The following is a 52,118-nucleotide window of genomic DNA, read 5'->3' as shown; positions in this document are numbered from 1 at the left end:
TGAGCCAGGATCAAACTCTCCATAAAAAGAAATTTGATTAGCTCAAATTGTTTTGCTGGCATCATGTTTGATGTCCAAAATTTTGTTTCGTTCACCAACTCAAGGTCAGCTACTAAAAACTTTATTGATTACGTTTTGCTTGTTCAGTTTTCAAGGTTCATATCGTCACTCGAAAGCGACAACTACTACATCATACTACATAATAATATGAATGTCAATAAGTTTTTTTGGAGCGGGTGATGAGAATCGAACTCACGACATCAGCTTGGAAGGCTGAGGTTTTACCATTAAACTACACCCGCAAGATAAATAATATTGATTTAAAATGGCGCGCCCGACAGGAGTCGAACCCATAACCTTCTGATCCGTAGTCAGACGCTCTATCCAATTGAGCTACGGGCGCATATATGTTTAAAAATCGATTTGGTGCGGCCGAGAGGACTTGAACCTCCACGGGGTTGCCCCCACTAGGCCCTCAACCTAGCGCGTCTGCCGTTCCGCCACGACCGCATTCAATTAGTAACTTTCTCATTATACTATGATAATCTAAGAAGTCAACCTTTTTTCTTAAAGAGATGAGCCATGAAGGACTCGAACCTTCGACCCTCTGATTAAAAGTCAGATGCTCTACCAACTGAGCTAATGGCTCGTATTAAGAAATGAATGGCTGGGGTACTAGGATTCGAACCTAGGCATGACGGAATCAAAATCCGTTGCCTTACCGCTTGGCTATACCCCAATAAGTGGCGGTCCCGACCGGGATCGAACCGGCGATCTCCTGCGTGACAGGCAGGCATGTTAACCGCTACACCACGGGACCAATGTTACTATATTTTTATGAATCAAACTAATGAAATGACCCCTACGGGATTCGAACCCGTGTTACCGCCGTGAAAGGGCGGTGTCTTAACCGCTTGACCAAGGGGCCATGGCTCCGAAGGCAGGACTCGAACCTGCGACAACCTGATTAACAGTCAGGTGCTACTACCAACTGAGCTACTTCGGAATAATTCATATGTTTTGTCGTCGTTATCTTGTCGACTTTTACTATTATAGGGACATCTACAGTAAACGTCAACCTTTTTTAAAAAAAATTTTTATTCTACTAACTCCAAACGTCCTAAACACTTGCTACAGCAGTATTTCCCCACGTTCATTCTAATTTTTCTTACATATTGTTGTCGGCATTTTACACATGTATATGTATACAGTCGACGTTGCTTTTTTTGAGATAGCTTAGGGATTTGTAATACTGAGCAAAACCGAGGAGCATTCACTTTTACTAATAGCTCTCGAAAGTCTTTGTCTCGATGCTGATACCCTTTGCCTTCCAAATGTAAATGATAATGACATAATTCGTGTCGAACTATACCTTCTACTTCCCTAATACCATACAATTCATAAGCTTTTGGATTGACTTCAATATTGTGCGATTGCAAAAGATAACGTCCACCCGTTGAACGTAGCCTTGAATTAAAATATGCTCGATGTACAAATGGTTTTTGGAAACTTTCTAATGATATTCGACTAACAAGATCTTGTAGTCCCTCATTGTTCATATCTATATCACCTCTAACAACAAGAATACCACACTGCGTAGTATATACAGTGTGGTATTAATTTATCCCACATTAACAGGCAGTAATTTATCTGTACCGAAAACGAAATCGATAGATACAAGACTCCCACCTTTGAAAGTGTGAGATGAATGCGGATGTGGCTCCTTTTCAGGGGATGTCACTGATTTTGAAAGGAATGAATTGTTCAAGCACAATTCAAAATCCGACGCAATTACGCCAAGGCGAAATTGATTACGCTTCAATAGTTTGATGTTTAGGAGGTAGCATTGTTAATGAAATGCGCCCTTTATTGACATCTATTTGTTCTACCCAAACTGTCACAATGTCACCGAGTGCAACAACCTCTAATGGATGTTTAATACGTCTTCTTTGTAATTTAGAAATATGCACAAGCCCGTCCTGCTTCACTCCGATATCTACAAATGCTCCAAAATCAACTACGTTTCTCACAGTACCTTGCAATTCCATTCCGACTTGTAAATCTTCCATCTTTAATACATCTGTTTTCAGCAGAGGCTGAGGGAATGCATCACGTGGATCGCGACTTGGTTTCATTAATGTATCCACAATATCCTGTATTGTGACAACTCCAATATCTATAGTTCCACTTAATTTTTCTACATCTAGTTTTGCAATGGCTTCCTCTGCCTTCTGAGTCCCAAGCTCTTTTTTATCAATTTGTGCTACCTCTAAAACCTGCTCGGCTACACTATAACTTTCAGGGTGAATGCCCGTAGCATCAAATGCATTTTTTGCTCCTGGAACACGTAAGAAACCAATTGCTTGTTCATACGTTTTGGCACCAAGTCGTGGAATTTTCTTTAGTTGAGCACGTGTAGTAAATTGTCCATTTTCCTCTCGCACCTTCACAATATTCTCCGCAACAGTTTTAGATAATCCAGAAACGTATTGTAGTAGCGAAGCTGAAGCTGTATTAACATCAACACCAACTTGGTTAACGGCTGTCTCTACTATAAATGTTAAGGACTCTGTCAATTTCTTTTGAGAGACATCATGCTGATACTGACCTACTCCAACTGCTTTTGGCTCAATTTTTACTAACTCCGACAATGGATCTTGCAAGCGACGTGCAATAGAAACGGCACTACGTTGTTCTACCTGTAAATCAGGAAACTCTGCACGGGCAACTTCAGAAGCTGAATAAACAGATGCTCCTGCTTCATTGACAATAACATAAGCTGTATCAGTTTCAAGCTCATTCAATACATCTGCTATAAATTGTTCTGTTTCGCGTGAGGCAGTACCATTACCAATAGCAATGATAGTAATTGGGTACTTAGCTAAAATACCTTTCACAACTGCTTTTGATTTTGCTACATCTGGTTTTGGCGGATGCGGATAAATGGCTGTAACCTCTAGCATTTTCCCAGTTTCATCTACAACAGCTAACTTACAGCCTGTACGATAGGCTGGATCAACACCCAATACATACTTCCCTTTCATTGGGGGTTGTAATAAAAGATTACGTAAATTCTCAGAGAAAATGTGGATAGCCTGCGTCTCTGCTTTTTCTGTAAGTTCATTTCGTAACTCTCGTTCTATAGAAGGCTGAATTAAACGCTTGTACGAATCCTCTATCGCTAGCTTCACTTCGGCAATTGCTGGTGAAGAACCTGTAGCAGGAATCCATTCCTTCCACATAATCATCAATACTCGATCTATTGGTACTTGAATTGCCACTTTTAAGATTTCTTCTTTCTCACCACGATTTACAGCTAAAATACGGTGTGGGACAATACGATTAACGGGCTCTTCATATTCGTAATACATTTCGAAAACGTTTTTTTCATCTGCCTCTGCATTCTTGATACTAGTAACGAGTACTCCATCTTTCCAAGAATACGTACGAATTTTTTCACGGATTGCCGCTTCATCAGCAAAGCGCTCTGCTAAAATATCTCGAGCCCCAGCTAACGCATCCTCTACATTAGCAACTTTCTCCGCATCTACGAAAGCCCTTGCTAATTGTTCTAAAGCATCACTACGATACTCTAATAGAAAATCCGCAAGAGGTTCTAACCCTTTTTCTTTCGCTATAGTCGCCTTTGTTCGGCGTTTTTGTTTATAAGGTCGATATAAATCCTCTACACGCTGTAAAACAGTTGCTGCTTGAATAGCTTGTTCTAATTCAGGTGTTAATTTATCTTGTTCCTGAATTAACCGTATAACCTCTTCTTTGCGTTGCTCAAGCTGCTGTATGTAGTGATAACGATCCTCTACAGCTTTAATCTGTACCTCATCAAGGGATCCAGTAGCTTCTTTTCGATACCGTGCAATGAATGGCACCGTATTTCCTTCTTCTAATAATTTAATAACGGCCTCAGCTTGGCCTGGCTTAATAGCTACATCCTTTGCAATGAGCTGTAACATTTGCTTTTGTTCCACATCATCACTACCTTTTTTTCTTTTCATTTTACCATTACACTTTACTAAAATTGCAAAAAAATAGTCTACTCTGAAAGAAGAGTAAACTATTTCAATCAATTATGCCTCGGCATAATTGCATCCTCAATAGGCTTTGTCGAATTCAAAAGCGACAACTATAACGAAATCTCAACATTATATCAGCATGTATTAATGTCTTTAAACATACTATATTTTTTAGGACAGCCCCACTAATCAAAATTTTCAGAGCGAAACACCATCACTTGCTAAGGTAGCTTCCTGTAATTTTTTTATTGCCTTCCTTTGTATTCTAGATACATGCATTTGAGAAATTCCTAATCGTTCCCCAACTTCTTTTTGAGTAACTTGCTCTAAATATGTAAGTTGAATTATTTGTTGTTCTCTCTCATTTAAAACACTCATTGCGTTAGAAACAATCATTCTTTTATGGGTCAATTCATAGCCGTCATCTTCTTTACCCATAGTATCGAATAACGTTAATGTGCTACCGTCAGACTCAGACTCTATTGAACGATCCATAGAAAGAGCATGGTAACTACGGTTCATCTCCATAGCCTCTAAAACTTCTTCTTCTTCCACTTCTAATTGATCCGCGATTTCCTTAATCGATGGAGAACGCTGTAACTCAATTGTCAATGCTTCCACGGTTGTTTTAATTCGCGGTCCTAGTTCCTTTATCCGTCTCGGTACATGGACATCCCAAGTTTTATCACGTAAATAGCGCTTAATTTCTCCAACAATCGTTGGTACAGCAAACGCTTCAAAGCTTCGACCAACATTAGGATTAAAACGCCTTATTGCACCTAGCAACCCCAGCATACCTACTTGAGCAATATCATCATAATGAGACTTACCATTCGAATATTTGCGTGCAATGGACTCAACTAAATATCGATAATGAATCACTAGTTTTGTTTGAGCTTCTCCATCCTCCGTTGACTGGTACAATGCAATCCACCTTAGTATATCTTCCTTGGACGAAGATTTATGTAGTGATTCTTTCGACATTGTTTTCCACCTGCTCTCTAGCGACATACTTTGTCATGAAAACAGTTACGCCACCATCGTTATTTATCATCACCTCATCCATCAAAGTTTCCATTAAATAAAGTCCTAAACCACCTTCGCGTAGCCCTGCAATACTCTCTTCAGGATGATACGGACCAATTTTCGACTTTATCTCCTCAAAATTGAAACTATTGCCGTAATCTGCAATCATCATTTCTATTTTATTTTCATACAACGCACAACCAATGACGATTTCGCCTTCTTCTTCGTCCTTATATGCATGATGAACAACATTCGTTACCGCTTCACTTGCTGCAATTTTTAAATCCTCAATATCATCATAATTGAACCCAATACGACTAGCTAAGCCAGAGACCGTCAATCGAATCACACTGACAAATTGCGGTTTTGCAGGAACCCTTATCTCAATATAATCAAATTCCTTCATTTTCGTGATTCCACCTTTTTATCAGTTTCAATATCCATTAAATCGCTTAAGCCAGTAATTTCAAACAACCTTTGTAATCTATTCGATAAACCAACAAGCTTAACTTTACCATCTTCACGTAACGTTTTTTTATAAAAGGCTACAAAAATACCTAACCCTGTACTATCCATATAATTAACTTTTGATAAATTAAGCACTATTTCTAGTCCTTCAGTAATTTTCACTGCCTCTAATTCCTCTCTTAGACCTGAAGCAGTAAAAGTATCTATTTCGCCCTCAATAAATCCGTATAGTTTATTATCAAGTTCTTTAAAGTGTATCGCCATGTCCATACAGCACACCTCCACCATAATTGTTAGACTGCTTTTCTTTTCCCGTAATTGCAAAAATTCAAACCTAAATAACTAATTTTTTATAATTGCTACCGTAAAATCATCTGATAGTTTAAAATCCTGTATTTTTTCAATTTGCTTATACAGTAGATTACATAATTGTTGAGCTGATAAATATTTATTTTCTAATATTAATGATGTAATAACCTCTCCCGAATTCAATTCATCATGCGATCTGAATTCAGTAACACCATCCGTCATCATTATTACGATATCGTTTTTTTCCAAAGCAATTTCATTATACGAATATTTTGTTTCCGGTAACACTCCTAGTAATAATCCTGTCGATTCCAAAGGAAAAAATTTATCGTGTTTAGCACTATAATGGAGAGCTGGCTCATGACCTGCAGAAGCGTAAGAAAAAATACTTTTTTGTAAATCCAAACAACCGTAAAACATGGAAACAAACATGCTGTCATCTACACTCTTTTCAATTACTCGATTGATGACCTCTAATACATATGAAGGATCTTTATATGCATATTCTAATGTTTCAAGACCATTTTTCACCATAGACATACATAATGCAGCTGGAACACCTTTACCTACTACGTCTGTAACAGCTACACTCAAATAATCCTCTCGATTATATAAAAAATGCACATAATCTCCATTCATCTTCCGAATTGGAATAGATATCATTCCTATATCCACACTTGAAAGTTGAGGTACGTCTGTTTTAAGTAATGTTTTCTGAATGTTTGTAGCGATTTTCATTTCCATTTCATACTCTGCTTGTTTTTGTAATAAACTTTGGTGCTCCCTATGAGCCATTCCATAATGCACCATAACTTCGATAAGAAAATCATATGAAAACTGTTCTTCACTCATTCTACGTGGGAACAGTTTCTCAACGGCGTTTTTATGAAGACTTACAACATCCTCTGGAGATATATTCTTTTGGATTAACTGACGAGTGAAATTTTGAGCAATATATAGATTCTTTTCAGTTTGATCAACCATATAATCAGACAAAATCTTTTTATATTGAGATTCTAATTGTTTCAACAATTCCACATCCTAACGCAGCCATTTTTCAGCTCTTATCGTTGTTCCTTCTCCAATAACCGATTGAATAACCATACTGTCCATCAATCGGTTAACGCCTGGTAAACCTGCACCGAGCCCTCCTGAAGTGGAGTAGCCCTCCTCCATTACTTTACGAACATCTTTTATTCCTGGGCCTTGATCTGTTGCAATAACAATTATTTTCTTCTCAGTGTCTGTTTCAACTTTTTCAATTTCGATGACACCAATCCTTGCATATAAATATATATTTCGCGCTAGTTCACTTATAGCTGTGGTGATGCGAGCCTGATCAACAGTGCCAAATCCAAGTGCCTTTGCTTCGTCACGTCCCAGTTGTCTTGCAGCTACTATATCCCACTCAGTAATAATTTCAACCGAAGACTTAATTGTCACTGCTGTCCCCCCAATTCCTTTCGGAGTTATACTCTTACACTTTTTTTCGACCCGCTAGACTAAATACTTTAAATAATTTAATTATCATATTAATTTCACCTTGGCATAAATTTTGTAGCTGCCGCTTCGCTTTAGCTACAAAAAACAACTGATGAATAATGATAAAATTCTATGTAAATTTTCTTAAACCTTCGATATTTTTTCAAAAATCTATTCAAAGTATAAATCTTGAGTATATCTTAAATCTATTAATACCATTTTTGAAAAGTGATTTCAATTTATGGTAATGAGGTATTTTGAGAGTACAATATCAATTTCGCCTTGGCGTAATTTTAGCTGTCGTTTTGCTTTCGCACAGATAAATTGCCACAGACCCTGACGTTCTTAAAATGAGTTTCTCTATTTCAGTAGGTGTTTGGACATTGAATGAAGACAAAAAAAGCATCGAGATGAAAAATCATCTCAATGCCTCTATACACATATGTATATCAAAATTTAACAAGCCCTAAACTAATCATCAATGCACCATCAACTTTCTCCATCACAGCATGATCAAGTTGCGTAATACGATCTGTCAATCTTGATTTGTCAATCGTTCGCACTTGTTCGAGCAGGATAACCGAGTCACGTTCAAAACCATACTTTTCAGCATTGATTTCGACGTGCGTCGGTAACTTTGCTTTTTGAATCTGTGCAGTAATAGCTGCGATGATGACAGTCGGACTAAATCGATTGCCAATATCATTTTGAATAATCAGCACCGGCCTAGTGCCCCCTTGCTCGGACCCAACTACCGGCGATAAATCTGCAAAAAAAACGTCACCACGTTTTACATTCAAAGTGTCATCCCCCGCTTACGAGACGCTCCACCGTATGTTGTGCTTCATATTCCGCATGCAAGCATTCACTTGCAATGCTTAGATTAATATGAGACATTTCAACATATCCTTTCATCATAGCTTCCCGTATTTGATTTGGTTGCTCCTGCATTAAAACTTTGCGCGACAAAATACACGCAAAAGATTCACTTTCAATTACTTCCTTCTTTTGTAGAAATAGTCTGTCTTGAACAGCAATTGTAGCTTCTCTTAACTTTTTCTCGTACACAGCAAGCACCTCCAACGGAACCATCCACTTTTCATTACTACCCATTCTACCATTGAAAGATATTGTTGAAAAGACACGAAATGACAAAATATCTGACAATTAAAAGTCCAAGTTGTAAAAATATGTTGGTTGTCGAAGGTATATGCCGATTCATTCACCTTGCAATATTTCACAAATTATGAATGACTCAACCTCTCGCTAATCTAACATGTTCTTCTGTAGTAGTTATTTACCGAGCTGTTTAGTTACTTTAGTATAGTATTCATTTGTCCAAAGTTAAATGTTGAAACTTTTTAAGACCGCCTATGCAAAATTCTTTTTCTGTGAAGAAGTAAAATTCTTATAGGCTGTGTAAAAATCAAATGTATAATCTAGGAACTCTTGCTGTAATAATGCATGGTACTTCATAATTAATGGTATCAAGCTTCGTTGCCCATTCATCCATTGAAATAACATTCTGCCCTTGACGACCAATGAGTGTCACTTTCTCACCTATAGCATATGCTTTTGGCAAGGCAACCATACATTGATCCATACAAATTCGTCCAACAATCGGCATTCTTTGTCCATCAATTAGTACTTCTTGTCCACTTAATTTACGAATTACTCCATCAGCATAACCTACTGGTATCGTCCCTACCCACATATCCGAAGTGGCCACAAAAGAAGCTCCATAGCCTATTGAATCGCCCGCTTGTAACTGTTTCACATGAACAAGCTCACTCTCAAGCGAAAACGCCGGATGTAACGGAAATGGTAAAATACCTTCTACATAAAAAGATGGTGATAATCCATACATTGAAATACCATATCTAACGGCATCAAATTGTAAATGCTCATCTCTCACTAAGGATGTAGCCGTGTTTGATGCATGAACAAGTCTAGGTTTTTCAGGCAATACATTTACACATTTTTCAAAAAATTGTACCTGTAAATCGAAGTATGAGGTATCTTCTTCATCCGCAGTCGCAAAATGTGTGAATATCCCATCAAGCTCCACATTCTCTGTATTCTGTATTGTTTGATATAGATCCAATAATTCTTGTTCTGAACGAACGCCAATTCTGCCCATTCCGCTATCTACTTTTATATGTAGTCGTAAAGGATTTGCTTCATTAGCTATGAATGGAGCCGCTTGCTGTACCCATTCACTTGCAAACGCCGTAAGAATTATGCGCTGCTGAGCAGCACAAGGTACAAACGAAACTGGAGAGGCACCCAATATTAGTATGTCTGGTTCTTCAAAATGTGCTCGAATATGTAATGCTTCATCAGGCGTTGCCACAGCGAGCATAGTTGCACCTGCCTCAAGTGCCGCTTTAGCAACGGCTACATCTCCATGACCGTATGCATTTGCTTTTACTACAGCAATAATTTGAACATTAGGTCGAAGTAGCTTTTTCAAATTTATTACGTTTTGTTGAATTGCCTGTAAGTCTACAATTGCTTTGGTTGGTCTAAAATATTGCTGTGTCTTCATTAGAATACCCTCTTTATTTTTTATTAAAACAATATGTATTGAATAAACTGCCTTTTCTCTACTTATTTTACATAAATCGTTCTATTTTAGACTAATTTTCTACATAACTTTTATCATATATGACTTAACACTTTCTAAACAGTGTTAATTTTCATCAAATCTGCACTATTTTACTTAACAAGCTACAGCCTTCCATGTAGAAAGCTGTAGCTAGAAAATTATTTCATACTACCTACCGTCATAGAAGTAGCAACTTCCACCATTTCCTCACGAGTCAATTTACTCGATGCTACAAAGAATTCGACGCCATCTTTTTCCCAGCTAATAGATGTATCTGTAATAGCTCCAATCGTAAAGCCTAAATCTACCGGATCACCAGGAGATGATACTGGCAACATAGCAGTCTCTTTCGTAACTGGTTGTTGCATAACCGTAAATGGCTTATCACCATCGAATGTTAAGATGACACGTTCCATTCCACTTTCTCGAATAACTTTCTCATCCACCATCTTCGTGTTTTCCAAGTTTACAACAGGGTAGTGTGTTTGGAACTCTTTATTTCCGGCTTCTGCACTTACTGCTTTTTCCCCTTCATTTCCACTCTGGTTATTTTTGCTCTCCTTACCGTCTTTGCTATCTTTGTTATCTTTGTTATCTTTTTCTGGTGGTGCAGCTTGTTTACCTTTTGTTTCATCTGTTTCTGTAAATTGCTCAACAGCATACTCTTTAGCCGCATGTTGAACACCTAATTTTATATTTTTAAATGTAATGCGAATTTGCTCTTCTTTTACATCATTCATAATTACTACGGAAGTTGGGAGCATTGTTTTCTTATCAACTGTTATAACTTGATGAGGCATACTATTTTTATAGCTATTTCTAGTAGCTGCTTCAAATATATATGCTTTGTCCTCTTCTTTCATGACTAAATTCTTATCTTGAGCTAAATCTTCCGCTAGTGCGCCTATTAAATAGGCTTGACTATTTTTCTTTGGCCAATCACTTTGGAATTTATACATTTTGTTTAATGTAGGTGTGACAACAAAAACTCCATCTGCATTTCGCACTATCATTTGTGAAACATCTTTCCCACTTTCTACTACTTCTACTCGATAGAAATCAGGTTTCGTATGCCAAACTGTTACATCATATTTTTTCGGATCCCCACCAGCTTTAATCTCCATCGTAGCATTCAACTCATAACCATTTGTCTCTGCCCATTTCCCATTAACTTTCTTCAACACTTTTTCCTGTGAGTCTGTACCACATGCCGACAGAAGTAATATCGTACAAAGTAAGACGAGCCATTTAACTATACGGTTGCCCACGCTTTCATCCTTTCTTCTTTCAAATCCACTACGACAATATATGAACCGTATTTGTCAGTTATGTCATTTGAACAAGGGCAATATATTTATCTTCACTCAGAAATTTATTTACTTTTTAATAGCTCACCATCATAACGTAGGAGTCGCCCAGTCGGAACGAAAATCAACTTATATACATAATATGTGTTTTACCCAACTTTTGGTGATGAGCCTTTTTAATGTTTTATATGATGAAAGCTGTGTTTATCATTATTTATTGTAATAATATTACTTGAGCCGCCGCATATTGCTTAGAATGTGTAATACTTACAAATCCATTTACAAGCTCTCCTTTGAAGTATAAAACAGGATTACCAGCTTCTCCTCTTAAAACTTCAACATCATGAAGCTTACATTCTTCACCAATACCAGTACCTAATGCCTTTGAAAATGCTTCTTTTACAGCAAATCGTCCAGCCAAAAATTCTATTCTGCGAGTTTCTGAATGTGCATCAAATAACACTCTTTCCTTTTCAGTTAAAATGCGGTCTTTAAATTTATTTGTTCTTCTCATTGCTTTAGCAATTCGATCAATTTCTACAATGTCGAGACCAATTCCTTTAATCATTAGAACTTCTCCTTTTCCTATTTCTATAAAGCCATGTATAATAATTGTAAGTTGAGGTGGAGTTATGTTTAGTAGAACAGAAAATTTTAAGCAATATACAAAGTATTATCCGATTGTTTCAACATTAATAGCTGTTAATTTAATTGTTTATGTAATAACTATTTTACCGGGAGTAGGAAGAAATGTATTAAATTACGGAGTCCAAGCGAACTTCCTTATACAAACCGGTGAATGGTGGCGCGTTTTTTCTGCAATGTTTTTACATGCTAGCTTTTTGCACGTTTTCTTTAATATGTTTTCACTATATTTATTTGGACCGGAGCTTGAAAAAATTGCTGGCAAGGCACGTTTTATTACAATTTATTTAATGTCTGGTATTGTAGGCAACATGGCAACCTACCTACTTTATGATAGTAGCTATGTAAGCCTTGGTGCAAGTGGTGCTGTTTTCGGAATATTCGGTGCTTTCGGCGCACTTGTCTACTATACACGTCGCACAATGCCGATGCTTCGCAAACTTATTTTGCCAATTATAGTTATCAGTGTTATTATGACTTTTCTACAGCCAAATGTGAATGTCTATGCTCACTTAGGCGGTTTAGTAGCTGGATTCCTTCTTGGACTCATCTACTTACACCCAAAAAGAATTTTAAGCTGGCGTAAACAAAAGATGGCGGGTAAGTAATAGGTACAAAGAGGAGCAATCTTCCGGTGATATGCTATCATTGGGATTGCTCCTCTTATTTTTATGCTAGAGTTATATTCACTTTTCAATTTTATTTCATAGCACAATTGTTTCTTCTTTCGCTACCTTTATTTTTTTCCATTCAACTGCTGTTAGGCCATATACAACTTGATCTACATGGTGATCATAAAGCCACTCCGCATCTCTTAAACGCCCTTCTTCGTTAAAACCTAATACTTTTGGGATTGTGCGGCTTCGAATATTCCCTACCGCTACACGCACTTCAATGCGGTTTAACTTTAGATAGCTAAAGGCATAATCAATAAATGCTTTCATAGAATTTGTGACTAAGCCTTTACCAACAAATTCGTTCCCTAACCAATATCCGATACTTGTCCATCTATGCTGCCAGTTCACTTGATGATAGCCAATCACTCCTGCAAGCTTCCCCTCATAATATATCCCCGCTTGTAGGCCATTATTATCCGCGTATTGTTGCATCGCAGCTCTAACAAATCGCTCTGTATCCTCTACTGTTTTCACATCATCCACAAAGGGTAACCACTCTCGCAACGTATCTCTCGGAACGATCTGTCAACGCGAATAATTCATCTACATCATTTAAATCCAACAATTTCAAATACGTGTTCTTATTAATATCATACTTAAACAAAATTACCACCCCTTTTGTTCAATTTAATCTATTATAAACAGTATTTTCATAAAATTACAGAATTATTCAGCAATACATTAAGTTGATATCCGTTTTCGACTGGACGCGTTCGCTCCTTATAATAACGGATGTTGAATGATAAAATGCCATCCTTAAGGTTAGTAAACTTTATACATTCAATGTTCATACCAAGATAATATTGTTTCAGCATCTTGCTGCTCTAAGCTTCGTACATTCCCTGTCATACCAGTCATGCCTGACATGACCGTCGCTTTTACAGTCATAACATTCTTTCTTTTTTGGAAATACGTTTGAGTAGTCCCAATAGATTGTATGCGTTTTTTCTCCATAATAAATGTAATTCGACTGAATACACGATATCGCATAGTTAGTTGCTTTCCATCTATCATATAACCAGCTGCTTTATGTTGCCAAATACCAATTAATATTGTTAATGGAATTAATAATAACGAAAGCAACCCATATGGATAAAAGAAATAACTACATGCACCAATTATAGGTATGAGCCAAACAAAATCAATTCGGTAAAAAGATGAACGCGCTCGTTTTGGTGAATAAATAAATTCTGGTCGCCAATTTATATCTGGAAAAAGTTGCTCTAACGTTTCCAAACAATCTTGCTTCTGAATAAGTGGAAACAGAGTAATTTTTTTATCATTTCCATCTCCACCATTTCCTCCAGCACTCTCAACAACAACAGTTGCAAAGCCAAATAATTGACGCACTGGATTCTCTACAATACGAATCGCCTGAATTCTATTTAACGGTAAAGTTATCCGTTTTTTCTCAATTAGCCCTTTTGTAATAATAAGCTTTTCATCTTCAATTCGGACTGTATATTCATAATAATTGATCAGTGTAATAACAAATGACACAAACCATGCCACAATTAGGCTGAATATCACTGTTAGTGCAACTAAAAATGCACCGATTTTCGCAAAGTCAGCTAACTCATTAAATATTTCATCATATGGTATTATATCTGAAAACTGAGAGATAATTGCTGCTAGACCGGACAGAACTACGCCAATTCCTCCTGAAGTTATGGCCAATATAAGCAAATCACGTATCGACATATGATAAATAGTTGGAACTGATACTTCCTCTTTTAGCGACTGTTCATCAGTTATCTGTTCATTTACTTGGTTCTTTGCACGACGCATTTCCAGCTCTATGACATCTGCCGCTGCCTTACGTATAGCCGTTAACTCAACCTCAGGCTTTCTATCCTTACTTCCCGCAGTTTCAACCTGAACCTTTACTAAGCCAAATATTCGATGAAAAATACCCTCATTGTAATTTAAGCTTTGAATACGTTCAAATGGGATATAACGTTTCTTTTTAACGAACAAGCCGTACTTTACACGCAATTCTCCATCTTCAAACCAATATACGAAGGTGCGCCATTTAACAATGCCACTAACAAACGCAAGTAAAGCCCCTACTCCCCAAATACCGAATAAGAAAGTCGTCCGCCAAAAATTATCACTATGGAAATTAAAAGAGAAATGAAATCCATTAGTTGCAATAATAATAATTAACGGGAAAATCATACTCTTTAATGCTTTTGCACTTGTAATAATAGCCGATATCGGGTGTAAGCGATTGATTTCCTTAGACATCATCTTCCGCCACCCTTGCTAATTCCGAAATACGTGCTCGAAGTCCATCAGCTTCGTCCATCACAAGTGCAGGAATTGTATGTACAGTTGCCGCTGTAGATATTGAAATATTACCTAAACCATATTTTTTTAATATCGGTCCTTGCGTCGTATCAACATGCTGCACGCGCACCATTGGAATGAGTGTACGTTTAACAACAAATAAACCATGTTGCACCTCAATCTCATTGTCACGCACCTCATAGCGCCAGCGTTCCCATCTTATCTTTGGAAATAAATAAGTGGATAGAACAGCACTAAGTATGACTACAGCAACTGCGATGAAATAAATAAATGATGGCCATTCAAAATAATAAGTACCGTAGCATGCAAACGCTGCTGCAATCAAAAGTAATAACGTTTGCAATACACCATATAAACGCCACACTGTTAACCCTTTCCTAGAAATTTTATGCATTGGTTCTGCTCTCAAAGTCATTCCCTCTCTTTCTTTAACTATGTATACGTAGACAATTATCTTTTTGTTTCAAATTATATCAATTTCGCCTTGCTGTAATCTTAGCTGTTGCTTTGCTTTCGCTACAGATAAATTGCCACAGGACGTGGCGTTCTTAGACCGAGGTCCTCTGTTTCAGTAGGTGTTTGGACACCCGTTGAAAGAAGCAAAAAAAACCTTACAGCCGCTTTGACTGTAAGGTTTAATCATTTTGATGAAGAAAAATTTAATCTTCGTGACGACGTGGTGCACGAGAACGACCTTGTCCACCTTCACGGCGACCTCCGTCACGGCGTCCGCCATCTCGACGATCTCCGCCACGTCCTCCACGACGATCTCCGCCACGTCCGCCATCACGACGTCCGTTAAAGTTACGGTTACCACCGCGTCCACGATCTCCTCCGCCACGGTTACCAGAACGCTCACGACGCATTGGTAATGGTCGTTCCTCAGTAATTGTTACTGGCGAGTCATCTGGCTCTTTTGTTAATGAACGAAGTGCAGCAGCTACAACATCGATTGCATCATGGTTTTCAAGTAATTCTGTCGCAAGTGTACGATAATCACCTAAATCGTTGTTCGCAATAAGACCTTCTAGTGTCTCCACAGATAGGCGTTGTTGACCCACTAAAGCTTCGTCCGATGTTGGTGGTCGAAGTGGTGTCATACGTTTTTTCGTTGTTTCTTCTACAATACGTAGGTAACCCATTTCGCGTGGTGTTACAAATGTTACTGCAAGACCTGATTTACCTGCACGACCTGTACGACCAATACGGTGAACATAAGACTCAGGATCTTGAGGAATATCAAAGTTATAAACATGTGTTACACCAGAAATATCAAGCCCACGAGCAGCTACATCTGTTGCCACAAGAATATCAATTTTATTTTCCTTAAATTGACGTAACACAGAAATACGTTTCGCTTGGCTTAAATCACCATGGATTCCTTCAGCAAGGTAACCACGAATTGATAACGCTTGTGCAAGTTCATCAACGCGACGTTTTGTACGACCAAAGATAATGGCAAGTTCTGGTTGATGAACGTTTAATAAACGAGATAAAATATCGAACTTTTCACGCTCAGCAGACTTCACAAAATATTGATCGATGTTATCAACTGTTAATTCTTTAGCTTTAATTTTTACGATTTCTGGATCACGCATAAATGTTTCAGCAATTTTACGAATTGCTGGTGGCATTGTTGCTGAGAACAGTAAAGTTTGGCGTTCTGATGGGACGTTTTCTAAGATTGAATTAATATCATCGATAAAGCCCATGTTTAACATTTCATCTGCTTCATCAAGCACCAATGTTTGAACATCTTCTAATTTTAACGTACGACGATTGATATGATCGATAATACGACCAGGTGTGCCGACGATAATTTGTGGTCTATTTTTTAGCGCACGAATTTGACGGCCGATTTCCTGACCACCGTAAACTGATAATAATTTTACACGTTTATCATAACCAATTTTATACAGCTCTTCTGAAACTTGAATCGCTAATTCACGAGTTGGAGCAATTACTAATGCTTGGATATTAGGGTTTTTTGGATCAATTTTTTCGATAAGTGGAATCCCGAAAGCGGCAGTTTTACCTGTACCCGTTTGCGCTTGACCTAACACGTCACGGCCTTCAATAGCAAAACGAATAGTACCTTCTTGGATTGGTGTTGCTTCTTCAAATCCCATACGCTTTACTGAGCGTAATGTGGATTCGCTAATATTTAATTCTGAAAAATTTGTCAAACTTCTCAATCTCCTTTTTTTGCTTTTAAGTTGACAAATGGTTACATTTTCAGATGAAGTTGTCGGCAAATTCGAGCCTGTGTTGTGGAACGTTTCCGTTACTTAAAAATTTTCTCTATATGTTGTTCACATAGAGCTCTCTTATATGAAAAGGAAAGCCCGGTCTTTACCGAGCGGTTTGATTCTGTCGTAATTATTCACTTTAGAATAAAACCGTTGTGTTCAAAAAAAAGTACTCTTCAATCAAATATGAAGAGTCTTCGCACAAAATGTATCCATTGCTTACACTAGTCTAACATGGGATTAAAACGTATGCAACGATAACGCATGAGTCGTAATAATCTGACTACTTTACGAACTCTTTAAAAACGACAAAACGTAAGAAAACCACTCCGTGCAATCTTCGCCATAACATATATGATGCTTGCCATTATCAGAAAAATACAAAGTTTTATCGTTTGAGGTTAATTGATCATATAAAAAGTGAGCAGTATGATAAGGCACTATCCCGTCTAATTTCCCTTGTACAATATAAACTGGAATTTTAATATCTTTATAATACGGCTCCACCATTCGAACAAGCTTCATGAATTCTATTGTTGACGATAGTGGCACATTGTTAAACTTATGCCGGTATCGTAAATACAGTTCATTATTAGACAGATTACGATGGTATGCCTCAGTGGCAAGCATTTTGAAATCTTTGACCAGTTGCTTCGGACTCACATATTTGGCAGCAGCGCTTAGTAATACGAGCTTTTTCACTTTATAACGTTTGGCTAGATAGAGCGCTATAATGCCACCCATTGAAAACCCGACTACTATTACTTCATCTACTTTTTTGGCAAGAGCACGAAAAGCAAGCTCGGCATCCATTAACCAATGCTTAGCGGTGAAACCACGCATTTGTAATTCCTCCCCATGCCCTGACAAAGTAGGTTCTTCAATCAGCCAATTTGTATGCGTACGTAAATAGGTAGTAAAAGGTTCTACTTCATAAGGTCCGCCTGAAAATCCATGAATACATAACACACCTACTGACATTACTTCACCTCTAAATGTATAACTCATTTAAGTCAAAGAATGAAGGAATCGGTGAGAGAATGTCCCACCGATTCCTTGTTTCATTTTATGATGTAAATGCACGTAAGATCGTTTCTAATTTCATACCACGAGAGCCTTTTAGTAAAACGATAGACTCCTCGTTAGCTTGCTGTAGTTTTTCGATAATTGGCTTATAATCATCCACTACATATAGCAAATGTTCCGCATCAAAACGCTCTTTTAAGACTTCATTTAAATAAGCCATTCGTGGGCCAAATAAACATACATAAGCTATTTCTTCTGCATAAATATCTTTCGATAAATCTTCGTGGAAATGCTTTTCATTTGGTCCAAGTTCAAGCATATCACCTAACACAAGCCATTTTTCTGGGCGAATCGTTGTCGATGCTACAAATTGAATAGCTGCCTTTACAGAAGTTGGTGCAGCATTATATGCATCATTAATAAACAATGCACCATTTGATCCATTCACTTGTTGCATACGCATATCTGTAAGAGCTACTTGTTTTAAGGATGCACGAATTTGGTCATCGTTTAAACCTAGCTTTTGAGAAATTAACATAGCGACTAATGTATTTTTCACCTGATGCTTCCCGAGAACTGAAATAAAGAAATCCCCTTCAATCACACCATGTGTAGAGAAGCTACTACCATCGGCCGTTGCTTCAATATTGTCTGCATACAATAGATTGCCATGCTCTAAGCCAAATGCCACTGCATTTAACTGTTGCTCTTTCGCAACTAACTCTTGAAGCAGCGGTTCATCTCCATCATAAAATAGCACTCCATCTGGTTGCATTCCTTGAATTATTTCAAATTTGGCTTTAGCGATTCCCGCACGCGAGCCTAAATCTTGCATATGAGCCTCGCCAATGTTTGTAATCACTGTCATATGTGGACGAGCAAGTTTCGTTAAAAATTCAATTTCACCAAAACCACTCATCCCCATTTCAAGTACAGCAACATCAGTATCTTCATCTAGCTGTAAAACCGTAATAGGTAAACCTAGTTCATTATTAAAATTCCCAATTGTCTTTTGTACTTTAAAAAATGGTGTTAGCGTTCCTGCTAAAATATCTTTCGTCGATGTTTTACCATTTGAACCAGTAATGCCAATAAATTTCGCCTTATGCTCACTGCGATAGGCACGTGCCATTTGCTGCAGCGCCAATTCCGGATCATCTACAAAGAGTAATGGTACACCTTGTGGTGGATTTGGTTCATCTTTCTGCCAAAGAGAAGCACCTGCTCCTTTTTCAAAAGCTTGTAGAACAAATTTATGTCCATTGGCCATCTCACCACGAAATGGAACGAATAGGTCCCCTTGTTGAATTGTTCGCGTATCAATGGAAATTCCTGATACGACCGTATCACCAAAAGCAGGCACTTCTTCATGTAACCATGTAGCTAACTGTTTTAATGTTTTTTTCACAATAATCCCACTCAGTCTTTTTTATAGTGAAGCTGTTGTTTTTCTTCAAAACGCTCAATTGCTAGTGTAATCAGACGATTAATAAGCTCTGGGTAGCTTACATTCGTATGTTGCCAAAGAAGAGGATACATACTAACAGGTGTAAAACCTGGCATTGTATTCACTTCGTTAATATAAATGCTGTTATCAGCCGTCACAAAAAAGTCCGCACGAACTAAACCGCTTCCATCAATAGCTTTGAACGCACGCTTTGCTAGCTCCTGTAAGCTTGATACTGCATTTTCAGGAAGCTCTGCTGGAATAATAAGGGCTGTTGAGCCATCTTTATATTTAGAATCATAATCATAAAATTCAGTTACTGGTTTAATTTCACCAGGTACAGAAACTTCCGGGAAGTCATTTCCTAGCACAGCTAGTTCAATTTCACGAGCGATAATACCTTGCTCAATTACAATTTTACGATCATACTGTAAGGCTATTTCGATAGCCTTCACTAATTCATCACGATTTGTTGCCTTATTAATTCCGACACTTGATCCCAAGTTTGCAGGTTTCACAAACATTGGCCAATCCAACTTTTCTTCACAACGAGCAAGGATAGCCTCCTGTTCATTAGCCCATTCGCTACGAATAAAGTACGTATACGGCACTTGCGGTAAGCCGGCAATTTCAAATAATTGCTTCATGATTACTTTATCCATGCCAGTTGCTGATGCTAACACACCATTTCCTACATACGGCAAATTCAGAACCTCAAGTAAACCTTGAACAGTTCCATCTTCACCATTAGTACCATGAAGCAATGGGAAAATTACATCGAATTGCACAGATTTACCATCTTTATCAATTAAAAAATCTGAAATATTATTTTCTAAAATATTAGCATTATCACCAAATTGTAATTCTTCAATTGTACTTGCAGGTTTTTCTAGACGCTCACCTCGGCGCCATTCCCCTTCAAGTGTAATGAAAATCGGATATACTTCATACTCCTCGAAATTCAAAGCTCCAGTGACTGCACGTGCTGTCGACAATGACACCTCATGCTCTGCTGACTTTCCACCGTACAATAAACCGATTCTTTTTTTCATTTTTGTGCCCTCCACATACTTCTTGAGTATTATTAGTTTATCATGAAACGTCTAGACAAATGACATCAATTTCGCCTTGGCATAAATTGTTGCTGTCGCTGCGCTTTCGCACAAAAAACATCTGTAACTGACGTTTCACTTGTTACAAAACATTTGTAGCTGACGCTTCGCTTTCGCTACACAAAACAATTGTAGCTGACGCTTCGCTTTCGCTACACAAAACAATTGCTGAATGAAGATAAAAATCTCACCGTAATTTTGACGGTGAGATTTGAGTGTATATTCATTCTACGTACAAATGAATAGATCAATTATGCCTAGGCATAATTGCGTCAGGAATCAGCTTTGTGCTTAGGCCTGCGTGACGCAGGTCAGTTAGCCGTTATCGCATGGATGCGATGTTTTTAGGCCAACATCCTATGTGAACTCCCTTCTGATTCCGTGGGACGTTGCACTTTCGCGACAAAGAACATTCGCTGAAAGAAGTTAAATAATATAAATCAATTCATCGTGCTCATTTTTCAAAATTGTATTTAAATCATCCCATACTTCATCAAGGAAGGAATACTCTGATAGATTGCGAATTTCGATACCGTAAGCTTCTTTAGGCTTCTCAATTCGATACAATGATAGCAGTGCTCCGTCTTTAGCGAAAGAACGATAGGCACGCAAAAACTCAGGTGAAATAGAAGGAATACTCGATTTCACTTTCCTTCGCCAAAAACTAGTGCTACGTTCCTTTTCACGAATTAAACTATTCAAAACATTAGCAATGAGTAAATCGGAATCACTTAAATGGCGAAAATAAATTTTAGTCATTTTCTCTAAGTCTGAAGAATAGTAGACAAATCGATTTTGCAATTTATTAAAAAATGGTGAAGTAATCGGTTCCTTTTTATGACTTATGTAAAGCAATTCTCCTTGTTCCATTGGCGTTAGTTGGTCTAACCTCTTCTCATCCATAAAGTCTATCCAACACAATTCCTTGGATTCCGTAGCTTTCTTTACAAACCGAGGTACTTCCTCTTCTGGTATATAATCAAACTGTGTATGCATATTAAAGGAACCATCTTCATAGGAATGTTTCAATAGCAGTAAGTGATGCAGTGGTTCGAGTGCAGCCACAAATTGCGAGAATTTAAGCCCGCCAAAAATAACAAATTTATCGACATCATTCATATGAACATAAATATGATACATAAAATCTTCAGCTGACTTCAATTTTTTAGCCACAACCATCACCCCATTCTTCACTACATTATAAAACTAAACGTGAATTTTTTGAAACATTTTATGTTAATAATCGTCATATCAATATTCACAGGCGTAAAAGTGTTTTTTACGTTATAATATGAATGTTAAAGATGCTTTTGCGCATATGTTTTTAACTACTCTAATGAACAAATTTCAAAAAATATAATTCTATTCTTTTTTACAAATATCTGAGAGGATTCTAAGCCGAAAACCAGTATTGAGCCTCCTCGTTAACACGCTCACTTCGGTTTGATATTTGCCTCTTGACCTATGGTGGATGTTCCTTTTAAATATATTTGGTAGTATATTGAATTGGAATTAATTTGATTCAAATTTACTCATTAAGAAATACTATTTTGATATAGGTGGCTTGTATGGAAAATAAACGAAATTTCGCGAATCGTTTTGACTGGACGCTCGCTTTTATACTTTTAATCTTCCTAGTCGTAAGTTTGTTAGCCATTGCGTCGGCTCAAACATCAGGTCAATATGGCATTAACTATGTTCCCAAACAATTGCAATGGTACATCATTGGCGCGGTTATTATTGGAGTAGTTATGTTTTTTGAACCTGACCAATATAAAAAGATGTCTTGGTACATGTATGGTGCAGGCATCGCCTTATTAGTACTGCTCATCTTCATGCCAGAAGGAAAAGGGCAAATTGGTCAACCTATTAACGGTGCTAAGAGCTGGTATAATACACCTCTTGGGAATATGCAGCCCTCAGAGTTTATGAAAACCTTTTACATTTTAGCACTGGCTCGACTTATTAGTAAGCACAACGAAGTCTATTCTTTTAGATCAATAAAAACTGACTTTATATTGCTAGGTAAAATCGCTGTTACACTATTAATACCTTTAGCTCTTATTATGCAGCAGCCTGACCTTGGTTCAGCTTTAGTATTCTTTGCCATTACAGCTGCAGTTGTCATTGTAGCAGGTGTATCCTGGAAAATTATTTTACCAACTTTTCTAGGTACCGCTATAGTAGGTGGCTCTCTTTTATGGATGGCACTCTATATGCAGAGTTTTTTAGAGAAAGCATTCGGCTTTAAACCATATCAGTTTGCTCGAATCTATTCTTGGTTAGATCCATATTCATATTCTTCTAGTGATGGATACCATTTAATTACTTCCTTAAATGCTATTGGTTCAGGTGAAATTTTCGGTAAAGGTTTCCGTGGTCGCGAAGTTTACGTTGCCGAAAATCATACCGATTTTATTTTTACAGTTATCGGAGAAGAATGGGGTTTTATTGGTGCTAGTTTCGTTATTTGTCTTTTCTTTTTATTAATCTATCATTTAACAAAAACTACACTATTATTGAAAGATCCATTCTCAACATATGTATGTGCTGGTATTATTGCAATGATTACATTCCACGTATTTGAAAATATCGGAATGACTATTCAATTATTACCTATTACTGGTATCCCTCTACCGTTTATCAGTTATGGGGGAAGTTCATTGATGGGGAACGCTCTTGCCATCGGTCTTGTTTTCAGTATGCGTTTCCACTATCGTACTTACATGTTTACTACTCACGATGATGATGATTAATGATGGATATAAAAAATGGGTAGTCTCAATTGCGAGACTACCCATTTTTATTTGTAAAACGAGTTAAGCTTGAACTTGCGGAGTTTGCGTTGGTGGTGTGAGCACTTTTAAAAGTTCAAGTCGAGACTTTGTTACAGTGGCTGTTACACCCAACTTAGATAAATTCGAAACAATCTTTTTCAAATCTACTTCTTTTTTCATAAATTCCACCTCAATCTTTCCTCGATTTTTATAACGTTTTATTTCCAAAAAAGTTTCATTTTTGCATACGTACGATGTCTGACGAGTTTATCACTTTCTATCATACCATTTAACTTGACATTTAAATTTTTCATTTTTGTTACAATGTAAATTTTTCCTCTTCCAACCGTTTACCAGCTTATTTTCAAAGCGAGTGGTCGATTTCCGTTTCGACTGGGCGCTTGGGCCAGCAGGATGTTGGTCACGAAGGCTTTATCACTGGATGAGATGTTCTTAACCTTTGTTCCTCTACTTGCTCGCTCTAGGGTCTCGTCTGCGACGCTGATCCCCAAGGAGTCACTCAGTCTCCACTCCAATCAACTATAACATGTTAAATAAATGTAATTTCTATAACCATTTACCACTAAATAGAAATAATTAAACTTAAAAACAAAAAATATCGATATACCCTCTAGTAGTATACCCAAGAAATAAATTAATACACTATGCTACAATCGATACAAAAAAATTAAAAAATGGAATGAATCAATTTGGTACTTTAAAACTCGTCATTAATATTTAGTATCAATATAACTCCATTATTAACAATCTGCAGTTTTTTATACATTCTTTTAGGGTGAGAAGGTTTTAGCCTCGTTCCTCTACTGCACTCACTCCAAGCTCTCAATGTATGAGACTGTCCCCAAGAAGTCGCCCAACATACGTTTCAACAAATGACATCCCCTACTTTTAGTAATGAGCATTAATCAACAAATAAATCATTTTATCTTCCATCTTCTTGTATTAGCAAGAACAAGAGAGGTAGAATATACATACTAAAATATCGTATGAAAGCAGGGAACTGTATGAAAAAGGCGATTCTATTATTAATGTCTGTTCAATTCCTCGTCTACCTAGGATTTGGGATCATTATACCTGTCTTACCGGAGGTTATAGTTCAGCAAAATTGGGACGATATACACGTAGGTGGCTTACTAACAGTGTACTCGCTTGCAAGCTTTTTCACTGCACCACTTTGGGGTATGCTGTCCGATAAGGTAGGCCGTAAGCAACTTATATTAATGGGCCTAGTTGGTTTTAGCTTAAGCTTTGTTATTTTCTCGTTATTTATTGATAATTTAGCAATTCTATACATTTCACGTGTTGTGGGTGGTTTATTCTCGGGTGCACTATATACAGCTGTAACAGGCTTTATAGGAGATATGTCGAGTGAGGAGGATCGCAATAAATATATGGGTCTCATGGGCATGTCCATCGGGCTCGGTTTTATTTTCGGTCCAGCAATTGGTGGTATGCTCGGACACTATAGCCTTCAATTGCCATTTGTCGCTTCTGCAACACTAATTGCACTATTATTTATTTATGCTAGTTTCGTTTTAAAAGAACCTACAAAACGAAAAGATACAAATAAACGTGCAATTGTACCAAAGGGTGCTGCTAACATGCTGCAGTACCGTGTGCGTTATTTATTTATGTTCTCATTTTTAGTGACTTTTATGCTAGCAGGAGTAGAAGCCACGTTCCAGCTGTTCCAGATCGAACGAATTCAAATTACACCATTACAAATTGGTTATTTGTTCATGTTTAGTGGCTTTGTAGATGCAGCTATTCAAGGCGGTGTTGTTAGACGTATTAAAAATGGAAGTGAGACAACTTGGTTAATAGGTGCACAAATTGTCACAGCTGTGGGTATGCTGTTATTCACTTTAACAGCTAACTTATTTACAGCAGGTTTTGCCCTTTGTGTTTTTACAGCCGGAAATGCACTAGCAAGAACATGCGTCGTATCTCTTTCCTCTAAAGAATCTGGTGGTCAATACGGAACTGCTGCGGGCCTTTCCTATTCAATGGATAACCTAGGACGCATTCTTGGTCCACTATTCTTTACTTGGCTATTTACAATGCAATCTAGTTTAGGCTATTATACTTCAGCAGCAATAGCTGTCGTTTCAATAAGTTTAATATATATTTTTAAAACATCAAATAAATCTTTACGACTTGAATAATTTGTTGATAAAAAGCCGTAACTTAATAGTAATTCGAAGTATATAGAAAACGTCAAGGAATATGTGACTGCTTAAAGCGGAATATCGGAGGGCTCTGCATGAACAAAACAACAAATCTTTTACTTCCAAAAGAGCTAGAATCGTTTCGTTTTGAAATTGAAGATACACTAATTTCAGCAATGATTATCACCCCGTATAAGCGTTCAACTACGTTAACAGAAAGTAAATTTGCTGGGGAACCTTATTTACCCTATCACCAGACATATCCAAAAGATATTACAGGTGAGTCTATGCGACTATTAGCTCAAATTAACTTTGCAGAAATGCCACCACTAAAAGATTTCCCATCACAGGGTATTCTGCAATTTTTTATATCATCTAATATTTTCGTGAATGCCGATCATTATCATGAGGATATTTTCCAGCAATTTTATAAAATACGTTTTTATCCTACCGAAAATTTTGAAGCTACAGTCCCTAGACAGGAATTTTTAGCACAAGCAGCAGTTGATTGGTTCCCTATTCACCAGGAGTTAGCATTACAATTTCAACCAATCCAAGAACCTGTCTCTGCTTTAGATTATCGTGCGATACACTACTTACCAAACTTAATTCCTTCACTAGAAGATGTAGATTTACAGGAGATTTATCTACAACACTTCTTAGGGGCTGGAGCAAAAATTGGCGGTTATGCCTATTTTTTAGAGGAGGATATCCGTCACGAATCTCATCTCCTTAAACGATATGATGTATTATTACTCCAAATCGACTCTAATGATGAAATCGGTATTATGTGGGCAGATAGTGGCGTTGGGAAATTTTTTATTAACCGAGAAAAGCTTCTTCAAAGAGATTTTTCTGATATTTTATTTCAATGGGAGCATTACTAAACATTTATCTTCATTCAGTAAATGTTTTGTGTAGCGAAAGCGAAGCGTCAGCTACAATAATTACGAGAAGGCAAAATTGATTCCGGATTACCTCGCTCTAGTTTTGGAGGTAATCCTTTTCCATGCTTACTAACAAATTTCATATCTTCTTTCCACATATAAAGTAAGCTATACTAAATATATTGCAAAAATATAGTAAAGGCAGGTGTAGGAATGAGTATTTTCACAGAACTTGGATTTCTAGTACCTTTTATTATGTTTATTAATATTTTAGCAGCAATGGTCATAATTTTTTTGGAGCGTAAAGATGCCACTTCTACATGGGCATGGATTCTTGTACTATTTTTCATTCCATTAGGTGGGTTTATTTTATACTTGCTGCTCGGACGACAACTACGAAAAAAACATTTATTCCGTTGGGAAGGACGCAAGGATATTGGTATTGATAACCTCATTAGCTATCAGACAGAAGCGATCCGAGATGATACGTTCGAGTTTCGTATAGAAAATGCGGAAAATTATAAAGAAATGATATATATGCATCTTAGAACAAATAATGCTGTATTAACGCAGGACAACCACATTGATATTTTTGATGATGGTGCAGATAAATTTGAGCAGCTTCTAAAAGATATTGAGACAGCAAAAGATCATATTCACATTCAATATTATATTTTCCGTCTCGATGACTTAGGCACACGCATTATTAATAAACTTATAAAAAAAGCAAAGCAAGGAGTTAAGGTAAGAATCTTATATGATGAAATGGGCTCACGTAACGTTAAAAAACGCCATTTCAAAGAACTGCTTAATTCAGGTGGTGAAGTCGAGGTATTTTTCCCATCCACTTTACCACTTATAAACCCTCGTTTAAATTTTAGAAATCACCGAAAAATCGTTGTGATTGATGGCCGTATTGGTTATATCGGTGGCTTTAATGTCGGGGATGAATACCTTGGTTTACAAAAGAAGTTTGGCTATTGGAGAGATACACATTTACGTATTGAAGGTAGTGCCGTACATCCATTACAAACACGCTTTTTACTCGATTGGAATCAAGCTTGCGAACACCAGAAAATGGGTTATTCAGATCGTTACTTCCCTGCTATCCCGAAAAAAGGCAATGTAGGCTTACAAATCGTGTCTAGCGGACCTGACTCTGAATGGGAACAAATTAAAATTGGTTATTTAAAGCTTATTAATATGGCGAAAAAATATATATATATCCAAACGCCATATTTTATACCAGATGTTAGTTTTTTAGATGCTATTAAAATTGCGACGCTTTCAGGCATTGACGTAAGGATCATGATTCCAAATAAGCCTGACCATATGTTTGTTTATTGGGCTACATACTCATACGTAGGGCAATTATTGCGTGCAGGAGCAAAAGTTTATATTTATGAAAAGGGCTTTATTCATGCTAAAGCAATTATTATTGACGATGAAGCATCTACAGTCGGGACTGCCAACCTTGATGTACGAAGTTTCAGTTTAAATTTTGAAGTAAATGCCTTCATTTATGACTCGACGATTTCACATCAGCTTGCTGAGCTGTTTGAAAAGGATATTTTTGATTGTACTGAATTAACATTGGAAATGTACAAAAACCGTTCTACACTAATTAAATTTAAAGAATCCATTTCACGCTTATTAACACCAATCTTGTAAAATGTAAAAAAGGGAGAGAGCTCGTTCATTAATTACGAACAGCTCTCTTCCCTTTTATTATTTCACACCTAAATATTCTTCTAGCGTTATATTTTGATTTTTAATGTCTTTTGCTACGTCTACACCAACATAACGGTAATGCCATGACTCATACATATAACCAGTGATGTCTTCTTTATTTTGGGGGAATCGTAAAATAAAGCCGTAGTCTTGAGCATGTGCAAATAGCCATTGTCCTGCTGGTGTTTCACCGAATTCTTCAGTTAGCCATAAATTATCTTTGCCGCGCTCCCCTATATCAAAGGCCAAACCAGTTTGATGCTCAGAATAACCTGGACGTGCACTATAGCGATCAGCCGCAGCATGCCCATCACGTTTAGCATAGTTATTATATAATGTTGTTTGATATTCAAAAGATCGATAACCGCTAAAGGCTACTAAATCAAAACCTTGTTGTTTCGCTGCAGCAAACATTTTATTTAGAGCTTGACGTGCCTCAGGATTTTCTTCAGGGGCAAAGGTAGATGGTAGCGGATATATTTTATTCGCTAATAAAATACCTTTAATATATGTCGGCTCAGTTGGTAATGTTTGATTTGGTACATAGCCATTTTCATCAGTCTTTTGCTCTGGCTTCACAGGATTATCAGCTGTTTTTTTCGGCTCTTCTTTTGCAGGTGAATCTTTTTTAGTTGGTTCTGCTGTTTGTTGTTCATGTTCATCTGATGCATTACTTACCTGTTTATTTTTATAGTTATAAACTACGAAAATAGAGACTATAAGCGCTACTGAAATTAAAGCACCAAGGATGAATGGAAAACGTTTCTTTTTCACTATTTTTTACCCCTTTTAAAGTTATCCAGTACTATATGGTTTAGTTTCTCATTCAAAGAATTTAAATTAAAAATCTATTATAGAAAGAACAGCCCTTCATAAGTACGGATATTAGTTTTTACTATATTGGTATAATCTCATTTTAGCACTGTTCACAATTTAGGGTGTAAGTTTTCACCATTGATTTTAAAATTAGTCTGTTAGTCTGTGAGAATAATTATAAGCACTACTATAGAAGCAATTGCGAAAAAGATTGCCATGTACTTCATCCATTTTGACTCTTTTACATAACCTTGCTCTTTAAAACTTTTTGCCCTAAAACCATTCGATACGGCAAACATAATAGTCATTGCCAATACCGCAAAATTAAAATTACCCATGATAATAAATACAATAGCCGCAATACTCAAAATCGCGACTAGAATAGATGATAACCACTTTATGTTCAACTCGCTGTCCTCCTAAAAAAATCGAGGCTACATAGGCGCCTCGACATAAATTAATTTTATTAGTTTACTTTTTCCGGATGCTCCGAATAAAATTTTCGACCGATATATGTTTGAATAATCAATAATGCACCGCTGACTGACCAGTAAAGTGGTAAGGCTGCCATAGATGACATCGAGATAAAGACAATCATAATTGGTGAAATATAAATAAACATTTTCATTTGTGCTTTTTGTTGCTCTGGTACTGTCCATAATGATACACGTGCTTGAACTAAATATACAAGACCTGCGACAATTGTCATAGCGATATCAGGTGAGCCTAAGCTAAACCATAAAAACTCGTGTGCTTTCACATCTGTAGAATATAAAATAGAGAAATAAAGACCCATGATAATTGGCATTTGAATTAACATTGGTAAACAGCCCATGTTGAGTGGATTAATACCATGTTTTTGATATAATGCCATCATCTCTTGTTGATACTGCGTTTGTTCTTCTTTTGTCTTTGCTTCCTTCATCTTTTTCTGAACAGCTTCCATTTCAGGCTTAAACGCATCCATTTTCATTTTCATCTTTTGTTGCGAACGATAATTTTTTAACATAATCGGCATTAAAATTAAACGAACAAGAACCGTAATAGCGATGATTGCTAAACCATAGCTACCTGAAAACATAGTGTTACCGAAAAATTCCAATAAAAATTCCATTGGTTTTACAAAGATACTATAGAAAAAACCTTCTTTGTTTTGCACAGCTTGACAACCACTAAGAACAAAAACGACAAGTCCTAGCATTGAAAATAGCTTCAATTTTTTCATTTTTCCACCTACTATTATTTATCAACTAAATTGAAGTATACATTATTGGGTCTATCTTTATCAAATAGCAAGTGCTACTAATTCCATAGCATAAAAAAGATGCGAGCTTTAGCATCGCTAATATGTCCGCATCTATTTATTAATCTTATTATTACTCATGATGAATAACTACTAAATCTATCTCCCTTTAAACGTTTTGAAGCTCTGATTCCGCCATCTCAAAACGATAAAACTCATGGTGTAGCTCATCTCGGAAATGTTTGGGCGTTACCCCAGTATATTTTTTAAAGATGCGGGTAAAATAGCTTTGGTTACAGAAATGGAATTGATCTGAAATAGAAGTAATACTTTTATTAGTGTGTCTAAGGTAGTACTGTGACTCTTCTACTCGACGAACATTTAGATATTCAACTAGTGTAATACCCACATGTTCTCTAAAAATACGTGATAAGTGACTAGTACTTATATGGAAGTTATTTGCGATGCTTTCCACTGTTAAGTCATTTTCCAATTCATCATTTATATACATAATTACTTTATTAACAGTCTGATGACGGAAAGTCGGTTGCTTGCGATCTGCTATAAAATAGACAAAGAAATCAATTAAATCATCAGCAAATTGTAAAAATTCTGCGTCTTTCATCTGATTTTCAATCATATCATTACAAGCAATATTAAAAGCAAATGCTTTCTTCGACGGTACTTGATTGTCTAGCAATTTACGAGCAACAATTGACGACAAAACAGAAAAATAACTTCGAACAATTTTAATGACTTGTTTGCCAAAACGTATTGAAAGAATATCAATTAATTCATGCAAAGATTTCTTAGCCTTTGCAGATTCTAAATGATAAATTTCAAATATTAATTTCGACTCAATATTAAAAAATTCTTCTACACCGATGTATTGGTTAATACTATCGATTTCCTGAAAGTATCTTTTAGATATCGTTTCTGACATAGAATGTTGATGTAGTTGCATAATCTTCCCCATCTTTCCTCAGATTGCACGAATCACTCTTATAATTTTTGACATCAATCTACTTATTTCAAATAAGAAAATAGTATCTCCTTATCTATTGTACGAATTGAGTCCTATTTCACAATTATTTATTGAAATATAACTTCAAAATAACCTAACTAAACCACCAGTTACGAAAAAAATTAGACTATACAGTGAATTTTACCATATTCTGCGATTTCCTTTCAACCACATTTTGTCTTTCATACTAGTTCTAATTTATCATATATACATAGTAGAAACCTTGCAAACTCTTTTTTATACAATTAAATTTTACCATATACATACCAAAATAAAATAGTAATTATTTAAAATACATTACAGATTATGTAAGTTGTTTTGCACCTATATATTTCATCAATCGACATTTCTCTATTTTATTCCGAAATCTTCTCTATATAATTTATACGAATATGTAGTAAAATAGATGATAATACTATTTTTAAAAGTTTAGACGAGGTGTTAATAGTGGATCCAAAACAAATAGAAGAAATTATGGAGATTATTAAGGAGTTCTTCCCAGAGAATACTTCCATTGCAATTTCCGATACAAACGAATATCTATACTACCAAGCAAGCAAAAAAGTTGATTTAAAAATCAAACCTGGTGACCCAATTAAAGAAGGTTCAGCGGCTCATAAAGCGTTAAATTATGGGCAAAAGATAAGCTCTTACATTGAGCCTGATGTATTTGGAGTAGCCTATTACGGCATGAGTATTCCTTTAATGGAAGAGGGTGAAACTAAGGGGGCTATCACTGCTATCTTCCCACAAAAGCCATCAGCATTTTTAACGAACTACATTACAATAAAAATTGATGATTGCTGGTACCCAATCAAGCATGATCAAGTCATTTATCTTGAAACACAGCTTAGAAAAACATTTGTTAAAACAATGAGTCGTGAAGGTTATCACCGCTTAAATCTAAGTGATCTTGAGCTATTTTTAGCACCTGACTCATTTATACGTTGTCACCGTTCTTATATCGTTAACATTGACTACATTGATGAAATTCAACCAGATTCACATTCAACGTTTTTATTAATCATGAAAGACGGTACTCGTATTCCTGTTAGCCAACGCTACGCAAGTTACTTCCGTCGTTCTTTAGGTTTCTAATTTTCTAAAAGTACAGTGAGCATTCGCTGTACTTTTTTACTTATTGAAACATTACTTTTAAATGCTCATCATCTCAGTTTGGTATGCTATTGGTTAAAGCTCATTGGACGAACACAGTCGGAACGAAAATCACCCCCTCATAATGTTGTTTAATATGTTATTTTTAGAAAATTTCCTTAGTAGCTCTACATTAAAACGTTTTCTCTGTCGAAAATTCATTTTTATGCTCATTTTTCCTGTTTTTACTCATTTTAATGCTATTTCTAAAGTTTTTGTGACAATTTGGTGATAGTATTATTCAAATGGTTGGAGTCATACTACAACTGAATAAACAGAAAATTCTTACACGTTTTTTCTAGTTTTGTAATCGGTTTCCATCAAACTTTTTAGGGGAGGATTTTTTAATGGATGCAAATGTTCAAAAACGCCTAGGCTTAAAAGAACTTGAAAGTAAAATTGTTACTGCTGAAGAAGCTGCAGCGCTTATCTCTAACGGTGATGTAGTTGGTATGAGTGGATTCACTCGTGCAGGGGACGCAAAAGTGGTTCCTATGGCATTAGTTGAGCGCGCTAAAAACGAAAAATTCAAAATCGATGTATATACAGGGGCTTCTTTAGGACCTGAAGTTGATAAATACCTAGCTGAAGCTGGTGCTATCCGCAAACGTGGACCATTCCAAGGTGATGCTGGTATCCGTAATTTAATTAACTCTGGGGATGTACTATATGTAGATGCTCATCTTTCACATAACGCTGAATTAGTTCGTCAAGGAATTATTGGACCAATTAAATACTTAATCCTTGAAGCTGTCGCTATTACAGAAGATGGATTGATTATCCCAACAAACTCAGTAGGTAACTCACCTATCTTCGCTGAATACGCTGAGAATATTATTGTCGAATTAAATATCTCTCACCCAGAAGCTTTAGTAGGTATCCATGATATCTATGTACCAGGTGAGCAAGGTCAACGCGAAGCTATTCCAATGACTGATGCTATGCAACGCATTGGTGACATCGGTATTAAGGTAGATCCAGCAAAAATTAAAGCGATTGTTATTTCTGAAGAGCCAGATGCTCCTTCATTAATCGTACCGCCAGATGAAGAAACTCAAACAATGGCGAACATTTTATTAGACTTTTTCCGCGATGAAATTAAAGCTGGTCGTTTAACAAAACAATTAATGCCATTACAATCTGGTGTAGGTTCTGTAGCAAACGCTGTACTTGACGGCTTCGCAGATTCAGAATTTGAAGATTTAGTTGTTGCTTCTGAAGTACTTCAAGATGCTGTATTCAACTTAATTGATGCTGGTAAAGTAAAATTTGCAGCAGCAACTTCAATTACACTAACTGAAGAATTACAGAAAAAAGTATATGGCAACCTAGAAAAATACGCTGATAAAATTTGCTTACGTTCACAAGAAATTTCTAACCACCCAGAGCTTATCCGTCGTTTGGGTCTAATCTCAATCAACACTGCTCTTGAATTAGATATCTATGGCAACGTAAACTCAACACACGTATCAGGTACTCGTATGATGAACGGTATCGGTGGTTCAGGTGACTTTGCACGTAACGCACGTCTAGGTATTTTTGTTACTAAATCATACGCTAAAGGCGGCGCTATCTCTTCAATCGTGCCAATGGTTTCTCATGTTGACCACACTGAACATGATGTTGATGTAATCGTAACTGAGCAAGGTATTGCTGACTTACGTGGTCTTGCACCAAAAGAGCGTGTACCTTTAATTATCGAAAACTGTGCACACCCAGATTACAAAGAACAACTTTGGGATTACTATAACCGTGCTCTAGAAGCAACTGGTAGCCACCAAACACCTCATATTTTAGAGGAAGCACTTTCATGGCACGTAAATCTTGCTAAAAACAAAACAATGAAAAAAGAAGTTGCTAAAGCTTAGTTTTCATCATTCAGGAACGCTTCATAAGTTGAAAAACTTATGAGGCGTTCTTATTTTGTCGAGAATGGTATAATAAGAGTGATATTCATTCTATCGGAGGAGCTATGAAGAAACTTATTTATTTGATTATATTCTTTTCATTTTTCGACCTATTTACCCAACTTCCTGTCATGAGTACATATGCTGAATCCTTAGGGGCATCTGCCTTCATTACTGGCCTAGCTGTAGGTATGTATTCCCTTTCCAATACATTTGGTAATATTATCTCTGGTTTTTTAACAGATCGTAAGGGACCATTCGTTATTTTAATCTTAGGTCTTTTAACGACAGGTCTTTCGCTATCACTTTATAATTTAGTAGAAGATCCTATTGTTCTATTAATAGTCCGCTTTATACATGGATTAGTTGCGGGCTTTATCGTTCCTGCTGCTTTCACATTTTTAGCAAATGCAACTGAGCAAGAAAAAAGAGGTAAGGGCAGTGCTATATCTGGAGCGTTTGTTGGTACCGCTGCAATAATCGGTCCTGCATTTAGTGGAATTTTAGCGAGTCGTACTAGCGTACCATTCGTTTTTAATATTACGGCAAGCTTTATGCTCTTGTTGGGGTTACTTGCCTTCTTTTTACTAAAATCAAATCAAGTAAAAAAAGAAAAATCTACGCCAACTATAAACATTCCTATTCATGTACTTTTTAATTCAGGTACATCAAAAGCCTTCTCTAGTGCATTCTTTTTAATGTTTTCCCAAGGGGTTATCGCCTATCTCCTTCCTCTAAAAGTACAATCTTTAGGCTTTGATTCACGTTTAAGCGGGACTTTAATGAGTACATTTGGAATTATTGCTGTACTCGTATTTATTTTGCCGACTAACCGTATTTTCGATAAGGTTGCTCCAATTAAAACATTATCGCTTGGTATAGGTTTAATGGGGGTAAGTCAATTATTAATTAGTCAGGCAGATTCAAGTACATTACTTTATATTGCCATGGCCTGCTATGGTATCGGGTTTGGCTTCTTATTCCCATCAGTAAATTCACTTTTAATCGACTCTACGACTGCTGAAATTCGTGGAAAAGCCTATGGTTATTTTTATGCCTTCTTCTCTCTAGGAGTTGTCCTAGGTTCCTCATTGCTCGGATGGCTCTCACTAGGTATTGTCAGCGGCTTTATATTTACCGGAATTGTATTATTAGTATTTGCAACTTTCATCATATGTACACAAAAAAGACCTTCTCACGTAAAATGAGAAGGTTTTTTGTTATTAATTCTTTTTTTCATGAATTTCTTCATGATAGTAATGGATACTTGTATGTCCTCCGCCTTCAGCAACCATTTCGTTTGAAGCTATTTTTGTTGGAGAAGTTCCAGCTTCTGTCGCTACTTCAGTAGTTATACGCTCTGAAATGTTTTCGTGCATATCCATATTCGTTGTATTCAAATATGATGCTAATTTAGATTTTGCACTATTGAACATACTAAATGCTTTATCACGGTTTTCTTTTTTACTTAAATAAGATGCTGCTAAAGTTAATCCTACTATCACAACACCTGTTCCTTTACGTTTTGCCATTATAAATCCCTCCCAAAAATATAGAAACTAGCCCTGTATAATATCTTTCCCTATTTTTAGAGGACTAAACATAATTTTTATATACGTTACAGCATATATAAAAAGAAAGAATTCATCTATAACCCTTCGCCTCCATCATATAAACAAAATTCATAGTACGTCTGTTTTTTTCCAAGACATATAATGATCCTCCTACTAAAATTTATTGCACGTATCTATTTCTTACTTATCAGCAAAAGTTAGGAATAACATTTGATAAATGCCATTTATATAAGTTGATTTTGGTAAATCACGATATTTTTGTAACTATTTATGACTATAAAGGACAAGCAAAGGGAATTAATGAATTAATACTAATAATAGGAGTGTGTTTTTTATGAAAGATTTAGACTCAGTATATGATTGGATAGACATGGTTTCATTAGTAGGTGGAGCTGGCCTCTTAACAGCACTAATTTATAGTGTTTTACTGTAATGAGTAGCATAGATGATTTGCAGAAAATCAATTATGCCTCGACATCATTGCGTCCGAAGGCTTTAACTTCTTTCAGTAAATGTTTTACAAAACATTTACTAAAAAAAGTTAAAAGGCAATCCGCTTATCTAACACGCAGATTGCCTTATTTTTATTGTTTTACATCATCATAAACATTAGATTTTTCAAATGCTGCAACTACATACGAACAAACAGCTTCCATTTTATAACCTTGCTCACGTGCATAAGCGGCGGCATGATCTAACAATTTTTTGGCCATACCTTGGCCACGGAGCTTATCTGATACATATGTGTGATCCATTACCATTACTTGGCCATCTTGCTGCCATGTAATTTCCGCTAATCTTTCCCCATCTTGCTCATAGACAAAAGCCTGCTTATTTCCTGTTAGCTGTTGTAATTGAAATTCCATTTCTCACCACTCCTTTTTATCATAGTAACATAGCTATTTACATTTTTACAAAGATGGTGGGTAGCACGAAAAAAATAAAAAAATCCGCTCACTTTCCTCTAACAATCAGGAGAAAGTGTTGCAGATTCTTTTCTATGAATTAATTAAACCATGATGCAATTGTATCCTTTAAATTAGCAAAGAAATTTTTCACACTCGCCCAGAATCCTGTATCTTCCATTAGTGATCCGAATTTTTCTTTAATCGTACTGCTAATATCATCTAATTGTTTAGACCATTTACTAAAATCAATATCTAATTTACTAATTTTGTTCATCAAATCAACTAACAATTGACGGTCCTTGTCACTTAAATTAATTTCAAGCTTGTTTAATTGCTCTTGCACAATCTTTTCAACCTCTTCTTTAGTTGCTGGCTTTGATTCTGCAATTTGTTTTTTGATTTCTGTTAGTAATTCTGCAACCTTAGCATCGTCTACGCCTGCCGATTGCGTAAGAGTAGTTGCTACTGATAGTTCGTCATTTGCAACATCTGTACGATCAGTATCAAGCTTTTCACCTGTTGTTACTTCGTAAGCTTTGTATATTCCAACAAGCGCTGAATGACCTGTTACTGCTTTAGGCGCCGCCACCTGTACTGTTGCATCTTCAATTCCTGCAGTTAGCATGGCATTCGCATACATTTCAGAAGTAACCTGTGTAATATTTGACGGCGTAACAATTTCAATAACTAAGCCTTCTCCTGCATTCTTGCGCGTAATTTTAGCAGAAGAATACATACGAGAGCTTGAATTACTATCTTTAATATATTTAGCTAAGTCTTGACCTGAAACTGTAATTTCTTCAACTTCAGGCTCTTCGTTCACTTTTAATGACTTTTTAACTGACTCTTTTTCAGCCTCAGATAAGTTTGCACCATATACGACGATCGGTACCCCTAGTTTTTCATCAATTGCTTTAGGTGGCGTATTATCAGCTGCAAAACCTGTTGCTGGTGCCATCACGCCAAATACTAACATAGTCGCTGTTAATATTTTCATCCACTTTTTTTTCAAATTGTGTGACCCCTCTCGTTAGAAAACTCATTTGGCCTGTATAAATTATTCCATTATACAGTAATTAGTACGAAAAAAAGACGAGAAAGTTTCAATGTTGTCTCTCGTCATTTCTTTTATTCTGGCAGTAGACACCACTCTTTAGAATCTCAATCTATTCGTGGCTTCTCATGCCCTAAATTTCCTCTGTCCAACCGTCCTGCTGTTTCACCTTACCAGCTTTCATAAGTGTACCTAAAGCTCGTTTAAATGCACCTTTACTCATTTTAAACATTTCTTGAACTTCATCAGGTGAGGATTTATCGCCAAACGGCATTTTGCCCCCTACCTCTTGTAGATAATTTAAAATTTTTTGTGCATCACCTGAAATGCGCTCATGCTTACGTGGTAAAAGTGAACCATTCATTGAACCATCTTCTTTTACATCAATAATACGAACAACTACGTCTTGTCCAAGACGAGGCTCTGCAACAAGCTCTGATTGATGGACAAAAATACGGTAAGGATTATCTACACCTAATAAAAATGAGCCAACTGGTAATAAACGATATGGACGTGCATTAATGTTTTTATTGTGCATTTCTTCAAATGCACCTTCATACAATTCCGAAATTTTTTCTTCAGTTGCTAAACGTCCAAATAAATCACCATTGCGGTCTGTGCGTAATGTCATAAATAAATGGTCACCCGGTGCTGGCCAAAGCTCTGTTATTGCAGGTAAATCTTCCGCTTTTACTAGCACCTCACGTGAAGTACCGATATCTACAAAAGCCCCTTCACGCTCGACTACTTTTAGGACACGAGCCCAACCGTATTCACCTTGTACGAAAGATGGGATAGCAGTCGTAGCCGCTAAATCACCACGACGATCTGCAAATAAAAATACTTCAAGGCGATCACCTACTGCAAGTGGCTCTGTTACCTCTGAAGCATTTAAAGGTAGTTCGTCAACTCCATTTGTTAAGATCCATTTCGATGTTTGTTGCTCCAATACAGTTAACGTAACAACTTCACCTGATTTTAATTCGTTCATATTGTCTTCCTTTCCCTCATACCATCATTTTCGCAAAAAACTTATCAATTATGCCTCGGCATAATTGCGTCCGGAGGCATTAACTTCTATAGCTGTCGCTACAAAAACATCTGTGAAACCAAGTTAGAAATTATGATGTGTTTTAGATGCCTCTAGTTTTTTCGCGATGTCCGGATTTTCTTCCATTACCTGCACAAGATCCGCAATTCGATCGATTGAATTCCAACTTAAATGATGTTCAATTCCTTCTACATCATCGTAAATTCGCTCTTCATCTACACCAATGATTCGCAAAAATTGCTCTAGAAGCTCATGACGCTGTACAAGACGTTTTCCAAGCTTTTCTCCTCTAGGTGTCAATGTAAGGCCACGGTATTTTTCATAAACTAAATAACCATCTTTATCTAATTTTTGAACCATTTTTGTAACAGAAGAAGGAAGAACAGATAATGCTTCAGCAATGTCAGACACACGAGCATACCCTTTATTAGTGATTAATAAATATATTTGTTCGATATGGTCCTCCATACTAGGTGTTGGCATATCCTATTCCCTCTCTTTCCTTTTCTTACTCTCTAGTTTACTACAAGCTTGCCTTAAAAGTTAACTGAAAATACATATGCCAGAAAAACAACACATGTGCACCCTAAAAAGAACCAACTTCATATGTTGGCCCCCATGTAGTTGAAAATTTATGTCAATGAAATTGAGGTATCTCTAAATAAAGTATTGTCTTCGGCAAACCGAGGGGTTGATTTCCGTTCCGACTGGGCGCTTTGCCGCTGACGCTTCGCTTTCGCGCAGAGCAGAGCTTCCTGGGGGCGTCCGATGAGCCGCTTCACTCGCGTTGCTCGCTCCAGGGTCTCATCTGTGACGCTAATCCCCAAGGAGTCGCCCAGTCTCCACTACAATCAACCAATTCACTTAGCGTGTATCTTCTGGTATGACACTCTAATTTATAATGATAAAACGAAACTTCAGCAACAAATGTTTTATGTGCGAAAGTGTAGCGGCAGCAACATCAGATGTACAAACTCGTCAATGTTATAAGTCTATTCAGTTCAAATATAATGAGTAGCCAAAGCGTTCACTTTTGAAATGCATAAAATTTATAATAGCTCCACACTATTGTTGATTGAAGTGGAAGGCTACTCGACTCCCGTGGGAAAGCGAGACAGGCGAGACCCTGCACGGAGCGAATGTTTTCCGTGCGAAAGCGAAGCGACAGCAACAAAGCGAGTATCCTGGAACGGAAACCACCCTCATTTAATGCATCACATCATTCACTAAGATTTCCTTGACCATTTGTTTTTAAAAACATGAAAAGCCAACTTCATATAGAAGTTGGCTCCGTCTTATGTCGAGGATACTTATTTACCACATGCAATGCATGAATAATCTCTTTATTGATTCGTTCGATATTTTCAGGAGTATTCATCACTTTAAATGCCTCATCTCGGGATTCCATAGATGTAACATACTTACTAGGCAATGCATTCAGTGTAAGTGCCACTGCGTCAAGTTCACAGACTTCACATTTACAAAATGTTTGATATTCCGGTCCTCGTAGTAGAAAACTTACTAAACCACGCACAATTTCCTCTGTAACATTTACTAAAATAGGATCTGACATTTCAAACCTTCGCCTCGTTTATATTTAATTGTTACATTATTCCTGAAACCATAATAGCGTTAACAAAGTTTTTTTTCAAGAATCACTAGTAGCATCTATTCCAATAAATATCACTAGCTCCTTAGAGTGATTATTTTCCTACAAGCTTCCACCGGATTATATCTTATTCACTATTTCTTAGTTTTGATTAATCGTAATGAGTTAAGCACAACTAGTAATGTAGCACCCATATCTGCAAAGATTGCAATCCATAATGTTAGCCATCCTGGGATAACGAGTAACAGGGCAACTAATTTTAGGGCTAGGGCAAATATAATGTTCTCTTTAATGATGCGTAATGTTTTTCTACTTAAGCCAATTGTATAAGGAAGCTTCGTTAAATCATCACCCATTAATGCGATATCCGCAGTTTCCAGTGCTGCATCAGTGCCCGCACCTCCCATTGCAATACCAACATTGGCTGAGGCAAGTGCAGGTGCATCATTGACACCATCTCCTACCATTGCCACTGCGCCAAACTGTTCACGTAATTCTTTAATAGCCATTAATTTTTCTGCTGGTAATAAACTTGCCCTTACATCTGTCATATTTAAAGAAGTTGCAATTGCCTGTGCTGTTGGCTCTGCATCACCCGTTAGCATAACTTTATGCTTCACTTTTAGACCATTTAATTTATTCAGGACATCTTTACTTTCTTGTCGTAATTGATCAGCAATACCAATCATCCCAATAAACTGATCATTACTAACAGCTGCTACAACTGTTTTACCCTGTTGTTGAAGTTTTTTAACCTGTTCTTTTATCATTTCATCAACAGTCGTTAATGTAGCAATCCATTTCAAGCTCCCTACATAGATTGTTTGACCATCTACCGTTGCATAGGCACCCTTGCCTGTTACAGATTGAAAGTCTGTTGGTATAAGCTCTGTTAAATTTTTATTATGCAATGCCTGTAAAATAGCTTTTGCTAATGGATGTTGCGATTGTTTTTCAACTGCTGCTACTAGCTGTAAAACATAATCCTCAGACATCTCTTTCGATGTAAAAATATCTGTTACAGCAGGTTGACCTTTTGTCAGTGTACCTGTCTTATCAAATGCTATTGCTTCAATATGACCAAGCTGCTCTAAATGAATACCGCCTTTAATAAGAACACCCTGTCTAGCTGCATTCCCAATGGCTGTAACAATAGCAACAGGAGTAGAAACGACTAGTGCACATGGACAACCTACAACAAGGACTGCTAATCCTTGATAAATCCAATGTTGCCAATCACCTATGAATAAAGGTGGTATAACCGCTACAAGTAAAGCAATAATCATAATTGCAGGTGTGTAGTATTTCGCAAAGCGATCAACGAACTGCTGTGAAGGTGCTTTTTCTGCCTGCGCTTCTTCAACAAGATGAATGATTTTTGCAATTGTTGTGTCCTCTACTCGCTTTGTCACACGAACCTCTAGAGCACCTTCTTCATTCAGAGTCCCCGCAAATACTTCGTCATCGATTGTTTTACTAACCGGAATTGATTCACCTGTAATCGCCGCCTGATTCACCGCTGACAATCCACTGACTACAATTCCGTCCATAGCAATTTTCTGACCTGGTTTAACAATTAAAATATCACCAATCTCAATTTCCTCCGTTGGCAACTCCATCTCATGGAAATGCTCACCATGTGCACGTTTTATCGTTGCTGTAGGTGGAGCTATATCCATTAGCTGACGAATCGATTGACGCGCCTTATCCATTGAATATGCTTCAAGCGCTTCACTTACTGCGAATAAAAAGACAACAACGGCTGCTTCTTCCCATTCTCCTATAATGGCTGCACCTATTACTGCAATGGTCATCAGCGTCTTCATATCAAATTCAAAGCGTGCTAGATTGCGGAAGCCTGTTTTAAAAATTCCAATCCCCCCAACTAGAATCGCGATAATAAACATCCCGATAGTTAGCGGATCAGTTTCACTACGCATTGCTCCAAACACATATCCAAGCACTACGAATAACAAAGAGATTCCAGCTAATATATTTTCTGTTTTTCGATAAAAAGGTGTTGATTTTTCAATTGTTCTTGCAGTTGATTGGGATACTTTTATGCCGTCGAAGGCACCTGCTTCTTCAAGTTGATCAATGTCAATGTTACCAACGACTGTTATTTTAGAAGCACCAAAATTCACTTGTGCTTCCTGGACCTCTGGAATAGCCTTTACATTTTTTTCGAACTTTGCTGCACAGCTGGCACAGGATAAGTTTTGTAGCCTATATTCTTGTTTAGTTGGTATCGCTGCCATTTCCAATCCCCTCTTTCACATGTTCGTAGGCAACCGTTACAATTTGATACACATGCTCATCAGCTAAAGAGTAGTACATTTGCTTTCCTTTGCGATATGACTTCGCTAAATTATTATCTTTCAAATAACGTAAATGATGCGATGCTGTTGCTACTGACGATCCGATAATGGAGGCAACATCGCAAACACACAATTCATCCTCGACCGTTAAGGAATACGCAATTTTAAGTCTTGTTTCATCAGATAATGCCTTTAAAAATTTTGCTACCCCTGATAGATCTGGCATTTGTCGTTGTATCTTAATGACCGCTTCTTCATTGACTTGTGTTATTTCGCATACTTCTTTTGGCATTTCCTCACCTCATTCAAATGTTCGTTTGATTGTTTTCACTATAACATAATATTCCATCATATTCAAACAAATATTTGAATGTAAATGATTTATATCACAAATTTAAAAATTACTTTATTTAAATTGCTAACACATAAATATAAAAGTAAAAAAGCTATCACTTCAATGTGATAGCTTTGGCATATTGTTGTGATAAAGAAATTATGGTGACATATTAAACAAAGTGGAGTTTAATAAGGCATGCTAAGAGGTTGATTGGAGTGGAGACTGAGCGACTCCTTGAGGATCAGCGATTTAGCAGGAACGAAGGCTAAAACCATCACGTCCTGTGATAACGCCTTCGTGACCAACATCGGTTCTGCGGCAGCGATAAAAGCGCTCAGTCGGAACGGAAATCAACCCCTCGCTTTGCTGAAAAACCATGTTTTCTTAATATAAAACCCTATAGATTCTTATAGCATCTCTTCCTACTGTGCTTTTAATAACAACGTTTTACCTTTAATATCTTCTTTTCTCACAAACGTTTGATGATAATCTCCATTAGCCCAATCCATTACTTGATCTTGATACCAAGCAGATTTTACATGTCCGCTCTGTCCAGGACCAACGATATGATAGGCTGAGCTTAAATCACCAACATCTACAACAAATCGCCATGACGCTCCGTGATTAACGTTTCCAGCTAGATCATTATCAGCAGCCTGAACAGTAACCTTCGAACCACCAATAGGAACCTTCTTAGCATTAAAGTATGCCGCAAGAATTGGCGAAGCTTTACCTAATGTATGATCAAAGGTAAGTTGATGGAAGTTACCCCATTTCCATTTCGATACGTTTTTACCGAATTGATCTTCTATTTGGTCAACAGTGAGTTCTAACGCCTTGTAAACTGTTACATCGACTCCACCCTGCTCCTCAATCCATATGCTCTTCTTACCTTCATAAGCTGTACGTAAAAGCTGGTCTGTAATATTAAATTTCCCATACATTAATTCATACATATCTTCTGGCATCTGATCCTTAAATAACACTTCCTGTAACTTTTCCATTAATGTATGGAACACTAATGGCGCCCCCGAATCCTTTGCATCTACCATATCCCAATTCTCTAATAATTTAATAACATCCTTATATTTCCCATCCTGATCTTGTGCTTTTATCGATGTTAATAAGTATGGTAAAAACTCACGGGCATACAGGTTATGCTGATCCATTTGTAAATTCATCATGTCTTCCACAGTTAAAGAATCATTGGCCTTTAGAACTTCCTTAATCCGTTCAAAACGATACGGCTGTGCCCAGAAATCTGTTATATGATAAGGATATTCTTCCCCAATAACTTCATTATTCGCTGTTGCAATAAAGCCTTCATCTGGGTTTACTACAGTCGGTAGCTCATTCCAGGGGATAAAACCGTCCCACCCATATTCACTAGAATCACCTGGTACTGGTAATTGCCCGTCTCCTTGTTTTCGAATCGGAATTTGACCATTCGCTTTATAAGCAATCGTGCCATCCTTTGATGCAAAAACAAAGTTTTGAGCTGGTGCCTTAAAATCCTCTAACGCTTTGTCAAATTCATTCCAGGATTTTGCCTTATTAAAGCCTAGTACAGCACGTAGCTCTGTCGTTGATTGCAGTGCCGTCCACTGCATCGAAAATTGTGCTGTAGGCTTAGTATCTTTAAAAGCTAAATCTGTCATGATTGGACCATGACGTGTGACAACGACTTCAAAATCTACCGTTTCTCCGTCCTTCACCTTAATCGGTTCATCACGTACCTCCGCTTGCTCCCATTTGCCATCATAGCGGAACTGCGTTGGATTATTCGGATTTGGTATTTCAATATATAAATCCTGTACATCAGGTCCAACATTCGTTACCCCCCATGCAATGTTATCGTTGTGGCCTAAAATAATACCTGGAATACCTGCAAAGATTACGCCACTAACATTTTGCTCAGGCGATTGTAGGTGCATTTGATACCAAATTGAAGGTGTACTTAATCCTAAATGTGGATCATCCGCTAAAATTGGAGTTCCATTTTTGGTTTTACTCCCTGATACGACCCAGTTATTACTGCCGTTAAATTCATTGGGTAGCAGGTTTGCATTAAATTGCCCTGCTACGGCTACCGGATTTTCTTTATTTGCCTCGAGAATGGATGAAGCGTTTTTAGGATATTTTATAAATAATTCTTTAGCTTTTTCTTCATCAAAGTTTTGTAAAGCCCAATGACGGAACGCAAGCGTATTCCAATTACCTCCTAAGTCATAGGCCATATATTTACCAATAGTAAGAGAGTCTACAATGGACCACTCTTCTGGTTCGTAACCTAGTAATGCAAATTCGTAGCTTAATGTATTATTTTTTTTGGCTTGCGCAATAAAAGCATTGACGCCATCCGCAAACCACTCAAGTACCTGCCTACTTTCTGCATCATAGGTAGATAGTGATTTTTCAGCTGCATCTCGCAAACTAAATGTTCGGAAATGTTTATCAGTATTAATAGTTGCCTCACCGATTATTTCCGATAAACGACCACTAGCTTGTCTTCGCGCTAAATCCATTTGGAACAGTCGATCTTGTGCTTGAACATAGCCTTGTGCACGATATAAATCTGCATCTGTCTTAGCAAAAATATGAGGGATACCTTTATCATCCCTTGTAACAGTTACATCCTGATCTAGCACGCTCACTGAAAGCTCTCCTTCAATTACTGGTTTTGATTTATTCATATACCATGTAAATCCGATAAATGCGACAATAGCTACTATAGCTAAAAATCCCGCTATAGCCAGTAACCACTTTTTCCATGTAAACTTTCTCATATCTCGACCCCCTTTTTGCAATATATTCTTTTATTCGCATGCAAATCCTTTTAAAAGGGTTGAAATTTAGTTTAATGGGTTGTAAAAACATTGCTTATAAAAAACAAAAAATCGTATTTCCTTATAGAAAATACGATTTTTTATGGTGTTGAAAAACTATTGTCATATTAAAGAGGCTCTTTGTGAATGTTATAGATAAGGATGGTTTCCATTCCAGGCTAATAGCTTCCCTGCGAACGCACTTCCTCTACCTATGCTTCCATTACATTTCACTTTCGTACAAAATATTTATGTTGCAAAAGTTTCGTACTATCACTAAAAATTAGACAATCGTGCCAGAAGATAAAAGATATGTGAAGAGGTTGATTGGAGTGGAGGCTGGGCGACTCCTCGGGGAACAGCGAAAAAAAGGAACGAAGGCTAAAACCATCACATCCTGTGATAACGCCTTCGTGACCAACATCGTGTTGGCCCGAGACCCTGCAGCGGAGCGGATGTTTTCTGTGCGAAAGCGTAGTGCTAACGTAGCGGCAGCAATAAAAGCGGCTCATCGGACGCCCCCAGGAAGCTCTGCTCTGTGCGAAAGCGAAGCGACAGCAACAACAAAGCGCCCAGCCGGAACGGAAATCAACCCCTCGTTTTGCCGAGGAGCCATACTTTAATTGATCATTTTATTGTTCATAAATCTTAGTTATTAAGCTGTAATTCAATTGGACAATGATCACTGCCCATAATTTGTGAATGAATACTTGCCACATTAATTTTGTTCTTTAGTCTTTCTGAAACAATAAAGTAGTCAATACGCCATCCAATATTACGCTCGCGTACTTTATTCATATAAGACCACCATGTATAGTGGTCTGGTGTATCTGGATACATGTAGCGGAATGAATCTACAAAACCACTTGCCAATAGGTCCGTCATCTTTACACGTTCTTCATATGTAAAACCTGAATTACCAACATTAGACTTCGCATTTTTCAAATCAATTTCCATATGAGCGACATTTAAATCGCCACAGTAAACTATAGGTTTCTTAGAATCTAGCTCTTTTAAATATAGCGCTAATCGATCCTCCCACTCTAAACGAAGGGGTAATCTAGCTAAATCACGCTGTGAATTTGGGGTATAAACATTCACTAAGTAAAAATCTTCATACTCAAGTGTAATAATTCTCCCCTCTTCCTGTGATTCATCCTCACCAACTCCATAACGTACTGAAAGTGGGGTATGTTTTGTAAAAATGGCTGTACCTGAATAACCTTTCTTCTGTGCATAATTCCAATATTGCTCATATCCCTCAAGTGAAATATTCACTTGTTCAGCCTGACACTTTGTTTCTTGAATACAGAAAAAATCTGCATCTACATGATTGAAGAAATCTAAAAATCCTTTACCTAAGCACGCTCGAATTCCATTAACATTCCATGATATAAACTTCATTTTCTGTTTCACTCCTCAATAAAAACGCCCTCCACCATTAGTGAAGGGCGTAATATCCTATAAGTCGTCACCAACGATTTTTACTTCTGTTTCTAAATCGATGCCAAACTTTTCTTTAACTACTCGTTGTACCATTTGGATTGTTGCAATATAGTCAGTAGCCGTTGCATTACCTTTATTAACAATAAAGCCTGCATGCTTCGTTGATACCTCTGCATCACCTACGCCTTTTCCTTGTAAGCCACTATCTTGAATAAGCTTGCCAGCAAAGTGACCTGGTGGGCGCTTAAAAACACTCCCTGCAGATGGGTATTCTAACGGCTGCTTAGATTCACGCTGAAACGTTAAATCAGCAATTTTTGCATCAATTTCTTCCTGTACACCTTTTGCTAATTGAAATTCGGATGATAATACATAATATCCCTTTTTGGCAATAATACTTTGACGATAACTAAGTTCAAGCTCATCTTTCGATAATACTAAAATTTCGCCTTCTTTTGTTAACACTTTCGAAGAAATAATAATATCCTTAATTTCACCGCCATATGCACCTGCATTCATTGCCATAGCTCCACCAACTGAGCCAGGGATACCACATGCAAATTCAAAACCTGTTAAAGATGCTGCCGCAGCCAGTTTCGATACATCCTTAATAAGTGCACCGCTTTGCGAGTAAACATGGTCACCATTAATGTGAATCTCATCTAAAAATGAAAATGTAACAACGATCCCTCGATGACCGCCATCACGAACGACCATATTAGATCCATTACCTAACATTAATAAAGGTATATTATTCTTATGGGCATAGCGAATAACCGTTACTGCCTCTTCCTCTGTTTCAACGAGAACAAAAACATCCGCTTTGCCACCTAATTTTGTCATAGTATATTGCTGTAATGATTCATCTAACTTAATATTGGCTGGATTAATGCTCTTTGCTAAATCCTCCGCCCATTGTTCTTTTGTCATGAGAGCTAATTCCTTTCTAACGTCCTTCTTACTCTACACTAGTATGGATTTAGAACCCGTATTTGACAAGTAAAATGAAGGGTATTTTTTATCTCGCCTTACCAGGTCTCCCTGTGCAGAGATGATGAATATGATAAAGAAAATTCATGGTCACTAGTGTTACATATGGCCATTGTTTTTTTATCCATCAAAAATTTCGAGATAGACCTCAAACTTTTAAAGCCAGCTCGTTGCCCATGATTCGATATTGCGGATCGCTCCTTCTAGTCCCCGACCTTTATCCGTCATAGAATACTCAACACGCACCGGTACCTCTGAATATACTTTCCGTTCAACAAGCCCTTCTTTTTCTAGCTCCTTTAAACGTTCAGATAATAAACGACCACTTACTGGCAACGCAGATTCAATCTCATTAAAGCGCTGCGGTCCATCTAATAATTGATATAAAATTAGCCCTGTCCAGCGTTTTCCGATTAAATCCATTGCTTTAGCTAAACGAGGACATAAATTTGTCTCACTCATTTTTTTCACCTCTTATGTACTCTATTGTAACGATTATTTTTAAAAAAGTAAATTTGAAGTAACTTATTTACTTACAGTAATCTATTTACTATTTTAAATTTGATTACTAAATGTAACTTACGATTTTTCATATTTGGGATTACTTTAGATTCAACTTCTACTATATAGATGCACATGATTTCATTATTATGACTACTTCCATTGTTTATCACCTATCTGAAAGATAAGATTATCTATCTAGAGATGCATCTGTTAAAACGGAAACTATGTATATAAATTGGCTGGTTCGGATGAAGGCTAGGGCTACTCAAGGGATCAAAGCGTCAACAGAAGAGACCCTCATCGGTTGCCCCGAAGAAAGCGTATAGTTAGAACGGAAAACGCTCCCAAGCTATGTTGACAAACCAGCTTTCATGGAGCATAGTTTTTTATAATTACCAAGTATTCACAAAATAAACTTTTTTCGTTGTCATATTTTCTCATTTTTTCTGAAAGTCCATTGAATATCCGAATTGTTTAATATATTATTCGTGTAAGATACTGTTTTATGGGGCTTTTCCAACGAAAAAGGTATGCGATTGATTTTAGTCATTCAACTATTGACTTTTCTGTACGACATATGATGGTATCTAAAATATATGGTGAATCGTACATTGCAGAAATAGCTATGCCAGATATTAAACAAATGGAGGATGTAAAAATATCATTTACAATCGCAGTTGCTAATGTTTCCACAAAAAACTTTGATCGTGATGTGCATCTTGTATCTCCTACTTTTTTTGACGCTGACATTTATCCAAAAAATTTATTTACATCTACATATATTGAAAAACTAGAAGATAAGAAATTTACTTTAAATGGATATTTAACTAATCAATTATGCCTCTGCATAATTCCGTGAAATCCGCTGAAAGAAGTTAAAGACATAACGACGCCTATCGTATTTAACAGTATATACAAGGAACAGTGTAAATCCATGGGCGCAAGAAGTACATGGATTCCAAACGAAGGCACAAATTGACCTTCGAGATTTTAATTTAGTTTATAATACGCTCCTGAAAACAGGTGATGTATTAATTAGTGATGTAATTGATATTATGGTGGATCTTGAAATAAATCCTTTATAACGACTTCTAGAACAATGTTTCGTAGATTGGAGGACTTTTATGTTTTGGTTTGATGAATTCTCTTTTGCACCCAATTTTATTTCAATAGTCTTTTTTATCGTGCTCGGCATTATAGCATTTACTATTATTAAAGGTATTCTACAATGGTCGAAAAACAACAATGAACCAGTATTAACAGTACCCGCTAAAGTCGTAACAAAACGTTCAAATACTAGTGGAGGTTCTGGTAACTCTAGTGCTCATACATCCTACTATGTAACGTTCGAAGTACAAAGTGGGGATCGTCTAGAATTAAAAATGAATGGTCGTGATTATGGGCAGCTTGCAGATAGTGACTATGGCTTATTAACATTTCAAGGAACACGTTATCATACGTTTGAGCGACACAAAAAGGAGAGCAGCGTTTAACAACGCACTCTCCTTTTAATATTTCATCATTATTTAATTAAATATTTACCAAAGCCGCCTTCTGTATCTCCTAAATATTCGATATTGCTGCCTGCTGGAATGACTTTTTGTGCATCCTTAGCAGAGTTGTAAATAATTTTTGTATTTGCTGGGAATGGTGCAAATGACCAGTTGTTATCCGCAGCAGGATTAATTGTTTTGTTTTCCATAATGTAATCAATTACAGCTTGACGATTTTCATAAGCATAGTTTGTTACGTTAGAGCCATCAGTATTTTTAAATGTGGCACCATAAGAACCACCCACGCGGTAATTATTCGTAATAATGATAAATTCCTGTTTTAAATCAATTGGTTTACCGTTGTATTGCACGTTTTTAATACGATTTGCTTTTCCGTTTACTAGAACACCTCGACTATCATATTTCGCTGGTGATGTTACGTCGATTTGATATGTTAAGCCATCTAATACGTCAAAATTGTAAGAACGTGCCTCTGGGTCAATAATATTTTGTTCTTCAGTTTTATTTGGATCAACTGTTGCAAAAATACCAGCAGCCATTTCTAACCATTCAATTGCTTGTGCTCCTGTTACTTTAATCGTTGCAACAGTATTATCGTAAACATAGATATCTGCCATATTTTTAATCGCAAGCGGACCTACAGGAATGTTTGTGTAATCTGTAGGGTTATTACGAGAGCCTGCCTTGAATGGAGCACCAGCAGAAAGAAGTGGTGTTTTTTCATCAGCAGTACCTTTTAATTCTTTTTCAATAAACCATTTTTGAGCTTGTGTCACAATTTGAATAGAAGGATCATCTTGAACCATTGAGAAGTAGCTATGGATTGGTGCAGTTGTCTCACCAACAGGCTGACGAATATACTTTAACGTACCTTCATGTGCTTCTTTAATTGCATTTAAAACTGTTTTAGATGGTTGTAAACCTTCTTGTTTGATAGAACGGATAGAACCTTTTCCATCCACTACAACCCATTTAGAGCCTTGTTGTTCTAGTTTTAAATCAATAACTCCAAGATAGCTACCATAGCTTCCTGCCATTACTGTAGGTACTCCGTTAATCGTCCCTTTTTCTTGATCAACATTTTTAAGATTTTTATAGTCACCTGGGAATGTTAAATGAGAGTGACCTGTAATTAAAGCGTCGACCCCTTCAATCTCAGAGATTTGGTATCCTACGTTCTCGTTACCTTTTACGTAAGTATCCTCACCAATACCTGAGTGTGAAAGTACTACAATTACGTCTGCACCTGCTTTTTGCATTTCTGGTACAACCTCTTTCACCGCTTCAACTGGTTCTTGCATTTCTACTTTGCCTGCTAAATGAATAGCATCCCATTCAACAATTTTCGTTGGTACGATACCTGTAACACCAACTTTAATTGTGTGCTTTTTACCTGTATTGTCTACAACCTCTTTATCAAGAATTACATAAGGTGTATACATATGTTTTTTTGTTTTAGCGTCGTATGTGTTTGCATTTACGACCGGATATTTTGCATCATTTAATACTTCATCTAAAAACTCTAAGCCATAGTTGAACTCGTGGTTCCCTAAAGTTCCACC

At 36.9% G+C, this 52,118-nt stretch carries 49 protein-coding genes and 8 tRNA genes (1 of these 57 only partly in view); 11 read left to right on the top strand and 46 right to left on the bottom strand.

Going from position 1 to position 52,118, the window contains the following annotated elements:
- Positions 1-228: 228 nt before the first annotated feature.
- The 20 genes from ACQKMV_RS14425 to acpS all read right to left on the bottom strand — a co-directional run bounded on the left by ACQKMV_RS14425 (position 229) and on the right by acpS (position 11,799).
- Positions 229-302, bottom strand: a tRNA-Gly gene (locus ACQKMV_RS14425).
- Positions 303-326: 24 nt separating this feature from the next.
- Positions 327-403: transfer RNA gene (locus ACQKMV_RS14420), tRNA-Arg, on the bottom strand.
- Between the two features lie 21 nt (positions 404-424).
- Positions 425-510, bottom strand: a tRNA-Leu gene (locus tag ACQKMV_RS14415).
- A gap of 66 nt (positions 511-576) precedes the next feature.
- Positions 577-649: transfer RNA gene (locus ACQKMV_RS14410), tRNA-Lys, on the bottom strand.
- Between the two features lie 15 nt (positions 650-664).
- Positions 665-739, bottom strand: a tRNA-Gln gene (locus tag ACQKMV_RS14405).
- Between the two features lie 5 nt (positions 740-744).
- A tRNA-Asp gene (locus ACQKMV_RS14400) sits at positions 745-820 on the bottom strand.
- Positions 821-856: 36 nt separating this feature from the next.
- Positions 857-928: transfer RNA gene (locus ACQKMV_RS14395), tRNA-Glu, on the bottom strand.
- A gap of 1 nt (position 929) precedes the next feature.
- A tRNA-Asn gene (locus ACQKMV_RS14390) sits at positions 930-1,006 on the bottom strand.
- A gap of 91 nt (positions 1,007-1,097) precedes the next feature.
- Positions 1,098-1,559 carry a SprT family protein gene (locus ACQKMV_RS14385; RefSeq protein WP_427504762.1) on the bottom strand — a complete coding sequence of 154 codons (462 nt, stop codon included), beginning with the start codon at positions 1,557-1,559 and terminating at the stop codon, positions 1,098-1,100.
- A gap of 252 nt (positions 1,560-1,811) precedes the next feature.
- Entirely contained in the window at positions 1,812-3,986 is a 2,175-nt protein-coding gene (locus tag ACQKMV_RS14380) for a Tex family protein (protein ID WP_427504769.1), read from the bottom strand.
- Positions 3,987-4,229: 243 nt separating this feature from the next.
- On the bottom strand, positions 4,230-5,015 hold the full coding sequence (sigB, locus tag ACQKMV_RS14375) for an RNA polymerase sigma factor SigB (protein ID WP_427504761.1): 786 nt from the start codon (positions 5,013-5,015) through the stop codon (positions 4,230-4,232).
- Positions 4,993-5,463, bottom strand: coding sequence for an anti-sigma B factor RsbW (gene rsbW / locus ACQKMV_RS14370; RefSeq protein WP_427504759.1), 471 nt, complete (start codon positions 5,461-5,463; stop codon positions 4,993-4,995). Before rsbW ends, sigB begins: the two co-directional genes overlap by 23 nt.
- A complete protein-coding gene (locus ACQKMV_RS14365; protein WP_427504757.1) occupies positions 5,460-5,795 on the bottom strand; it encodes an anti-sigma factor antagonist in 336 nt (111 codons plus the stop codon). Before ACQKMV_RS14365 ends, rsbW begins: the two co-directional genes overlap by 4 nt.
- A 72-nt stretch (positions 5,796-5,867) precedes the next feature.
- On the bottom strand, positions 5,868-6,863 hold the full coding sequence (locus ACQKMV_RS14360; protein ID WP_427504756.1) for a PP2C family protein-serine/threonine phosphatase: 996 nt from the start codon (positions 6,861-6,863) through the stop codon (positions 5,868-5,870).
- Positions 6,864-6,875: 12 nt separating this feature from the next.
- Positions 6,876-7,277: an anti-sigma regulatory factor gene (locus tag ACQKMV_RS14355; protein ID WP_427504755.1), complete on the bottom strand. Its 402-nt coding sequence runs from the start codon at positions 7,275-7,277 to the stop codon at positions 6,876-6,878.
- Between the two features lie 488 nt (positions 7,278-7,765).
- Entirely contained in the window at positions 7,766-8,116 is a 351-nt protein-coding gene (locus ACQKMV_RS14350; RefSeq protein ID WP_008177055.1) for a type II toxin-antitoxin system PemK/MazF family toxin, read from the bottom strand.
- Positions 8,117-8,120: 4 nt separating this feature from the next.
- A complete protein-coding gene (locus ACQKMV_RS14345) occupies positions 8,121-8,384 on the bottom strand; it encodes a hypothetical protein (RefSeq protein ID WP_427504754.1) in 264 nt (87 codons plus the stop codon).
- A 358-nt stretch (positions 8,385-8,742) separates the two neighbouring features.
- The gene (gene alr / locus ACQKMV_RS14340; protein WP_427504752.1) at positions 8,743-9,864 is read right to left on the bottom strand and encodes an alanine racemase; all 1,122 of its coding nucleotides are present in this window, start codon (positions 9,862-9,864) and stop codon (positions 8,743-8,745) included.
- A gap of 218 nt (positions 9,865-10,082) precedes the next feature.
- Entirely contained in the window at positions 10,083-11,192 is a 1,110-nt protein-coding gene (locus ACQKMV_RS14335) for a LolA family protein (RefSeq protein ID WP_427504751.1), read from the bottom strand.
- Between the two features lie 253 nt (positions 11,193-11,445).
- Positions 11,446-11,799: a holo-ACP synthase gene (gene acpS / locus ACQKMV_RS14330; protein WP_427504750.1), complete on the bottom strand. Its 354-nt coding sequence runs from the start codon at positions 11,797-11,799 to the stop codon at positions 11,446-11,448.
- A gap of 64 nt (positions 11,800-11,863) precedes the next feature.
- On the opposite strand from acpS, the gene ACQKMV_RS14325 reads away from it, so the two are divergent.
- Positions 11,864-12,484, top strand: a complete 621-nt coding sequence (locus ACQKMV_RS14325) for a rhomboid family intramembrane serine protease (protein ID WP_427426864.1) — start codon at positions 11,864-11,866, stop codon at positions 12,482-12,484.
- A gap of 96 nt (positions 12,485-12,580) precedes the next feature.
- Here the strand turns inward: ACQKMV_RS14325 and ACQKMV_RS14320 are convergent, their stop codons facing one another.
- The 8 genes from ACQKMV_RS14320 to ACQKMV_RS14285 form a co-directional block, all read right to left on the bottom strand.
- Positions 12,581-13,036 (bottom strand): GNAT family N-acetyltransferase, encoded by a 456-nt coding sequence (locus ACQKMV_RS14320; RefSeq protein ID WP_427504748.1) that lies wholly within the window; start codon positions 13,034-13,036, stop codon positions 12,581-12,583.
- A gap of 297 nt (positions 13,037-13,333) precedes the next feature.
- Positions 13,334-14,800: a PH domain-containing protein gene (locus ACQKMV_RS14315; protein ID WP_427504747.1), complete on the bottom strand. Its 1,467-nt coding sequence runs from the start codon at positions 14,798-14,800 to the stop codon at positions 13,334-13,336.
- Positions 14,793-15,272 (bottom strand): PH domain-containing protein, encoded by a 480-nt coding sequence (locus tag ACQKMV_RS14310; RefSeq protein ID WP_427504746.1) that lies wholly within the window; start codon positions 15,270-15,272, stop codon positions 14,793-14,795. Before ACQKMV_RS14310 ends, ACQKMV_RS14315 begins: the two co-directional genes overlap by 8 nt.
- Before the next feature lie 250 nt (positions 15,273-15,522).
- A complete protein-coding gene (locus tag ACQKMV_RS14305; protein WP_427504744.1) occupies positions 15,523-17,049 on the bottom strand; it encodes a DEAD/DEAH box helicase in 1,527 nt (508 codons plus the stop codon).
- Between the two features lie 351 nt (positions 17,050-17,400).
- A complete protein-coding gene (locus ACQKMV_RS14300; RefSeq protein ID WP_427504743.1) occupies positions 17,401-18,093 on the bottom strand; it encodes an alpha/beta hydrolase in 693 nt (230 codons plus the stop codon).
- 85 nt (positions 18,094-18,178) lie between these two features.
- Entirely contained in the window at positions 18,179-19,546 is a 1,368-nt protein-coding gene (locus ACQKMV_RS14295) for a UDP-N-acetylmuramoyl-tripeptide--D-alanyl-D-alanine ligase (protein ID WP_427504741.1), read from the bottom strand.
- Positions 19,547-19,557: 11 nt separating this feature from the next.
- The gene (locus tag ACQKMV_RS14290; protein ID WP_427504740.1) at positions 19,558-20,637 is read right to left on the bottom strand and encodes a D-alanine--D-alanine ligase; all 1,080 of its coding nucleotides are present in this window, start codon (positions 20,635-20,637) and stop codon (positions 19,558-19,560) included.
- Between the two features lie 486 nt (positions 20,638-21,123).
- Complete coding sequence (locus ACQKMV_RS14285) at positions 21,124-21,876, bottom strand: hypothetical protein (protein ID WP_427504738.1); 753 nt, start codon at positions 21,874-21,876, stop codon at positions 21,124-21,126.
- Positions 21,877-22,265: 389 nt separating this feature from the next.
- On the opposite strand from ACQKMV_RS14285, the gene ACQKMV_RS14280 reads away from it, so the two are divergent.
- On the top strand, positions 22,266-23,453 hold the full coding sequence (locus ACQKMV_RS14280) for an FtsW/RodA/SpoVE family cell cycle protein (RefSeq protein WP_427504737.1): 1,188 nt from the start codon (positions 22,266-22,268) through the stop codon (positions 23,451-23,453).
- A gap of 63 nt (positions 23,454-23,516) precedes the next feature.
- Here ACQKMV_RS14280 and ACQKMV_RS14275 read toward each other — a convergent pair whose 3' ends face one another.
- The gene (locus tag ACQKMV_RS14275) at positions 23,517-23,654 is read right to left on the bottom strand and encodes an Lmo0850 family protein (protein ID WP_166672133.1); all 138 of its coding nucleotides are present in this window, start codon (positions 23,652-23,654) and stop codon (positions 23,517-23,519) included.
- An 845-nt stretch (positions 23,655-24,499) separates the two neighbouring features.
- Here ACQKMV_RS14275 and ACQKMV_RS14270 point away from each other — a divergent pair.
- The 3 genes from ACQKMV_RS14270 to cls all read left to right on the top strand — a co-directional run bounded on the left by ACQKMV_RS14270 (position 24,500) and on the right by cls (position 28,221).
- Entirely contained in the window at positions 24,500-25,660 is a 1,161-nt protein-coding gene (locus ACQKMV_RS14270; RefSeq protein WP_427504735.1) for an MFS transporter, read from the top strand.
- 98 nt (positions 25,661-25,758) lie between these two features.
- A complete protein-coding gene (locus tag ACQKMV_RS14265; RefSeq protein ID WP_427504733.1) occupies positions 25,759-26,550 on the top strand; it encodes a YwqG family protein in 792 nt (263 codons plus the stop codon).
- A gap of 213 nt (positions 26,551-26,763) precedes the next feature.
- The gene (gene cls, locus ACQKMV_RS14260) at positions 26,764-28,221 is read left to right on the top strand and encodes a cardiolipin synthase (RefSeq protein WP_427504732.1); all 1,458 of its coding nucleotides are present in this window, start codon (positions 26,764-26,766) and stop codon (positions 28,219-28,221) included.
- Between the two features lie 57 nt (positions 28,222-28,278).
- Here cls and ACQKMV_RS14255 read toward each other — a convergent pair whose 3' ends face one another.
- The 4 genes from ACQKMV_RS14255 to ACQKMV_RS14240 all read right to left on the bottom strand — a co-directional run bounded on the left by ACQKMV_RS14255 (position 28,279) and on the right by ACQKMV_RS14240 (position 31,304).
- Positions 28,279-29,055 carry a M15 family metallopeptidase gene (locus tag ACQKMV_RS14255; protein WP_427504730.1) on the bottom strand — a complete coding sequence of 259 codons (777 nt, stop codon included), beginning with the start codon at positions 29,053-29,055 and terminating at the stop codon, positions 28,279-28,281.
- Positions 29,056-29,255: 200 nt separating this feature from the next.
- Entirely contained in the window at positions 29,256-29,504 is a 249-nt protein-coding gene (locus ACQKMV_RS14250; RefSeq protein WP_427504728.1) for a hypothetical protein, read from the bottom strand.
- A 59-nt stretch (positions 29,505-29,563) separates the two neighbouring features.
- On the bottom strand, positions 29,564-30,322 hold the full coding sequence (gene yidC / locus ACQKMV_RS14245) for a membrane protein insertase YidC (RefSeq protein WP_427504727.1): 759 nt from the start codon (positions 30,320-30,322) through the stop codon (positions 29,564-29,566).
- Between the two features lie 187 nt (positions 30,323-30,509).
- Positions 30,510-31,304, bottom strand: coding sequence for a helix-turn-helix transcriptional regulator (locus ACQKMV_RS14240; RefSeq protein ID WP_053481947.1), 795 nt, complete (start codon positions 31,302-31,304; stop codon positions 30,510-30,512).
- A 507-nt stretch (positions 31,305-31,811) separates the two neighbouring features.
- Here ACQKMV_RS14240 and ACQKMV_RS14235 point away from each other — a divergent pair.
- From ACQKMV_RS14235 to ACQKMV_RS14225, 3 genes are all read left to right on the top strand, one after another.
- Entirely contained in the window at positions 31,812-32,462 is a 651-nt protein-coding gene (locus tag ACQKMV_RS14235; RefSeq protein ID WP_049663393.1) for a LytTR family DNA-binding domain-containing protein, read from the top strand.
- 404 nt (positions 32,463-32,866) lie between these two features.
- Positions 32,867-34,387 (top strand): succinate CoA transferase, encoded by a 1,521-nt coding sequence (locus tag ACQKMV_RS14230; RefSeq protein WP_427504726.1) that lies wholly within the window; start codon positions 32,867-32,869, stop codon positions 34,385-34,387.
- Positions 34,388-34,491: 104 nt separating this feature from the next.
- Positions 34,492-35,634, top strand: coding sequence for an MFS transporter (locus tag ACQKMV_RS14225; protein ID WP_427504724.1), 1,143 nt, complete (start codon positions 34,492-34,494; stop codon positions 35,632-35,634).
- 15 nt (positions 35,635-35,649) lie between these two features.
- On the opposite strand, the gene ACQKMV_RS14220 is transcribed toward ACQKMV_RS14225, so the two are convergent.
- From ACQKMV_RS14220 to ACQKMV_RS14180, 9 genes are all read right to left on the bottom strand, one after another.
- Entirely contained in the window at positions 35,650-35,958 is a 309-nt protein-coding gene (locus ACQKMV_RS14220; protein ID WP_427425022.1) for a hypothetical protein, read from the bottom strand.
- A gap of 626 nt (positions 35,959-36,584) precedes the next feature.
- A complete protein-coding gene (locus ACQKMV_RS14215) occupies positions 36,585-36,866 on the bottom strand; it encodes a GNAT family N-acetyltransferase (RefSeq protein ID WP_427504723.1) in 282 nt (93 codons plus the stop codon).
- Positions 36,867-37,005: 139 nt separating this feature from the next.
- Positions 37,006-37,920: a DUF1002 domain-containing protein gene (locus tag ACQKMV_RS14210; RefSeq protein ID WP_427504722.1), complete on the bottom strand. Its 915-nt coding sequence runs from the start codon at positions 37,918-37,920 to the stop codon at positions 37,006-37,008.
- A 175-nt stretch (positions 37,921-38,095) separates the two neighbouring features.
- Entirely contained in the window at positions 38,096-38,953 is an 858-nt protein-coding gene (locus ACQKMV_RS14205) for a CvfB family protein (protein WP_427504720.1), read from the bottom strand.
- A gap of 123 nt (positions 38,954-39,076) precedes the next feature.
- Entirely contained in the window at positions 39,077-39,496 is a 420-nt protein-coding gene (mntR, locus tag ACQKMV_RS14200) for a transcriptional regulator MntR (RefSeq protein ID WP_049663374.1), read from the bottom strand.
- 790 nt (positions 39,497-40,286) lie between these two features.
- Positions 40,287-40,586, bottom strand: coding sequence for a late competence development ComFB family protein (locus ACQKMV_RS14195; RefSeq protein ID WP_427504719.1), 300 nt, complete (start codon positions 40,584-40,586; stop codon positions 40,287-40,289).
- A 170-nt stretch (positions 40,587-40,756) separates the two neighbouring features.
- Positions 40,757-42,880, bottom strand: a complete 2,124-nt coding sequence (locus tag ACQKMV_RS14190; RefSeq protein ID WP_427504717.1) for a heavy metal translocating P-type ATPase — start codon at positions 42,878-42,880, stop codon at positions 40,757-40,759.
- Positions 42,861-43,232 carry an ArsR/SmtB family transcription factor gene (locus ACQKMV_RS14185; protein ID WP_427504715.1) on the bottom strand — a complete coding sequence of 124 codons (372 nt, stop codon included), beginning with the start codon at positions 43,230-43,232 and terminating at the stop codon, positions 42,861-42,863. The genes ACQKMV_RS14190 and ACQKMV_RS14185 overlap by 20 nt, the downstream gene beginning before the upstream one ends.
- A gap of 467 nt (positions 43,233-43,699) precedes the next feature.
- A complete protein-coding gene (locus ACQKMV_RS14180) occupies positions 43,700-46,063 on the bottom strand; it encodes a penicillin acylase family protein (RefSeq protein WP_427504714.1) in 2,364 nt (787 codons plus the stop codon).
- 503 nt (positions 46,064-46,566) lie between these two features.
- Between ACQKMV_RS14180 and ACQKMV_RS14175 the strand changes: the two genes are divergently transcribed.
- On the top strand, positions 46,567-46,725 hold the full coding sequence (locus ACQKMV_RS14175) for a hypothetical protein (protein WP_427504713.1): 159 nt from the start codon (positions 46,567-46,569) through the stop codon (positions 46,723-46,725).
- Positions 46,726-46,750: 25 nt separating this feature from the next.
- Here ACQKMV_RS14175 and ACQKMV_RS14170 read toward each other — a convergent pair whose 3' ends face one another.
- The 3 genes from ACQKMV_RS14170 to ACQKMV_RS14160 form a co-directional block, all read right to left on the bottom strand.
- On the bottom strand, positions 46,751-47,506 hold the full coding sequence (locus tag ACQKMV_RS14170; protein WP_427504711.1) for an exodeoxyribonuclease III: 756 nt from the start codon (positions 47,504-47,506) through the stop codon (positions 46,751-46,753).
- A 57-nt stretch (positions 47,507-47,563) separates the two neighbouring features.
- Positions 47,564-48,478 (bottom strand): UDP-N-acetylmuramate dehydrogenase, encoded by a 915-nt coding sequence (gene murB / locus ACQKMV_RS14165; protein WP_427504709.1) that lies wholly within the window; start codon positions 48,476-48,478, stop codon positions 47,564-47,566.
- A 216-nt stretch (positions 48,479-48,694) separates the two neighbouring features.
- Positions 48,695-49,000, bottom strand: coding sequence for a winged helix-turn-helix transcriptional regulator (locus tag ACQKMV_RS14160; RefSeq protein WP_427425033.1), 306 nt, complete (start codon positions 48,998-49,000; stop codon positions 48,695-48,697).
- Positions 49,001-49,547: 547 nt separating this feature from the next.
- Between ACQKMV_RS14160 and ACQKMV_RS14155 the strand changes: the two genes are divergently transcribed.
- Together ACQKMV_RS14155 and ACQKMV_RS14150 are read left to right on the top strand one after the other, a co-directional pair.
- The gene (locus ACQKMV_RS14155; RefSeq protein WP_427504708.1) at positions 49,548-49,901 is read left to right on the top strand and encodes a YceI family protein; all 354 of its coding nucleotides are present in this window, start codon (positions 49,548-49,550) and stop codon (positions 49,899-49,901) included.
- A 265-nt stretch (positions 49,902-50,166) separates the two neighbouring features.
- A complete protein-coding gene (locus ACQKMV_RS14150) occupies positions 50,167-50,535 on the top strand; it encodes a DUF2500 domain-containing protein (protein WP_427504706.1) in 369 nt (122 codons plus the stop codon).
- Positions 50,536-50,564: 29 nt separating this feature from the next.
- Here the strand turns inward: ACQKMV_RS14150 and ACQKMV_RS14145 are convergent, their stop codons facing one another.
- Positions 50,565-52,118: the 3' portion of a bifunctional 2',3'-cyclic-nucleotide 2'-phosphodiesterase/3'-nucleotidase gene (locus ACQKMV_RS14145; RefSeq protein ID WP_427504704.1), read on the bottom strand. It continues 807 nt past the right edge of the window; 1,554 of the gene's 2,361 nt are visible here — the last part of the coding sequence; the start codon falls outside the window, past its right edge — the gene reads right to left on this strand; the stop codon is at positions 50,565-50,567.

The organism is Lysinibacillus sp. NPDC094403 (assembly GCF_050278745.1).
Lineage (GTDB): Bacteria > Bacillota > Bacilli > Bacillales_A > Planococcaceae > Lysinibacillus.
Note: the sequence above shows the minus strand (reverse complement) of the source record. Positions and strands in the feature narration are given on the sequence as shown.

What these genes read in the sequence shown, in the direction of transcription:
- ACQKMV_RS14385 (WP_427504762.1), bottom strand. Translation starts at nt 1,559, where the DNA reads ATGAACAATGAGGGACTACAAGATCTTGTTAGTCGAATATCATTAGAA.
- sigB (WP_427504761.1), bottom strand. Translation starts at nt 5,015, where the DNA reads ATGTCGAAAGAATCACTACATAAATCTTCGTCCAAGGAAGATATACTA.
- rsbW (WP_427504759.1), bottom strand. Translation starts at nt 5,463, where the DNA reads ATGAAGGAATTTGATTATATTGAGATAAGGGTTCCTGCAAAACCGCAA.
- ACQKMV_RS14365 (WP_427504757.1), bottom strand. Translation starts at nt 5,795, where the DNA reads ATGGACATGGCGATACACTTTAAAGAACTTGATAATAAACTATACGGA.
- alr (WP_427504752.1), bottom strand. Translation starts at nt 9,864, where the DNA reads ATGAAGACACAGCAATATTTTAGACCAACCAAAGCAATTGTAGACTTA.
- acpS (WP_427504750.1), bottom strand. Translation starts at nt 11,799, where the DNA reads ATGATTAAAGGAATTGGTCTCGACATTGTAGAAATTGATCGAATTGCT.
- ACQKMV_RS14325 (WP_427426864.1), top strand. Translation starts at nt 11,864, where the DNA reads ATGTTTAGTAGAACAGAAAATTTTAAGCAATATACAAAGTATTATCCG.
- ACQKMV_RS14315 (WP_427504747.1), bottom strand. Translation starts at nt 14,800, where the DNA reads ATGTCTAAGGAAATCAATCGCTTACACCCGATATCGGCTATTATTACA.
- ACQKMV_RS14300 (WP_427504743.1), bottom strand. Translation starts at nt 18,093, where the DNA reads ATGTCAGTAGGTGTGTTATGTATTCATGGATTTTCAGGCGGACCTTAT.
- ACQKMV_RS14290 (WP_427504740.1), bottom strand. Translation starts at nt 20,637, where the DNA reads ATGAAAAAAAGAATCGGTTTATTGTACGGTGGAAAGTCAGCAGAGCAT.
- ACQKMV_RS14285 (WP_427504738.1), bottom strand. Translation starts at nt 21,876, where the DNA reads ATGGTTGTGGCTAAAAAATTGAAGTCAGCTGAAGATTTTATGTATCAT.
- ACQKMV_RS14280 (WP_427504737.1), top strand. Translation starts at nt 22,266, where the DNA reads ATGGAAAATAAACGAAATTTCGCGAATCGTTTTGACTGGACGCTCGCT.
- ACQKMV_RS14275 (WP_166672133.1), bottom strand. Translation starts at nt 23,654, where the DNA reads ATGAAAAAAGAAGTAGATTTGAAAAAGATTGTTTCGAATTTATCTAAG.
- ACQKMV_RS14270 (WP_427504735.1), top strand. Translation starts at nt 24,500, where the DNA reads ATGAAAAAGGCGATTCTATTATTAATGTCTGTTCAATTCCTCGTCTAC.
- ACQKMV_RS14265 (WP_427504733.1), top strand. Translation starts at nt 25,759, where the DNA reads ATGAACAAAACAACAAATCTTTTACTTCCAAAAGAGCTAGAATCGTTT.
- cls (WP_427504732.1), top strand. Translation starts at nt 26,764, where the DNA reads ATGAGTATTTTCACAGAACTTGGATTTCTAGTACCTTTTATTATGTTT.
- yidC (WP_427504727.1), bottom strand. Translation starts at nt 30,322, where the DNA reads ATGAAAAAATTGAAGCTATTTTCAATGCTAGGACTTGTCGTTTTTGTT.
- ACQKMV_RS14240 (WP_053481947.1), bottom strand. Translation starts at nt 31,304, where the DNA reads ATGCAACTACATCAACATTCTATGTCAGAAACGATATCTAAAAGATAC.
- ACQKMV_RS14230 (WP_427504726.1), top strand. Translation starts at nt 32,867, where the DNA reads ATGGATGCAAATGTTCAAAAACGCCTAGGCTTAAAAGAACTTGAAAGT.
- ACQKMV_RS14225 (WP_427504724.1), top strand. Translation starts at nt 34,492, where the DNA reads ATGAAGAAACTTATTTATTTGATTATATTCTTTTCATTTTTCGACCTA.
- ACQKMV_RS14220 (WP_427425022.1), bottom strand. Translation starts at nt 35,958, where the DNA reads ATGGCAAAACGTAAAGGAACAGGTGTTGTGATAGTAGGATTAACTTTA.
- ACQKMV_RS14215 (WP_427504723.1), bottom strand. Translation starts at nt 36,866, where the DNA reads ATGGAATTTCAATTACAACAGCTAACAGGAAATAAGCAGGCTTTTGTC.
- ACQKMV_RS14205 (WP_427504720.1), bottom strand. Translation starts at nt 38,953, where the DNA reads ATGAACGAATTAAAATCAGGTGAAGTTGTTACGTTAACTGTATTGGAG.
- mntR (WP_049663374.1), bottom strand. Translation starts at nt 39,496, where the DNA reads ATGCCAACACCTAGTATGGAGGACCATATCGAACAAATATATTTATTA.
- ACQKMV_RS14195 (WP_427504719.1), bottom strand. Translation starts at nt 40,586, where the DNA reads ATGTCAGATCCTATTTTAGTAAATGTTACAGAGGAAATTGTGCGTGGT.
- ACQKMV_RS14190 (WP_427504717.1), bottom strand. Translation starts at nt 42,880, where the DNA reads ATGGCAGCGATACCAACTAAACAAGAATATAGGCTACAAAACTTATCC.
- ACQKMV_RS14185 (WP_427504715.1), bottom strand. Translation starts at nt 43,232, where the DNA reads ATGCCAAAAGAAGTATGCGAAATAACACAAGTCAATGAAGAAGCGGTC.
- ACQKMV_RS14180 (WP_427504714.1), bottom strand. Translation starts at nt 46,063, where the DNA reads ATGAGAAAGTTTACATGGAAAAAGTGGTTACTGGCTATAGCGGGATTT.
- ACQKMV_RS14170 (WP_427504711.1), bottom strand. Translation starts at nt 47,506, where the DNA reads ATGAAGTTTATATCATGGAATGTTAATGGAATTCGAGCGTGCTTAGGT.
- murB (WP_427504709.1), bottom strand. Translation starts at nt 48,478, where the DNA reads ATGACAAAAGAACAATGGGCGGAGGATTTAGCAAAGAGCATTAATCCA.
- ACQKMV_RS14160 (WP_427425033.1), bottom strand. Translation starts at nt 49,000, where the DNA reads ATGAGTGAGACAAATTTATGTCCTCGTTTAGCTAAAGCAATGGATTTA.
- ACQKMV_RS14155 (WP_427504708.1), top strand. Translation starts at nt 49,548, where the DNA reads ATGGGGCTTTTCCAACGAAAAAGGTATGCGATTGATTTTAGTCATTCA.
- ACQKMV_RS14150 (WP_427504706.1), top strand. Translation starts at nt 50,167, where the DNA reads ATGTTTTGGTTTGATGAATTCTCTTTTGCACCCAATTTTATTTCAATA.